At 36.0% G+C, this 57,671-nt stretch carries 57 protein-coding genes and 5 tRNA genes (1 of these 62 cut by a window edge); 31 read left to right on the plus strand and 31 right to left on the minus strand.

Going from position 1 to position 57,671, the window contains the following annotated elements; translation table 11 throughout:
- Nucleotides 1–67: 67 nt before the first annotated feature.
- The 4 genes from LC457_RS16440 to LC457_RS16455 form a co-directional block, all read right to left on the minus strand.
- Entirely contained in the window at nt 68–520 is a 453-nt protein-coding gene (locus LC457_RS16440; RefSeq protein WP_223600852.1) for an HRDC domain-containing protein, read from the minus strand.
- Between the two features lie 17 nt (nt 521–537).
- Nucleotides 538–870 (minus strand): single-stranded DNA-binding protein, encoded by a 333-nt coding sequence (locus LC457_RS16445; RefSeq protein WP_184554386.1) that lies wholly within the window; start codon nt 868–870, stop codon nt 538–540.
- Between the two features lie 551 nt (nt 871–1,421).
- The gene (locus LC457_RS16450; protein ID WP_223600853.1) at nt 1,422–2,447 is read right to left on the minus strand and encodes a methyltransferase; all 1,026 of its coding nucleotides are present in this window, start codon (nt 2,445–2,447) and stop codon (nt 1,422–1,424) included.
- Nucleotides 2,448–2,570: 123 nt separating this feature from the next.
- Nucleotides 2,571–3,362 (minus strand): hypothetical protein, encoded by a 792-nt coding sequence (locus tag LC457_RS16455; RefSeq protein ID WP_223600854.1) that lies wholly within the window; start codon nt 3,360–3,362, stop codon nt 2,571–2,573.
- Nucleotides 3,363–3,785: 423 nt separating this feature from the next.
- Here LC457_RS16455 and LC457_RS16460 point away from each other — a divergent pair, with 423 nt between their 5' ends.
- The 12 genes from LC457_RS16460 (at nt 3,786) to LC457_RS16515 (ending at nt 12,164) form a co-directional block, all read left to right on the plus strand.
- A complete protein-coding gene (locus tag LC457_RS16460; RefSeq protein ID WP_223600855.1) occupies nt 3,786–4,688 on the plus strand; it encodes an arginase family protein in 903 nt (300 codons plus the stop codon).
- Nucleotides 4,689–5,291 (plus strand): HPP family protein, encoded by a 603-nt coding sequence (locus LC457_RS16465; protein WP_223600856.1) that lies wholly within the window; start codon nt 4,689–4,691, stop codon nt 5,289–5,291. It begins immediately after the preceding gene.
- A gap of 4 nt (nt 5,292–5,295) precedes the next feature.
- Entirely contained in the window at nt 5,296–5,640 is a 345-nt protein-coding gene (locus LC457_RS16470; RefSeq protein WP_223600857.1) for a hypothetical protein, read from the plus strand.
- A 24-nt stretch (nt 5,641–5,664) separates the two neighbouring features.
- Nucleotides 5,665–6,573 (plus strand): TIGR01777 family oxidoreductase, encoded by a 909-nt coding sequence (locus tag LC457_RS16475; RefSeq protein WP_223600858.1) that lies wholly within the window; start codon nt 5,665–5,667, stop codon nt 6,571–6,573.
- A gap of 4 nt (nt 6,574–6,577) precedes the next feature.
- Entirely contained in the window at nt 6,578–7,168 is a 591-nt protein-coding gene (locus LC457_RS16480) for a Crp/Fnr family transcriptional regulator (RefSeq protein WP_223600859.1), read from the plus strand.
- A 53-nt stretch (nt 7,169–7,221) separates the two neighbouring features.
- Entirely contained in the window at nt 7,222–7,581 is a 360-nt protein-coding gene (locus tag LC457_RS16485; protein WP_223600860.1) for a DUF4406 domain-containing protein, read from the plus strand.
- Nucleotides 7,568–8,149, plus strand: a complete 582-nt coding sequence (nudK, locus tag LC457_RS16490) for a GDP-mannose pyrophosphatase NudK (RefSeq protein WP_223600861.1) — start codon at nt 7,568–7,570, stop codon at nt 8,147–8,149. Before LC457_RS16485 ends, nudK begins: the two co-directional genes overlap by 14 nt.
- Nucleotides 8,150–8,183: 34 nt before the next feature.
- Nucleotides 8,184–8,861, plus strand: coding sequence for a DUF2306 domain-containing protein (locus tag LC457_RS16495; protein ID WP_223600862.1), 678 nt, complete (start codon nt 8,184–8,186; stop codon nt 8,859–8,861).
- A 269-nt stretch (nt 8,862–9,130) separates the two neighbouring features.
- Nucleotides 9,131–9,511, plus strand: a complete 381-nt coding sequence (locus tag LC457_RS16500) for a VOC family protein (protein WP_223600863.1) — start codon at nt 9,131–9,133, stop codon at nt 9,509–9,511.
- A 211-nt stretch (nt 9,512–9,722) separates the two neighbouring features.
- Nucleotides 9,723–10,487, plus strand: coding sequence for a hypothetical protein (locus LC457_RS16505; RefSeq protein ID WP_223600864.1), 765 nt, complete (start codon nt 9,723–9,725; stop codon nt 10,485–10,487).
- Between the two features lie 187 nt (nt 10,488–10,674).
- A complete protein-coding gene (locus LC457_RS16510) occupies nt 10,675–11,568 on the plus strand; it encodes a retropepsin-like aspartic protease (protein ID WP_223600865.1) in 894 nt (297 codons plus the stop codon).
- Between the two features lie 149 nt (nt 11,569–11,717).
- A complete protein-coding gene (locus LC457_RS16515; RefSeq protein ID WP_223600866.1) occupies nt 11,718–12,164 on the plus strand; it encodes a KTSC domain-containing protein in 447 nt (148 codons plus the stop codon).
- A 331-nt stretch (nt 12,165–12,495) separates the two neighbouring features.
- Here the strand turns inward: LC457_RS16515 and LC457_RS16520 are convergent, their stop codons facing one another.
- The 5 genes from LC457_RS16520 to LC457_RS16540 all read right to left on the minus strand — a co-directional run bounded on the left by LC457_RS16520 (nt 12,496) and on the right by LC457_RS16540 (nt 19,885).
- Entirely contained in the window at nt 12,496–15,687 is a 3,192-nt protein-coding gene (locus tag LC457_RS16520) for an efflux RND transporter permease subunit (protein WP_223600867.1), read from the minus strand.
- Nucleotides 15,688–15,694: 7 nt separating this feature from the next.
- A complete protein-coding gene (locus tag LC457_RS16525) occupies nt 15,695–16,756 on the minus strand; it encodes an efflux RND transporter periplasmic adaptor subunit (RefSeq protein WP_223600868.1) in 1,062 nt (353 codons plus the stop codon).
- 9 nt (nt 16,757–16,765) lie between these two features.
- Nucleotides 16,766–18,118, minus strand: a complete 1,353-nt coding sequence (locus LC457_RS16530) for a TolC family protein (protein ID WP_223600869.1) — start codon at nt 18,116–18,118, stop codon at nt 16,766–16,768.
- Nucleotides 18,119–18,206: 88 nt separating this feature from the next.
- The gene (locus LC457_RS16535; protein ID WP_223600870.1) at nt 18,207–18,800 is read right to left on the minus strand and encodes a TetR/AcrR family transcriptional regulator; all 594 of its coding nucleotides are present in this window, start codon (nt 18,798–18,800) and stop codon (nt 18,207–18,209) included.
- A gap of 260 nt (nt 18,801–19,060) precedes the next feature.
- Complete coding sequence (locus LC457_RS16540) at nt 19,061–19,885, minus strand: S1 RNA-binding domain-containing protein (protein WP_223600871.1); 825 nt, start codon at nt 19,883–19,885, stop codon at nt 19,061–19,063.
- 137 nt (nt 19,886–20,022) lie between these two features.
- On the opposite strand from LC457_RS16540, the gene LC457_RS16545 reads away from it, so the two are divergent.
- Nucleotides 20,023–20,469 carry a hypothetical protein gene (locus LC457_RS16545; RefSeq protein WP_223600872.1) on the plus strand — a complete coding sequence of 149 codons (447 nt, stop codon included), beginning with the start codon at nt 20,023–20,025 and terminating at the stop codon, nt 20,467–20,469.
- A gap of 112 nt (nt 20,470–20,581) precedes the next feature.
- On the opposite strand, the gene LC457_RS16550 is transcribed toward LC457_RS16545, so the two are convergent.
- From LC457_RS16550 to recQ, 7 genes are all read right to left on the minus strand, one after another.
- Nucleotides 20,582–21,436 carry a DUF4476 domain-containing protein gene (locus LC457_RS16550; protein WP_223600873.1) on the minus strand — a complete coding sequence of 285 codons (855 nt, stop codon included), beginning with the start codon at nt 21,434–21,436 and terminating at the stop codon, nt 20,582–20,584.
- Nucleotides 21,437–21,557: 121 nt separating this feature from the next.
- Nucleotides 21,558–22,961 carry a dihydrolipoyl dehydrogenase gene (lpdA, locus tag LC457_RS16555; RefSeq protein ID WP_047374277.1) on the minus strand — a complete coding sequence of 468 codons (1,404 nt, stop codon included), beginning with the start codon at nt 22,959–22,961 and terminating at the stop codon, nt 21,558–21,560.
- A gap of 130 nt (nt 22,962–23,091) precedes the next feature.
- A complete protein-coding gene (locus tag LC457_RS16560; RefSeq protein WP_223600874.1) occupies nt 23,092–23,478 on the minus strand; it encodes a cupin domain-containing protein in 387 nt (128 codons plus the stop codon).
- A gap of 46 nt (nt 23,479–23,524) precedes the next feature.
- Entirely contained in the window at nt 23,525–23,737 is a 213-nt protein-coding gene (locus tag LC457_RS16565; RefSeq protein WP_223600875.1) for a hypothetical protein, read from the minus strand.
- 9 nt (nt 23,738–23,746) lie between these two features.
- On the minus strand, nt 23,747–23,869 hold the full coding sequence (locus LC457_RS23415; RefSeq protein WP_262904082.1) for a hypothetical protein: 123 nt from the start codon (nt 23,867–23,869) through the stop codon (nt 23,747–23,749).
- Nucleotides 23,870–23,936: 67 nt separating this feature from the next.
- On the minus strand, nt 23,937–25,016 hold the full coding sequence (locus tag LC457_RS16570; protein WP_223600876.1) for a glycosyltransferase: 1,080 nt from the start codon (nt 25,014–25,016) through the stop codon (nt 23,937–23,939).
- A gap of 209 nt (nt 25,017–25,225) precedes the next feature.
- Nucleotides 25,226–27,430: a DNA helicase RecQ gene (recQ, locus tag LC457_RS16575; protein ID WP_223600877.1), complete on the minus strand. Its 2,205-nt coding sequence runs from the start codon at nt 27,428–27,430 to the stop codon at nt 25,226–25,228.
- Nucleotides 27,431–27,588: 158 nt separating this feature from the next.
- Here recQ and LC457_RS16580 point away from each other — a divergent pair, with 158 nt between their 5' ends.
- From LC457_RS16580 to LC457_RS16600, 5 genes are all read left to right on the plus strand, one after another.
- Nucleotides 27,589–28,548: an SIS domain-containing protein gene (locus LC457_RS16580; RefSeq protein WP_223600878.1), complete on the plus strand. Its 960-nt coding sequence runs from the start codon at nt 27,589–27,591 to the stop codon at nt 28,546–28,548.
- 133 nt (nt 28,549–28,681) lie between these two features.
- Nucleotides 28,682–29,509, plus strand: coding sequence for a twin-arginine translocase subunit TatC (gene tatC, locus LC457_RS16585; protein WP_223600879.1), 828 nt, complete (start codon nt 28,682–28,684; stop codon nt 29,507–29,509).
- Nucleotides 29,510–29,736: 227 nt separating this feature from the next.
- Complete coding sequence (locus LC457_RS16590; protein ID WP_223600880.1) at nt 29,737–32,697, plus strand: reprolysin-like metallopeptidase; 2,961 nt, start codon at nt 29,737–29,739, stop codon at nt 32,695–32,697.
- 136 nt (nt 32,698–32,833) lie between these two features.
- The gene (locus LC457_RS16595) at nt 32,834–34,465 is read left to right on the plus strand and encodes a M1 family metallopeptidase (RefSeq protein WP_223600881.1); all 1,632 of its coding nucleotides are present in this window, start codon (nt 32,834–32,836) and stop codon (nt 34,463–34,465) included.
- A gap of 135 nt (nt 34,466–34,600) precedes the next feature.
- Nucleotides 34,601–36,457: a PDZ domain-containing protein gene (locus LC457_RS16600; protein ID WP_223600882.1), complete on the plus strand. Its 1,857-nt coding sequence runs from the start codon at nt 34,601–34,603 to the stop codon at nt 36,455–36,457.
- Nucleotides 36,458–36,518: 61 nt separating this feature from the next.
- Here LC457_RS16600 and LC457_RS16605 read toward each other — a convergent pair whose 3' ends face one another.
- From LC457_RS16605 to pepE, 4 genes are read right to left on the minus strand one after another with little or no spacing between them, the layout of a single operon-like run.
- Nucleotides 36,519–37,694: a HAMP domain-containing sensor histidine kinase gene (locus tag LC457_RS16605; RefSeq protein ID WP_223600883.1), complete on the minus strand. Its 1,176-nt coding sequence runs from the start codon at nt 37,692–37,694 to the stop codon at nt 36,519–36,521.
- 7 nt (nt 37,695–37,701) lie between these two features.
- Nucleotides 37,702–39,075 carry a D-alanyl-D-alanine carboxypeptidase/D-alanyl-D-alanine-endopeptidase gene (gene dacB / locus LC457_RS16610; RefSeq protein ID WP_223600884.1) on the minus strand — a complete coding sequence of 458 codons (1,374 nt, stop codon included), beginning with the start codon at nt 39,073–39,075 and terminating at the stop codon, nt 37,702–37,704.
- 41 nt (nt 39,076–39,116) lie between these two features.
- Entirely contained in the window at nt 39,117–39,980 is an 864-nt protein-coding gene (locus LC457_RS16615) for a hypothetical protein (protein WP_223600885.1), read from the minus strand.
- Nucleotides 39,980–40,672 (minus strand): dipeptidase PepE, encoded by a 693-nt coding sequence (gene pepE, locus LC457_RS16620; RefSeq protein ID WP_223600886.1) that lies wholly within the window; start codon nt 40,670–40,672, stop codon nt 39,980–39,982. Before pepE ends, LC457_RS16615 begins: the two co-directional genes overlap by 1 nt.
- 195 nt (nt 40,673–40,867) lie before the next feature.
- Between pepE and LC457_RS16625 the strand changes: the two genes are divergently transcribed.
- Nucleotides 40,868–41,404, plus strand: a complete 537-nt coding sequence (locus LC457_RS16625) for a hypothetical protein (protein ID WP_223600887.1) — start codon at nt 40,868–40,870, stop codon at nt 41,402–41,404.
- 190 nt (nt 41,405–41,594) lie between these two features.
- Here the strand turns inward: LC457_RS16625 and LC457_RS16630 are convergent, their stop codons facing one another.
- Nucleotides 41,595–42,083 carry a YdeI/OmpD-associated family protein gene (locus tag LC457_RS16630; protein WP_223600888.1) on the minus strand — a complete coding sequence of 163 codons (489 nt, stop codon included), beginning with the start codon at nt 42,081–42,083 and terminating at the stop codon, nt 41,595–41,597.
- 261 nt (nt 42,084–42,344) lie between these two features.
- Here LC457_RS16630 and fsa point away from each other — a divergent pair, with 261 nt between their 5' ends.
- A complete protein-coding gene (gene fsa, locus LC457_RS16635; RefSeq protein WP_047374243.1) occupies nt 42,345–42,998 on the plus strand; it encodes a fructose-6-phosphate aldolase in 654 nt (217 codons plus the stop codon).
- A gap of 126 nt (nt 42,999–43,124) precedes the next feature.
- Here fsa and LC457_RS16640 read toward each other — a convergent pair whose 3' ends face one another.
- The 4 genes from LC457_RS16640 to LC457_RS16655 form a co-directional block, all read right to left on the minus strand.
- Nucleotides 43,125–43,691, minus strand: coding sequence for a sugar O-acetyltransferase (locus LC457_RS16640; protein WP_223600889.1), 567 nt, complete (start codon nt 43,689–43,691; stop codon nt 43,125–43,127).
- 87 nt (nt 43,692–43,778) lie between these two features.
- Nucleotides 43,779–44,669, minus strand: coding sequence for a GLPGLI family protein (locus LC457_RS16645; protein WP_223600890.1), 891 nt, complete (start codon nt 44,667–44,669; stop codon nt 43,779–43,781).
- Nucleotides 44,670–44,734: 65 nt separating this feature from the next.
- Entirely contained in the window at nt 44,735–46,657 is a 1,923-nt protein-coding gene (locus LC457_RS16650) for a M56 family metallopeptidase (RefSeq protein WP_223600891.1), read from the minus strand.
- A 5-nt stretch (nt 46,658–46,662) separates the two neighbouring features.
- On the minus strand, nt 46,663–47,028 hold the full coding sequence (locus LC457_RS16655; protein WP_047385363.1) for a BlaI/MecI/CopY family transcriptional regulator: 366 nt from the start codon (nt 47,026–47,028) through the stop codon (nt 46,663–46,665).
- Between the two features lie 335 nt (nt 47,029–47,363).
- Between LC457_RS16655 and LC457_RS16660 the strand changes: the two genes are divergently transcribed.
- A complete protein-coding gene (locus LC457_RS16660; protein WP_223600892.1) occupies nt 47,364–47,945 on the plus strand; it encodes a hypothetical protein in 582 nt (193 codons plus the stop codon).
- Nucleotides 47,946–48,367: 422 nt separating this feature from the next.
- Here the strand turns inward: LC457_RS16660 and LC457_RS16665 are convergent, their stop codons facing one another.
- Nucleotides 48,368–48,814, minus strand: coding sequence for a GNAT family N-acetyltransferase (locus LC457_RS16665; RefSeq protein WP_223600893.1), 447 nt, complete (start codon nt 48,812–48,814; stop codon nt 48,368–48,370).
- Nucleotides 48,815–49,012: 198 nt separating this feature from the next.
- On the opposite strand from LC457_RS16665, the gene LC457_RS16670 reads away from it, so the two are divergent.
- Together LC457_RS16670 and LC457_RS16675 are read left to right on the plus strand one after the other, a co-directional pair.
- The gene (locus LC457_RS16670) at nt 49,013–49,669 is read left to right on the plus strand and encodes a 2OG-Fe(II) oxygenase (RefSeq protein ID WP_223600991.1); all 657 of its coding nucleotides are present in this window, start codon (nt 49,013–49,015) and stop codon (nt 49,667–49,669) included.
- Nucleotides 49,670–49,790: 121 nt separating this feature from the next.
- Nucleotides 49,791–50,039: an Ada metal-binding domain-containing protein gene (locus tag LC457_RS16675; protein ID WP_223600894.1), complete on the plus strand. Its 249-nt coding sequence runs from the start codon at nt 49,791–49,793 to the stop codon at nt 50,037–50,039.
- Between the two features lie 131 nt (nt 50,040–50,170).
- Here the strand turns inward: LC457_RS16675 and LC457_RS16680 are convergent.
- From LC457_RS16680 to LC457_RS16700, 5 genes are all read right to left on the minus strand, one after another.
- A tRNA-Met gene (locus LC457_RS16680) sits at nt 50,171–50,243 on the minus strand.
- Nucleotides 50,244–50,281: 38 nt separating this feature from the next.
- A tRNA-Met gene (locus LC457_RS16685) sits at nt 50,282–50,354 on the minus strand.
- A 38-nt stretch (nt 50,355–50,392) separates the two neighbouring features.
- Nucleotides 50,393–50,465: transfer RNA gene (locus LC457_RS16690), tRNA-Met, on the minus strand.
- A gap of 38 nt (nt 50,466–50,503) precedes the next feature.
- A tRNA-Met gene (locus LC457_RS16695) sits at nt 50,504–50,576 on the minus strand.
- A 38-nt stretch (nt 50,577–50,614) separates the two neighbouring features.
- Nucleotides 50,615–50,687: transfer RNA gene (locus tag LC457_RS16700), tRNA-Met, on the minus strand.
- A 101-nt stretch (nt 50,688–50,788) separates the two neighbouring features.
- Between LC457_RS16700 and LC457_RS16705 the strand changes: the two genes are divergently transcribed.
- From LC457_RS16705 to LC457_RS16740, 8 genes are all read left to right on the plus strand, one after another.
- Complete coding sequence (locus LC457_RS16705) at nt 50,789–51,400, plus strand: L-threonylcarbamoyladenylate synthase (protein ID WP_223600895.1); 612 nt, start codon at nt 50,789–50,791, stop codon at nt 51,398–51,400.
- Nucleotides 51,401–51,528: 128 nt separating this feature from the next.
- A complete protein-coding gene (locus LC457_RS16710) occupies nt 51,529–52,140 on the plus strand; it encodes a CPBP family intramembrane glutamic endopeptidase (RefSeq protein ID WP_223600896.1) in 612 nt (203 codons plus the stop codon).
- A 4-nt stretch (nt 52,141–52,144) separates the two neighbouring features.
- Nucleotides 52,145–52,903 (plus strand): peroxide stress protein YaaA, encoded by a 759-nt coding sequence (yaaA, locus tag LC457_RS16715; RefSeq protein WP_223600897.1) that lies wholly within the window; start codon nt 52,145–52,147, stop codon nt 52,901–52,903.
- Nucleotides 52,904–53,752 carry a peptide chain release factor N(5)-glutamine methyltransferase gene (gene prmC / locus LC457_RS16720; protein WP_223600898.1) on the plus strand — a complete coding sequence of 283 codons (849 nt, stop codon included), beginning with the start codon at nt 52,904–52,906 and terminating at the stop codon, nt 53,750–53,752. It begins immediately after the preceding gene.
- Nucleotides 53,753–53,779: 27 nt separating this feature from the next.
- Complete coding sequence (locus LC457_RS16725) at nt 53,780–54,802, plus strand: serine hydrolase (RefSeq protein WP_223600899.1); 1,023 nt, start codon at nt 53,780–53,782, stop codon at nt 54,800–54,802.
- Nucleotides 54,803–54,807: 5 nt separating this feature from the next.
- Nucleotides 54,808–55,167, plus strand: coding sequence for a DUF4180 domain-containing protein (locus LC457_RS16730; protein WP_223600900.1), 360 nt, complete (start codon nt 54,808–54,810; stop codon nt 55,165–55,167).
- A 544-nt stretch (nt 55,168–55,711) separates the two neighbouring features.
- Nucleotides 55,712–56,284 (plus strand): hypothetical protein, encoded by a 573-nt coding sequence (locus LC457_RS16735; protein ID WP_223600901.1) that lies wholly within the window; start codon nt 55,712–55,714, stop codon nt 56,282–56,284.
- Between the two features lie 6 nt (nt 56,285–56,290).
- Nucleotides 56,291–57,671: the 5' portion of a hypothetical protein gene (locus tag LC457_RS16740; RefSeq protein WP_223600902.1), read on the plus strand. It continues 152 nt past the right edge of the window; 1,381 of the gene's 1,533 nt are visible here — the first part of the coding sequence; the start codon lies at nt 56,291–56,293; its stop codon lies off the right edge, out of view.

Genomic DNA, 57,671 nt, shown 5'->3' on the forward strand with positions numbered 1-57,671 from the left:
AGCATTAAAGCTGAAGAAACAATCTTCCCCAGCTTTTTGCTATTGTGTAATCAATTATTCTGAAAAATCACACGCTTTCAAGAATCTCAAGAATCTCTTCACCATAATTTTCAATCTTATGCTTTCCAAACCCTTTGATCTCCAGCAATTCTTCTTTTCTGGCAGGCTTATACTTGGCTACAGATATCAGCTCTTTATTGCTGGCAATGAAATAAGTGGGAAGATTCTGTTCCCTTGCTTTTTCTGATCGCCAGAGTTTCAGAGCATCCAATATTTTTTCTTCATCTGTATTCAAGAAATCATTCTCTGCAGAATATTTAATTGCTTTTGGTTCTTTAACTGTATTTTTTGTCAGTTTCAGATCTTCAAAATACAATATTACAGACCAATACCGTTCTTCACTTACAAAAGCTGTTTCTACTTTCATAATCTCGTGGGTATCCAGAAAATCATCCAGCATTTTCTGATCTCTGTACAGAAATTCTTCCGGAAGTCTTATTTTAAAAACTTTTACTTTCATCATTTGTGTTTTTAGAATTATTTTCCTCCTAATAATAAGATCTCATCTACACGAATTTCTGTGACATACCGCTTCACCCCATCTTTATCATCATATGATCTGTAGGTAAGCTTTCCTTCTATGGCAATTTCTTTTCCCTTGGAAACATACTTCTCAAAAATTTCTGCTGTTTTCCCAAAGGCAATAAGATTGTGCCATTGTGTTTCTTCTACTTTTTCTCCTTTGGCATTCGTATAATGGTCACTTGTTGCTAAGGATACGCTTGCTTTTACATTTCCGTTATCGAAGTTTACCATTTCAACTTCTTTTCCTGTGTAACCAATTAATGTTACTTTGTTTCTTAGTGACATAACTTTTAGATTTTAAAGATTAATAATTCAGATAAGAGACGTTCACTGTTTTTCTCAAATCTCTGTTGCAAAGATTGTGATGTTCCGATATCACAGTCGGTTATAAACTATTTAAATCCGTTTGTAGTCGTTTGAAAACGGATATTACAATAAATAGAATTCTGTAAAAGCAATATTTACCAAGCTTAAAAAACAATAATCATCACTTTTAAAGTAAAAATTAAACGATAGAAAACTATATCCTAAAATATTTTTCTCCTTCAAAAAAAACATAGTAAATAGATGTATTGCCAAGGATTTTTTTTCTAGTTAATTTAGAGATTATTAAAACGATGCAGGAATATATTGGACTTCTGAAAGAGGAAATCGAAAGACTGAAAAAATAGAAAGCATCAAAAATGCTTACCAAAAAAATATATTGAAGTCAGAGTGGAGCTTTTTCTATTCTGACTTTCTTTTTTTAAAAAGAAACATCCTATTAAATGAATAAAAAGGTACTCAACAAAACTATTGAGTACCTTCACTTAATCATCTAAACTTAGAAATGAAATTTATGGCTTTTCACATTCTACAATACTTTTAACTTCAGTCCCGATTTGAACAAGTCTGCTGAACCTCAATCCTGATCTTTCCAAAAGATCTTTAAATTCGTTCAATGTTCTTTCTCTTCCGGTAAGACATGCCATCATTACGATATCAAACAACTTTGAGATGTGGGGTTCATTTCTGCTGTTGTCAGGAATAACGGCGTCTACAATCAATAATTTGGCTCCTTTTGGCATTGCATTGTAACAGACTTTTAGAATCTGTATGCATTCATCATCATTCCAGTCATGGATAATCCATTTCATTGTATACAGGTCTGCACCTGAAGGAACTTTTTCAAAAAAACTTCCTGTAGCAACGGTACAACGGGTTTTTAAATTTTCAGGAATAAGCTGCAATGTTTTTTCAGTAACATGGGCTTCATCAAAGATAATCCCGGAACTTTCTGGTGATGCATTCAACATTGCATACATCATTGCACCATTACCTCCACCTATATCTATTATGGTTTTATAGGGTGTAAAATCATAGTTTTCTACAATACCATTCAGAACCATTCCGGACAAACCAGTCATTCCTCTTCCGAAATTTGCCCCCAGTTCCGGATGTTCCTTGTAATATTGCCAGATATTCATCCCATGAACGTGTTCAAAAGGAACTTTACCTTTCTGGACGGCATAAATAAGGTCTGCAAAACCGGGAAAATGTTCTCCCACATTGGCTATAATGAAGTCTTTTACGGTCCCGGGAACACTTGTTTGCAAAGCTGCTCCTAAATCATTCAATGCAAAAGTTTTACTTTCCAGTTCCTCAAAAATACCTTCACTGCTCAGGGCTCTCATAATCCGGTACAGTTCTTTTTCGTTGGAGTGAGTTTCTGCTGCCAATGCAGAGATTGTTTTGGGGCCATATGCCAGCTGGTCTGCAATATTAAGTTCCGCTGCCGTTTTTACACAGCCTACAAGCCACATCCGGCTAAGTACTTCAAACATTTTCAAAGTAAATTCCGGCTTAACAGGTTGTTTTTTCATAGTAACATTTTTTAATTGGTATTGTCTTAAACAAGTCGTTTATTCATTATCATCAAAACAAGAACAAACCTGATAAATTTGCTCTTGTCTGTGTTAAATTTGAAAATAAGCTTTAATATGAGATTAATCTTTTGCCTGAGAAATCCTTGTTACACTATCAATAGTAGCATCCAATGAGGTATCAGATTTTATTTTAATAAGATATCCGCTGCCTATGGATAAAGGATCGGCAACACTCACCAGATAAAAAACAAGATTTCCGGATGTTACCCCATTGGGTGCAACGGCTGTCTGATCTATGGAGAATGTTGAAGGAGGAACCGGGTTGGAGAGGTTTACTGTCACAAATGCAACAGAACCGTTATTCTTATTGGTATAGCTTACAATGACTCTCCACATGTGAATCTGGCCTGCAATAGGATTTTCCAGAAACCGCCCTGTGGCAGGATCATATATATCCCCAGGTACTGGATTGATAATATTTTCCGGCCATGTGGTGGTAGGAGGTGCAGCAAAGTCTGTCACAATATTCATCGGAGTTTGGTAAACAATGTTTTGATAAGTCATTAAAGGAACCCCTCCTGAAGATTTGAATGCAAATGAGGGTTTCACTCCTGCCCCGCTATTGAGCTTAACAACTCCTTCATTAGCGGTTGTTAAGGTTTGCGAAGAAATTACTGTACTCCATTGGGTTCCATTATAATACCTTAAGGTCTTATTCGTGGAATCATAGATAATCATTCCTGCTGTGGGTGTGGTTACATTGGCCGGAGGGTTGGCATTTCTGGTTAATACAACAGCTGAATTTGCTGAGGTAACATCTAAAACACCTTGTGGGGAAGTCGTATTGATCCCTACCTGTGCAATTGAGAAAGAAGAGCATAAAATACTCATCAATAAATTGGATTTTTTCATGGTTTGCTTTTTTGAATGTTGATATCAAATTTATAAAAAAACACTGTAAAGTGAAATAAAAATTCAATTTATTTACTGAAAACAAGTTAGTTATACATAACAATAAAACTTTATGAATAAAAATTTCATTTAAAACATTGATAAATACTGATTTTTTCAAACAAAAGGGAATTAAATAAAATACAGTCTTAGAATTCAATTTCAAGAATAAATTAGGTGATTTTATAAAACATATTGCTATAGCCAACAGAGATTAATAAAATCAGTTTAGTCTTTTTCAGCTTTCCGAAGCATAATTTATTGTATTTCATAGTTAATTAACCATTTGATTCTAAGAAAAAGTTTGTTTTAGTAAAATAACTGTCTGTCTCACGGTTATCCATTTACAAACGGATAATTCCGTATCTTTGTGAAAATTCATCTATGAAAAGGAATATCAATATTTTTGAGTTTCCTCTCAATTTGGGACTTACAAAAAAGGAACATGAGACAGAACCCGGGGTTCGAAAACTTCCGGATTGGCTCAGGAAATTTGATTTTCATCGTAGAATTGCTCCTAAAAAAGTTTTCAGACTTGATGCTCCGGAATATTCCATGGATTTTGATGAGGAATCTAATGTCAGAAATGCAGATCTCATTATTGAATACGCCAAAAAGCAGGCTGAATATATTCTTAAGAATTACGAAGAAAATACATTCAATATTATTCTGGGTGGTGACTGCAGCATTCTGATTGGAAATGCTGTTGCTTTGAAAAAACTGGGAAACTTCGGACTCTTTTATCTTGACGGGCACACAGATTTTATCCCACCGGAACTTTCAGAAACAGGAGGTGCAGCAGGAATGGATCTCGCTATTATTACCGGAACCGGACATGAGAAACTGACGAATATTGATGGTTTAAAGCCCTATTTATCTGAGGAAAATGTTTTCTGTTGCGGAAATGCAGAAACAGATGATGATGAATATGTTAATCAAATCGTCAATTCCAATATTCATTATTATGATCTTTACCGTCTCAGGGAGAATGGCTTCAGAAAAACCGCTGAAAACTTTCTGAAAATGGTGGATGATAAAGATCTGGACGGCTTTTTCATTCATTTTGATGTGGATATTCTGAAAGATGAGATAATGCCGGCTGTAGACAGTAGAATGGAAGACGGAATCAGCTATAATGATCTCAGAGAAATGCTGGAACCATTATTTGAAAGTCCGTTGTGTTTTGGAATAGAGATTACTATTTTAGATCCTGATTATGATGACAACGGAACGTATACACGGTCATTTATAGAAAATTTAATTCAAATTATAAATAAAGAAGAGTAAATGAAGAACAGTATAAAAAGAACATTCAGAGTTTCCAAATATGTGATCTATAAAGAAACGCTTGTTGATTACAAAGAGCATATCTGGTCATTCTTGGGTGCTTTTTTCGGAATTGGGATCATCGCATTTATCCAGTCTCATTCGTTAATGGAGACGGAGAATATATTCCTGATTGGTTCTTTTGGGGCTTCAAGTGTTCTTATTTATGGAGCAATACAGAGCCCGCTGGCACAACCCAGAAATCTTGTAGGCGGACATGTGCTGTCTGCATTGGTAGGTGTTACAGTCTATCAGTTTGTTCCGGATATCATCTGGCTTTCGGCTCCTTTGGCCGTGGCTTTTTCTATTGTATTAATGCAGTATACCAAAACCCTACATCCACCAGGAGGTGCTACAGCTCTGATTGCTGTAAGTTCTACCGGGAAAATTCCGGAATTGGGATATTGGTATGTCATCTCCCCTGTTCTTTCGGGGTGTATCATTCTGCTGCTGGTAGCTTTGTTTTTTAATAATATTACTCCTAACAGAAGTTATCCTACCCACAGCAGATTCATAAGACTGTTACGAAAAAGACATGCACATCCCCACAAAATAAAAAAATAAAAAGATGAATTGTCTGGAATGTGGCGAGAAAATCATCGGAAGGTCTGATAAAAAGTTTTGCAACGATGCCTGCCGGAACGCCTATAACAATAAGCAAAATAAGGATTCTAGTAACCTGATGCGGAATGTGAACAACAAACTCCGCAAAAACTACCGCATACTGATGGAAATTAATACTGACGGTAAAACAAAAGTAGCCAGATCCAGGCTGGATGGCTTAGGTTTTGATTTTGATTACTTCACCAATCTGAAAGTTTATAAAAACGGTTCTGAATACAAATTTATTTATGATCACGGCTATAAACTTCTGGAAGATGATTTTGTACTGATTGTAAAGAATCAGGCATAACCCGCACACCTTAAATAAAGTATTATGAAAGAAGTTGTTCTGATCACCGGAGCCAGTGGCATGATCGCCAAAGAACTGGCCAAAAAGATAGGTAAGGAATACGAAATCAGGTTTCTGACCCGAAAAAAAGAACATGATCATGAATATGAATGGGATATCAGAAAAGGAAATATAGATAAAGCTGCTCTGGAGAATGTTTCTCATATTATTCATCTTGCCGGTGCCAATATTTCAGAAAAGCGCTGGACACCAGAAAGAAAAAGAGAATTGATCTCAAGCCGTGTTGATTCAGCCGAATTACTTCGAAATGCTTTAAGAGAAAATAAAATAAAACTTAAATCTTTTATTTCAGCTTCAGGAATTAATTTTTATGGTACTGAAACTTCAGAAAAGATTTATACTGAAAGTGATCCTCCCGGGAATGATTTTTTAAGTGAAGTTGTAGTTTTATGGGAAAGAGCTGCAGACGATTTCAAAGAACAGAATCTGGCAGAAAGAGTGGTGAAAATACGAACTGCTGTTGTACTGTCCGAAAAAGACGGAGCTTTAAAGAAAATGATTCCTCCTATTCAATATTATATTGGATCACCTTTAGGAAGCGGCAGGCAATATATGCCATGGATTCATGTTGAAGACATCTGTTCTGTTTATGAGCTTGCTTTAAAAAATCCAGCAATGGACGGAGCTTATAATGCTGTTTCTCCGCAACATATTACTAACAAAGATCTTACAAAAAAGATTGCCAAAGTACTTGGAAAACCTTTATTCATGCCTAATGTTCCGGGATTTGTCTTGAAGTTAATCTTTGGAGAGCTGGCTACGGCTATACTGGAAGGCTCCAGAGCTTCTTCACAGAAACTTCAGGATGCAGGGTTTCATTTTAAGTTTCCGGACCTGAATAAGGCTTTAGAAGATCTATTAAAGAAGCAATAACAGAATGGGGGAAGAACTTTTAATCCTAAAAAATATTTCCAGGCATATTTCACTTACCAATCAGGAGAAATCTTATTTTCTCTCTCTATTAAAAGAAAAAAAAGTTGCTAAGAAAGAATTGATTTTACAACAGCAACAAGCCTGTAAAGAGATCAATTTTGTTCAGACAGGAATTTTGAGGGCTTTTCATATGGATATTACAGGAAAAGAATCTACGATCATGTTTGCGGTTTCTGACTGGTGGATCACTGATATGTATTGTTTCATCAATCAGAAGCCTGCCATGCTGAATATTGAAGCATTGGAAGACAGCTCTATTTTGCAACTTCAAAAAGATCATCTGGATGACCTTTATCACAAGATCCCGAAATTTGAACGGTTTTTCCGTATCATGATGCAGAACGCTTACATCAGAGAACAACTCCGAACGATTGAAAATCTTTCTTTACCGGCAGAGGAACGCTATTATAACTTTTTACAAAAATATCCTGAAGCGGTAAAACGTATCAGGCAAAAACAAATTGCTTCTTATTTAGGTATCACTCCTGAATTTTTAAGCCTTATAAAATCCAAACAAAAAAACAGCTTCTCTTAAGCTATATTATTTTTTTTACTCTGAAAGTTCTGTTACTTTACTCAAAAAAAATTATGTTTATACTTATTGCAGGCCCTTACCGCAGCGGAACGAACGATGATCCGCAGCTTATTCAGCAGAATCTTCACAATCTTGAATCTGTTGCTCTTCCTATTTTCAGAAAAGGGCACATCCCTATTATCGGAGAATGGGTTGCATTGCCATTGATCAACCTTGCCGGCTCTACCCAAATAGGTGATGAAGCATGGCAGGAAATACAATATCCCGTAGCTCATGCCCTACTTGAAAAATGTGATGCAGTGCTGCGTATAGAAGGTGCATCAAAGGGAGCTGATGAAGATGTAAGAATAGCCAAAGAAAGAGGCCTTACCATTTATTATACCATAGAAGATATTCCTTATGCAAAATCCTGATATCAACATCCTTCAGACAGAAATCCTTTCAGACAACTGGTATACACTGAACAAAGTCACCTATTCTGTTTTGAAAAAGGATGGAACCACAGAAACTCAGAGCAGAGAAGCTTACGACCGTGGAAACGGAGCTGTTATTCTCCTTTACAACCAACTTTTAAACACGGTTATTCTAACCAGGCAATTCCGGCTGCCAACTTATATCAACGGAAATGAGACAGGAATGCTTATTGAAGCCTGTGCAGGACTTTTGGATAATGATAATCCGGAAGACTGTATAAAAAGGGAAACTGAAGAAGAAACCGGGTATAAAATTTCCAAAGTTGAAAAGATATTTGAAGCTTATATGTCTCCCGGATCTGTTACGGAAATCCTTCATTTCTTTATCGCTGAATATTCAAATGAAATGAAAATTACAGACGGCGGTGGATTGGAAGAGGAAGGCGAAAATATAGAAGTTCTGGAACTTTCTTTTGAAGAAACTCTGAAAATGATTGATACAGGGGAAATCAAAGATGCTAAGACCATTATGCTTTTGCAGCATTTACGAATCAAAGGAGTTATGTAAAATCAAGATATAATTGATCGATTAATGATAAATAATGAAGTTGTTGGGAACAAAAATCATTAAAGCAATAGCTGTATTTGCAGTATTAATTTTCAGTATTCTAATGCTGAAAACGATTTCCCAATATATTTCTTTTGATAAAAACATCGGGTTTTTGGTTTTTAAGCAGCAGGTAGTCGGCAATCCGTATTGGATGGCTTTTTTCTATATTCATATTTTTTCTATTACGCTTTGCCTTCTGGCTGGTCTTACACAGTTTTCAAATCGGTTTTTAGCTGAAAACAAAGATCTTCATAAGATCATTGGGAAAATATATGTTTACAATATTCTGATCATCAATGTTCCGGCATGTTTTGTACTGGGACTTTTTTCAAATGGCGGCCTTATCGGAATTACAGGATTTCTGATTCAGGATGCTCTTTGGGCATATTTCACCATTGCTGCTGTACTTTTTATTAAAAAAGGAAATATCAACAGACATAGAACTTATATGATTCTAAGCTATGCGGTGACTACAACAGCCATTACTTTCAGAATCGTTAAGCATTTGTTGTATAATGAAACGCAGCATGATTATGAACTTTTTTATGGACTGAATGTCTGGGCTGCCCTTTTGATCAACCTGACTATTGCTTATGTAATTCTCAAAAAAAATTGTTTGTTAACGGGAAAAATCCAGACTAGAAAGGAAAATATAGATACCAACAAATGATACCAGAAAAAAAGATCCGATAAATATTAAGGTGTTGAAAAGTACTTCATACTTGTTATTTTGGGTCCATTTATTGAAAAAACGCATTATGAGATAAGCGATTCCTCCAAAAACGGCAATAATAAAAAGAAGAAAAAAATAATAGATCATGGTTTTGTGTTAATTGGTGTAAATCTATTATTTTAAATCTAAAAAAACAATGAATAATAGTAACAACAGGTTTACAAATAACTTTAATTTTGATCAGAATTGACACTTAAAAGCAAATTATGGAAATAAAGAATCTTGACCACCTTGTCTTAACGGTTGCAGATATTGATAAAACTATTGAATTCTATACGAATGTTATGGGATTTGAAGTCGTCATTTTCGGAGATAACAGAAAAGCATTGACCTTCGGAAATCAAAAGATCAATCTGCATCAGAAAGGACATGAATTTGAGCCTAAAGCAGAACGTCCTACCAGCGGTTCCGCGGATCTTTGTTTTATTGCACAAACAGACATTCATCATGTAATGGAAGAGCTCAGACAGAAAAATGTAGAAATCATTGAAGGAATTGTAGACAGAACCGGAGCTGTAGGAAAAATCAAATCGGTTTACTTTCGCGATCCTGATCAGAATCTTATTGAAGTAAGTAACTATTACTAAGCAAAAAAGACAATCTGTTTTGGTTTTTTTCTGACTATTTTTAAGCGTTTTATTCTCGTCGTTTTGGAAAAAACAAAATGCAGGTACAAAATCTTTATAAAATATGAGAATTCTATTGAGAAAATCTATTTAATTCTTTATATTTTGAATTTAAAGCGTTAATTTTGCACTGAAATTCAGAAAATTCGGATTCTTTCAACAGGTTATGTACATGAAAAAAATGATGATCGGGCTTGCTTTGGCCTTATCCATTACTATTTGGGGGCAAAAAACTCCTGCAAAAGCAAACAATCTGACACCTTACAGCTATCAGACTTTTAATTGTGATAATAAGGGGTATTTTGATTCGGCTAAATATAAAAAAGAAGAAATAGACGGAGTCAATAAGCTTTTGTATCAGTTCAATGGGGTTGTATTTGATACCCGACCTGTTTTTAAACTTTCCCAGCTTGAAGAAATCCGCCAAAACAGAGAAGTTTATTTACAGGAACTGGAGAAGCAATATGAAGAAAAGAAAAAGGAATTGTACAGCCTTAAAGTCATTGATCTTCCAAGATGGAAAAAATTAATGGAGGAAACCATTGATTCTTTTGAAAATGAATACCAGCTGAATAAAGAAGAAATCCTGGCTTATTCTGATCCTTCCACACTTAAAAACAGTAAATATTACAACACCTGCAGAGAACAGATTGATGCAATATCCTCTCCAGACCGAGAAAAGATGTTTATCGCATGGAAAAACTACACTGAGCTTAAAAGTAAAAATAATGCTGATCCGAAAAGTGTAATGGCGAGATTTGATGTCAAAATGAATGATCCACAGAAAGAAGATTATGCGCTGATAGATCTTATCGGCCTTGGTTTTCACAATTGTGCCAACAGCAGTTTCAGACAGAAACGTGAGGATGAGGTAACTTCTTACAAGGATTTTGACAAGATCTTTACGAAGCTGAAGAGAACTTGTGATGAACCATAATATTGATTCAAAAATCAAAAGATTTAATGATTAAAATATAAAAACAGTACTCCGATTGGGTACTGTTTTTTATTTGCAGTTATTTTATAAAGAACGGTTAAGAAACGGTTAAAGCAGGGTTAATAGATGGTTATTTCTTTGTGGAAGCAACAATTACAATTATTTTCGTTCATATAAAACTAATTCCATGAAACTCATTACTATTATTCTGACCTTGTTATTTTCTGTAACATCAGCTCAAAATAAACCTGTTATCCTACCCTTTTCTCTGGAAAACAATTCTGTTTATCTCTACTGCAAAGTCAATACAACCGACAGTATAAAGTTCCTGTTTGATACAGGTGCCAATGGTTCTGTCATCAATATCAATGCAAAGAAAAAAGTACCGCTTAACATTGATGGAAAGTCTGAAAATAAGGGCTCAAACGGGGTAAATATGGTTGATTACAGCAGCCATAATACAGTGCAGTTTGGAAGCATTCAGAAAAACGATATACAGTTTGCTCTTATTCCTTATGGTTCTGCAGATTTTGACGGAGTTTTCGGAACAGACCTGATGAAAGGAAAAATCATTGAAATTGATTATCATAAAAATGAAATCCGTTTTTATGAAGAAAATGACCGATCTATTGATTTAATAGGATATGAGAAAGTAAAACTGCACATGATTGACAACTATCCGACAGTAGAAAGCAGTATGATAGTGTATGGTAAGGAATATTCAGGATTCTTTGGCCTCGACAGCGGAGCGGATGATGTACTTACAATAGCTTCTCCTTTCGCAAAAAAGAATACGTTGGTAAAAGCTATGAAAACCATCGGCAAGGCTACAGCAAGAGGTTCTGATGGCTCTGTATATGAAATGCCTGTTGTTCTCTCCCCAGCTGTAAAATTCGCCCAGAAATATCTTTATAACCTCCCGATTACCCTTTCCGGCTCTACAGAGGGAATAGATTCTACAGAAAAAATGGCCGGTTTTTTTGGAAATCAGTTTTTAAAAAGATTCAATACTGTGATTGATTTTAAGAACGGGTTTATTTATTTTAAGTTAAATAAAAACCTGTACTCGGAGTTTAATTAGCTGTAAAAGTTGATTATACATATTCTATAAGCTTATATCGAGTCCATTTCACCTATCTTAAAATAACCCAAATAAATTAATAATGAATAAGTTATGATTTTATGGATTTAATTTCTTAATTTTGCACCCCGAAAATAAGGTTTAGAGATATGAAAAAAATTGGTGAACACAGAACACTTCTTGGAGTAGATAAAAATGTTACTTTAAAAGAATTAAAGACTATTTACAGAAATGTGATGAAAGATACACATCCTGATAAATTCATTAATGATGAAGCCGGAAAAATAGAAGCAGAAGAAAAAAGCAAGTCTGTGATTGAGGCGTATCACTTTTTGGTAAGTATTAATTCTGAAACACAGGAAAAATACAAAGAAGAATATACTGAAACCATTACAAAATCTAACATCCAGGATTTCTATCTTGAGAAGTCAATTTTAATGGTTCAGCATCTGAACGGAAATATGTATGAGTATATGGGAGTTCCAAGAAATACGTATATCAAAATGGTCAACGCTGATTCACCAAGCCGTTTTGCAAGAAGACACATCTATGGAAACTTTATCTATAGAAAGTCCGGAGAGGCTATGGCAGATTAATTTTTTCTACATTACAATATAGAAGAGCTTTCAGTGCATACTGGAAGCTTTTTTGTTGTCAAAAACCGGATATTATGTTTGGACTAAAGCCAATATTAGGTCCTATACAGTTAAGCAGGCTTTAGCCCACTCCTATTGAACATCTTCTTACTGCGTGATTAACGGAGGCAAAATATTTTTATTATATAATTAATTATCAATAGAAATGGGCTTTAGCCCAATTAGATGAACAAACATCATCCGACGGCTTTAGCCAAAACAATCTTTAATCAGCATCAAAAAAGCGCCTCAGAAAATCTGAAGCGCTTTCGGTTAATTAAAGGCTTAATATTTATTTATCTACATGTTTCGAAGTGAATCCGTCTTCGCTTAGCTCTCTATGTACATAATCGGCTTTCATTTCAGTTTCGTAATCCACTTTTTCATGTTTGCCCATTCTTCTTAAGATAGAGTCAAATAATGAATATACTACTGGTACAATAATTAGAGTCAGGAATAATGACGATGTCAAACCACCAATAATTACCCAAGCTAATCCATTGTTCATTTCTGCTCCGGCTCCTTTCGCAATTGCAATCGGGATCATACCGAAGATCATCGCAATAGTGGTCATAAGGATTGGACGAAGACGTGCATGATTGGCCTGAATCAAAGCATCATGCGTACTTGCACCAGCTTCTTTTCTCATATTCGCAAAGTCGACAATCATAATTGCATTCTTCGCAACCAAACCAATCAACATGATCATCCCCAGCATCGTAAATATATTTAATGAATTTCCGGTGATGGCAAGAATTACCATTACTCCGATCAATGCCAGAGGAATAGAGAATAATACCACAAACGGATATACAAATGAGTCATATAATGAAACCATTACCAAATAAACCAATACAATAGCAGCCATCAATGCAATCCCTAAAGTACCGAAACCTTCGGTCTGATTTTCCATATCACCACTCCAGATGTAGCTTACTCCTGCCGGTTTGGTCTTTTCGTTATCCATAAATTTAGCAGCCCACTCATTGGCAACATCTCCTACAGGACGACCTACTACTTTAGATTTTACCTTCACAGAAGGGGCTTTATCTCTACGCTCCAACAAACTTGGTCCTGATCCCATTTTCACTTCCGCAAACTGACTCAATCTTATCTGTTCTCCTTTAGGATTGGTAAACATAAGATTTCTTACATCTTCAATAGACTTTCTGTTTGCATCACCAAAACGGATATTAATATCATATTCATATTCTCCGGCTCTGAATTTTCCGTCTGTATTTCCGTTAAATGCGGTCTGCATTGTTTGTCCTACACTCGAAAGGTTTAAGCCTAAAGAGGCCATCTTATCTCTGTCGATATTCACCTGTACTTCAGGACTACCAGCATCAGTTGATAATTCTGCATCTACAGAACCGGGAACTTTTTTAAGTAACTCAAGAATTCTGTTGGCTTCTTTATTTGCGGTTTCATTATCCTGAGCAGTCACTACCATTTCAATTGGTGCATTATCTGCTCCCATTAATCCGATTGGTGCCGTTTTAAATTCAACTCCTGTGAATTTTTCTTCTAAGGCTCTCTTAATTCTTGCAGACTTGATATCTGTGCTTTCATTACGCTCAGATTTATCTACCAAAATCACCTGAATCTCTGACTGGTACAAAGTAGCCTGTGCTCCACCAAAACCTGATGACTGCTGACCAACTGTGGTGATCATATCTACAACATCTTTGTCTTCTCTCAGATATTTTTCAACGGCAAGAGTAACCTGATTGGTTTTTTCTACAGAAGCATCTTTTGGTAATTCCATCTGAACAAGGAATTGCCCTCTATCCATTTTAGGGAAGAATTCACCTCCGATGAAACCAAATGCAACCAACATAAATGAAGAGATCAAAATAATAAATGTTATAATAACCGTCATTACTCTTCTTAATGTTGTTTTCAGACACCATTCCAGAATTCCTGTGATCCAGTGTGTGAATTTTTCCAATTGTTTTTCGAACCAGAGAATAAACTTCTCAAAAGGATTTTTACCTGAAAGGTGCACCAATTTACCATATCTTGAAGATAGCCAAGGAATAATCGTAAATGACGCCAATAATGAGAACATTGTCGCAATAACTACGGTAACGCAGAACTGCGCCAGGATATCAGCAACCAATCCTGAACTCATCGCAATCGGTAAGAATACCACCACGATTACCAATGTAATTGCCGTTACGGTAAATCCAATTTCTGAAGCACCATCGTATGCCGCACGAATTCTGCTTTTTCCCATCTCCATGTGACGATAAACGTTCTCTAAAACTACAATCGCATCATCCACAAGAATACCAACAACTAATGAAAGTCCAAGTAAACTCATTAAGTTTAAGGTATATCCCATCAGATACATTCCAATTACCGTTGCAATCAATGACATCGGAATAGAAACCATTACGATAAATGCATTTCTGATGTTATGAAGGAACAATAACATTACTACTGCTACCAGAATAATCGCTAAGAATAAATCGAAAATTACATGGTCTGCGGCTTCAAGTGTAAAGTCTGTTGTATCATCTACAATATTGATCTTAATCGCCTGAGTTTTATAATTGGTCTGAACATCAGCGATTGTTTTCTTAATTAATTCTGAAACTGAAACCGCATTGGCATCAGATTGTTTTTTAACCTGAAGTAAAATCGTTGAACTCTGGTTATATCTTGCCACTTTCTCCACATCTTTCTGTGTATCGAAAACGGTTGCAATATCAGATAAACGCACCTGAGCTCCATTTTTATTGGAAACAACAAGATTATTCATTTCAGCAACATTTTTATACTTTCCAGAAAGTCTGATCGTAGATCTTGAAGTCCTTGTTTTCAAAGCTCCTGTTGGAAAATCCAGATTGGAAGAAAGAATTGCCTGCTGTACATCTGCGATCGCAAGACCGTATCCCTGCATTTTCTTCTCATCTAAGCTTACCTGAATTTCTCTTTCCTGTCCACCTACAAGATCTACCTGAGCTACACCGTTTACACGGGAAAAAATAGGCTCGATTTTTTTATCTAAAAGATCATAAAGATCTTTATTATTCAGTTTATTACTGGAAATACTCAAAGTCATGATCGGGAGATCATCCAATGAAAATTTTTGCAAAGAAGGAGGATCTGCATCGTCGGGAAGATCTGCCAAAATAGCATTTACTTTTCTCTGTGCATCATTCAAAGCATAGTTTACATCGGCACCGGTATTCAGCTGAACCATAATAACCGATAAACTTTCGTAAGATGAAGATTCTACTTTTTTCACGTTTTCCAAAGAACCAACGGCATCTTCAATTTTTCGGGTTACCGAAGTTTCCACCTCAGAAGGTGAAGCTCCCGGATATACCGTAGAAATGGTTACCATATTGGTTTCAAACTTTGGAATCAACTCATACCCCATCATGGAGTAACTTAATAAACCACCCAGCGTAAGTATCGTAAATAATACGATAACCAGCGATGGCCTTTTAATGGATATTTCTGCTAACTTCATCTTCTGCTTACTTTACGATATTGATTTTCGAACCATTATCAAGGTTAATCTGTCCGCTGGTAACCACCTGCTCACCTCCATTCAATCCGCTTAAGATCTGAACTTTATCGCCATATACTTTTCCGGTCTGAACTTTAATTAATTTAGCTGTACCATTGTTTACAATGAATAACTGACCTGAGCTTACTCCATTTACAAAAGCTTCTGCAGGAACAGTCAACATATTTTGGGTTTCAGCACCGTGATTGGTTTTGAATGTAGCAGTTGCATACATCCCTGCTTTTAGATTACCTCTGTTCTGAACCTCAATTTCAACCGGGAAATTTAAAGTAGCATCACTCTTAGGAGCAATGAATGTAATTCTACCGCTGAAAGAGTCTTCTGGTAAAACGTTAACATTAATTGGAACTTCCTGACCCAATGCAATTCTTCCAACCTGGCTTTCGTCTACCAATACAGAAAGTTTAAGACTGTTGATATTAACAATTTCAAACATGGAAGTCCCTATAGAAACTACAGTCCCCGGTTCTACCATTTTTTTATTGATCGTACCGCTAATTCCTGCACGGATACTTGTATCGTTTACTTTTACGCTTTGTGCTTTAACTGCTGCCTGCATATTTTTCAACTGTAATCTTGAATTATCAAGCTGTTGCTTTGTAACGCCACCTGTCTTGTATGCATTTTCATAACGTTGGTTATCTATAATAGCATTCTGAAGGTTATTCTGTGCCTGAGTAACATCCACTTCGATAGCATCTCTTTTGATCGTTGCTAACACCTGACCTGCACTAACTCTTGAACCTTCTTTTACCAAAACATTTACGATACGTCCTGAGATTTCAGAAGACTGGTTCATTTCCTGTTTAGGAATGAAAGTTCCGTTGGCTGAGTAGTCTGTATCAATATTTTCTCTTGTAACGGTTACAATATTAACGTTGATTTTATCTACCTGCTTGGCAACTTCTTTTACTTCCTTATTCTGCTTTTCTTTGTTCCCGGCAATCTTATACGCGGCTAAACCTATAAGTACAGCTGCTACGATGATATATATTAAAGTTTTTTTCATTTTAGTTTATTATAAGTTTTGTAGTGTGTTTAGTTCACCCTTAGCTTTTATCAGCTTGATCTCTGCCTGTTTGTAATCCAGCAATGCATTAGAATAGTTCTGTTTTGCTGAAGTTAAAGCATTTTCAGAATCCAGCACTTCCGTAAGGGTTGCCAAACCGTTCTGGTAGTTAGATTGAGTATTTTTCTGTACTCTTTCTGCCAATCCTACATTATCTTTCATGCTTTCGATATTAATCAATGCATTTTCCATATTGGTAACTGCATTTTTATAATCTAAACTTAAGCTCAACTGAGTGTTTTCAATATCTACATCAAGATCCTGAATATCTATTTCTGCCTGATTGATCTTCGCTTTTGTAGCTCCTCCTGTGAAAATAGGAATATTTACATTCAAACCAATTGCTGAATAATCGCTCCAAAGAACTCCTTTACTAAGACCATTTGTCAACGGGAATTTTGCTCCGTTTGCTCCCCATCCGTAGTTCGCAGTAAGATTTACTGATGGATAAAGGTATGCTTCGGTTGCTTTTTTATTGAAAACCAAAAGTTCCCTGTTTTTATTTAAAACTTTGATCTCTGTACGATCATTAAGATTTACGTTGCTTGCAATCAGCTCAGGTTTTGGCAGGATCTCTTTTTCTTCAAGCTCTATGTCTGTAGCAATAGGGATTCCCATATAAAACTTCAGCGCATTTTTCGAAAGCTCAACAGAGTTGATTAAAGTCTGTTTATTGGAACCAATATTCGTAAGCTGTACGTTTGTTCTGTCTAAATCGATTGCTTTTGCCAAACCATTATCAACCAAACTTTTAATAACATTTCTTACTTTTTCAGTGTTGGCATAGCTGGCAGTTACCGTTTTAAGATTTTCCTCCTGTACGAAAACCTGATAATAAGCTGTAGCTACATTCTCAATAATCTGTTCATTGGTTAACTGAGCATTCAGTACATAAAACTCTCTTGTTGATTTTGCAGCTTTAAGCCCTGTAAATACTCTTTGATCAAAAATTGCCTGCTGAAGTTGTACAGAAGCTGTTGAACCCCAAGGCTGCCCAAACTGAGCTCTGATTTTCTCTCCTCCAAATTCCAGTAAAGATTCCTGGATAATTGGGTTATAGGTTAAACCCGCCGTTGCAGTGACCTGTGGTAAAGCACCGGCTCTGGCTTCATCAATCTTATATTCGGCTTTTTTGACCTGTAAAGCAGCTTTTTTAGCTTCTGCCTTATTTTGAAGTGCCTGTTTTATTGCTTCCTGCAGGGAAACCTGCTGCTGGGCAGACATCAATGTAGAGCCGAAAATCATAAATGCTGAAGCTATCCCAATTTTTAGCTTTGTAGCAGTTATACGTTTTCTATTCATAATTTTATACTTCGTTTATTTTTTATTTAATCTTCAGTCATTATTTATTTCTAAATGACGAATCATTTTCAGAAATACTTTAGTTTTTTTAGTTTTTGAACAACATATTGATAATAATCTCTTTTCGTTCGGAAATGATCTTATCATATTCTTCATCATTAATTAATAAATTTTCCATAAATAACGGTCTTATGGCACTTGGGAATACCAACAGCGCAACCATATTCAGAATAAACTGAACCGGAGCCATTTTTTCTATATTTCCCAATTCCATTTCTTTTTCGATGTCACTATACATTTCATTCAGGATATCTTCCTCAATTTCTCTGTGGTGGCAGGTTCCTTTATTGATCTGCGATACGATATACGTTTCCAGATACGGATACTGAAGGCTTGTAGAAAGGCTGCTTTCTATGAATTGGCTGATCTTCTCTTTAAAAGGTAGGGCAGAATTCTGAATAATTTTCGATTTTTCCTGTTCTACTCTTTGAGCCTCATCAAAGATGATCTGGATAAGCTTATCCCTTGAACGGAAATAGTAATTAATAAGAGTTCTGTTCACTCCTGCTTCATCGGCAATCTCCTGCGTAGTAGCATCAAATTTTCCTTTCACAAAGAACAAATTCTTCGCTGTCTCCTTGATCAATTCCTGTGTTTGGTCTTTTTTTGCTTGATTTGACATTTTTGTTAAACAAATTTGTGCAAATTTATATTAAAATTTATTTTTGACAAAATTGTTAAACAAAAAAATTAAACATAATTGTTATGACATTCATCATGTTCATGAATTGAAATTTGAAATAAGAAAATGTTCAAAACAGGAAATCATATTCTCTAAAAAGGTTATTAGAGAATTCTTCTGACATAAAATTTACGTGGGCTACTTCAATCAAGAATAGGAATAACAAAAAAAACGAGCAGAAATTTCTGCTCGTTTTTTTGTTATAATAATTTGATCTTATCATCTAAAATATCGATAATCTTATCTTTATAAAGTCCTCCGATCGCTTTTTTGAAATTTTTCTTACTCATCTGAAGCACATCCTTGATCTCTTCAGGAGAAGATTTATCGGATACATACAAAAGTCCGTAGTTTTCTTCCAGGCTGTTAAGAATCTTCTGTTTGAACTCATCGATATTTTCAAAACCATCCGGCTGTAAGGAAACGTCTATTTTCCCGTCTTCACGAATCATTTTAATATATCCTTTTTCTTCAGACAGCGGATACAGTTTTTTGAAAACATCGGAAGCATAGATCAAACCTATGTATTGTTTATTAATAACCACGTTCCAGCCCAGTTCACTTTCGTTCATCATAAGCAGATCTACTTTGTCTCCTTTCTGAAACGGAAGATCATCATACTGTGGGTTTCTCTTAAACTTTGTTGTCCCCGTAATCAGCTCCATATCTTCATCTACATAGATATAAACCAGATATCTTTTACCTTCGATAATTTTGGTTTTCTGCTGTTTGTAGGGGATAAATAAATCCTTAATGATTCCCCAATCCATAAAAGCTCCACTAGGAAGACTCTGTACGCAGCTCATCACCGCAAATTCACCTACTTCAGCCAATGGAATCTCAGTAGTTGCCTTTAATTTATCGTCATCCTGATATACAAAAACTTCAACTTCATCGCCGGTTTCTTTTTCATCCTGAATAAAGATTTTAGGCAGAAAAGCTTTTTCTCCGGATTCGTCTACAAGGATCCATCCTGAATTAATTTGTTCTGAAATTGTTAAAGTTTGAGTTTTTCCGAGTTGCATTGATGATAAAATTAGCTGACAAAGGTACGGAAATTTGAAGATGCCAACCTAGTCAATCCCATTATAATCTTTTAATGACCTATTTTTGACCTTTTATAAAGCTTGTAAAACCTGTACATTTGAATAAAAAACGAAACATGAAAAAATATTTCATCCTATCTCTGCTTCTTTCCGTTATCTTTTTAAAAGCTCAGCTACTGGAGAAAACAGCATTGAATGTTTCTTACCGATATACCGGAAGAAATGTTCTGCAGGCAGGATTGGAATATAGATTCGGAAATAGCTATGATGGTTCTATTATCCTAGGCCCTTCTTTACTTTACACCCATGTTAACAATACAGATAAATTTATTCCGGAGATGAATGTCAACCTTCTCCGTGCTGGATTTTTAATTGGAATATCCGGCAATCCTTATTCATTGGAACCGAGAATAGGCATCTCATTATTCAATGCAGTATTTCTCAATACCGGTTATTCTTTCCCAATTCACAGAGAAAAATATTTTAAAGGAGTAACTTTTGGGATACAGTTGAATATTGCTCCGAAACATTCTAAGTTTTATGATAAACTGAAAATAATGTAAAAAATATGTTTTGGCTAAAGCCAGTGGGTTGATTGCAAAAAATAAACGGGCTAAAGCCCGTTTCTATTAAATATCAGATTTCTCAGAGTTTAAAATAACCGAGAAATATATTTTATAAATTAGAAATATAATCCATCAGTTCACGTTTACTGCTTTCAAAATCAAAAGTATCATATACCATAAAATATCTGTTTTTATCAACGCAGTTACGGTACATAGACTTGGCCAGTGCCAGCTTTTTATTATCAAAACTGATTGCTTTCACCAGATCTCTTATTTGTACGGAAGTAAACATTGTAGTTCGCATCTGCTGATTGATCATGGTTATTTTACCGTCATCAAAACTCTCATTCCTCATCATCATATCATAAAACTGGCGGAAAGAATTATCATCCATTACATTCCCCTGATTATATCTGTCTCCCGGTTGATTTCCGTAAGGATTGTTCCATACATCATTCCAGTCATTGAAGCCATATTGGCCCTGAACGGGATAAGAATCCAAAAGATATAAACCTTCATTAGTGAAAAAATCCAATACTATTCTGCTGTTATTACGAAGCATAAGAGTGGTCCTGTAAATCAGAAAACCATTTTCGTAGATTGAAATTGGCATTCTCCCTGATGACAGATCAAAAAATCTGTATTTTCCGGAACCATTTGCCATCATCTGGTCTCCAACTTCAATAGTAAAAAAGCCTTGTTCAGGAATTCTCAGAAAAACTTCCGCATAGCCGTAGTTTCTCTTCCATTGATAATTTGGACGGGTATTTCTGTTTCCCTGAGGAATATTATTGTTTCCGGATCTTGACTGATCGAAAGCTTTATTTCTTTCATTGAAACTTTTCGGAGCTTTCATTTCTGTGGTGGAAGCTTCATTTTTTAATAACTCACCTGCTTTTCCTGCTTCCTGAGCAAATGAGCTGATTCCTGCTAAAAGCATCCAACTGATAAAAATCTTTTTCATGCATTACATTTTCAAAAATCAATCTCCATTTTCATGCCAAAAAACACATAAAAAAGGCTGTCTCAAAAAGAAACAGCCTTTAATTTTAAATATTTAAATGATTAAATCTTTTAATCAATTATTACATATGGATTGGTCTTTTCCCTGTAGCATCCAATGCAGCTTCTTTAATTGCTTCTGCATACGTTGGGTGAGCGTGAGAACTTCTTGCGATATCTTCAGCACTTGCACGGAATTCCATAGCAATTACCCCTTCAGCAATAAGGTCAGCAGCTCTCGCTCCGATGATGTGCATTCCTAAAACCTCATCTGTTTTTTCGTCTGCAATAATCTTCACAAGACCATCTACATCACCACTTGCACGGCTTCTACCTAATGCTCTCATTGGGAAAGATCCCACTTTATAAGCTACCCCTTCTTCTTTCAGTTGCTCTTCAGTTTTACCAACTCCTGCAACTTCCGGCCAGGTATAAACAACACCAGGAATCAGGTTATAATTGATATGAGGTTTTTGTCCTGCCAATGTTTCAGCAACAAAGACTCCTTCTTCTTCAGCTTTGTGAGCAAGCATTGCCCCTTTGATAACGTCACCGATTGCGTAAATATTAGCTACGTTAGTTTGCAGGTGATCGTTTACTTTTACTCTTCCTCTTTCGTCAAGTTCTACCCCAGCTTTTTCAAGGCCAAGACCGTCTGTATATGGTTTTCTACCTACAGAAACTAAACAGTAGTCTCCTTCTACTACTACTTCTTCTCCTTTTTTATCTTTAGCAGTGATCTTTACAGTATCTCCGTTTCTTTCAACCGCAGAAACCGCAGTAGAAAGCATAAACTTCATACCTTGTTTTTTAAGAACTTTAGTCAATTCTTTGCTTAAAGCCCCATCCATTCCAGGGATGATTTTGTCCATAAATTCAACAACTGTTACCTGAGCTCCTAATCTTAGGTATACAGAACCCAGTTCCAAACCGATAACACCTCCTCCGATTACAACTAAATGTTTAGGAATTTCTTTAAGGTTTAAAGCTTCTGTAGAAGTAATCACTCTTTCTTTGTCTAAAGAGATGAAAGGCAATGCAGATGGTTTAGAACCTGTTGCAATGATTGTATATTTAGATTCGATAGTTTCAGAAGAACCATCGTTTTTTGTCACTTTAATCTGAGTAGCAGATTCGAAGCTTCCCACGCCTTCAAAAACAGTAATTTTGTTTTTGTTCATCAGGTAGCTGATTCCATCTGTATTCTGCTTGATCACTTCGTTTTTACGTTCGATCATTCTTGCAATATCCGCTTGCGGCTCATTGATGATAATTCCGTGACCTGCAAAATTGTGTTTTGCATTTTCGAAATGTTCAGAGCTGTCAAGAAGCGCTTTTGACGGAATACATCCAACGTTAAGACAAGTTCCGCCTAAAGTTGAATATTTTTCAATAATTGCTGTTTTGAAACCTAATTGTGCTGCACGGATAGCAGCAACATAACCACCGGGACCAGAACCTATTACGGTAACATCGAATTGACTCATGTTATTCTATGAATTTGTTTATTATTATCTATCTTAATTCTCACAAATTTACATATAAATTACCAAGCACCAAAGTGAGTTTTATCAATTTTAAAAATGATAATTATATGCTTTAGTTTTATGAAAAATGTTATTTTATGAATTTTATATTTTCTTCATTTCCTTCTTTGAGATAAATTGCTGTAAAGATCAGCGGTTTTTCTGCTGATGCATTATCAAAATGAAGAATTGTAGTATTTTTAGGCTCATAGAAAGCATCTCCTTCACGAAGAAGAACACTTTCCTGTCCTTCAATCTGAAAAACAGCCTCACCAGACTTTATGATTCCTACTACAGGACATGGATGCACATGTTTGGGAGCTGCCAGTCCTGCGACCATTGTTATTTCCTGAACTTCCGCCGATTTAACACTCTGATCAATAGCTGTTTTCAACAACTCTTTTCTGGAGATAGTCTTCTGCTGAGCAATCATTGCAACAGAATTCAGCATCAAAATAATAATTATAAATGGTTTCATTGATTTGGCTTTAATTTTAAGGCTTATTTTTATTAAGCATGAAACATTATAGAGTCAATTTTCCTTGTCCAAATGTACCCGTACTTTCAAAAAATGAACCTCCATATACATACCACTCAAGGCTTTCCAGATATTCTACTGCATTTTCAGGAGTTATCTGTGAACGATCTTTTTTTGAAACAATTCCTTTGTACCATCTTCCTGATTTGGAAAAACTTTCATATTCTACAAAATAATGAATCCATATTCTCTGACACAATTTGCATTGCTAAATAGAAACTTCTCCATATCTTCCGTTAGTATGATCTATACCTAATTCTGAACTTCTGAATTCAGTATAATTGAAGTCAGGTTTTTCACAAGCGCATCCTATTTTCGGGATTTTATTCATTACAATCTATTTTATCACCCCAAATCTAAGAAAATAAAACCCCATAAGACAAATAAGTGCAGTCCTGCTACTTCATTAGATCCAGCAATAGCTTTTCGTATTTATCCAAGATAATATTCTTTGAAAACCTTGATTTAATAGAGTTTCTTATAGCATCTCTATTGTAATTATTCTGCAGTACTTTTACAATCTGCTGGGCAAAACCATCATAATTTTCAATATTGGCAACTTCACCGTTTACATTATGCTGAATAATCTCATTGATTCCTCCGGGACAGTTGTTGGCAAGCGAATAAGTTCCACAGGCACCTGCTTCCAGGAGAACATTCGGGAATCCTTCATATCTTGAAGAGAGTACGAATAAGTCTGCATATTTCAAGTATTGGTAGGGATTATCCTGTCTGCCATGAAAAATCACTTTTTTTAATCCTAAAAGTTCTTTGGTCTGATGTAAGATATCTTTATCTTTTCCATCACCCAGAATATGAAGCATAATGTTTTCATTCTTCAGTCTGGAAAAAACCTTCAGCAGGTTATCAAACCCTTTTCTGGATGATAAATTGCCAATAGCCACTACATTTTTATAATTGTATTTGAAGCATTCCGGTTTTAAAGACAGAGCCATTTTATCTTCAATAAAATCAAAGTCTACAGGATTATTGATCTTGACAATTTTTTTCTTTTTAATATTAAAATTATCAACAAGATCTTTCATCATATCATCACTCTGCGCAATGATTTTCTGATAGTTATTGTAAAAATTATAGAAAAATTTAATCTCTTTACGGGTTACATGCTGAGTTACCACATTGGTTTCCCGGGCAATGAATTTTGTTCTTGGAAAAAGCTTTATGAATAATGATAAATAGGCATTTACTTCACCAAAACCAGAGAACACAATATCAGGTTTTCTTCTGTAGATTTCTCCTAAAATAGGTTTTAAAGAATGTCTTATTCTTTCAGTATTGATATCGATAATTTCGACATCTTTTTTCAGAAAATTCAAATATCCGCCTTGTTTGCGCAACAGCAAAATCTTGGGTTCAAACCAATCTCTGGAAAGATGGTTCGCTATAGTAGTAACAATCCTTTCTGCTCCCCCGGTTTCCAAGTCCGGCAGAATAAATATGACAGATATCTTTTTCATCAGTGTAAAGTTACTAAAAAGTTTGGTTATCTTTCAAGAATTGAAAGGATGAAAATTGTTGTTTTGGTGCTTATTAACAGAAATTAACTAAGCTTTAAAAGTTGATTGTATATTGCAGTTTACTACTGGCTTTACTTGATATAAAAATAAAGCAAACTCTTCTACCGAAAAGCCTGCTTTATTTAATTTATAATCAAAAATTTTTTTTTTTAATTCGCTACGTCACTGATGAATTTAATTCTAAGCATTCTCACTTCTTCATCGGACAATTCATCCCCGAATTCATCCAGCAACACCTTCATGCTGTCACTTTCAGATTCGTTCATGAACTCCATAAATCCGTCTACAATGTCTTCATCAAAATTATCTTCAATATAGTAGTCAATATTCAGCTTTGTACCCTGATAAACAATTCTTTCCATTTCTTTCAGAAGTTCATCCATAGAAAGGTTTTTAGCTCTTGCAATATCTTCAAGGTCAATCTTTTTATCGGTACTCTGGATAATGAAAACCTTGTGGCTTGATTTATTGGCCACCTGCTTCAATACCATATCCTGAGTACGTTCTATATTGTTGTCTTCTACATATGTTTTAATGTAATCAGCGAATTCCTTACCATACTTTTTAGCTTTTCCTTCGCCTACTCCATAGATTTTGGTAATTTCATCTACTGTAATCGGATACTGAACGGTCATATCCTCCAGACTTGGATCCATAAACACAGTATATGGCGGAATTCCATGTTTTTTGGCAACTTTTTTTCTAAGTTCTTTCAACAGATTAAAAAGATTCTGATCCATACCTCCGCCGGCCTGCTGCTGTACCTGATCGCTCTCAGCTTTTGCCTGGGTAAGGTCAAATTCTCTGTCTTCGGCGATTAAAAATACGTCTTTAGAAGTACCATTCAGGAATGTTTTTCCTTTTTCTGTAATCTTTAAAACCCCGTAAGTTTCAATATCTTTTTGTAAAAAATTCTGAACGGTTGCCTGTCTCAGGATTGTTTTCCAGTAATTATCTTTTTCTTCTTTTCCAAAGCCAAAATGAGAACTTTGCTCAAGCTTGTAGGATTTTGTCACTGCATTTTCTTTCCCTACGATAACGGAAATCAGATCTTTAGATTTGAATTTTTCTCCTGTATCACTGATGAGTTTCAATGACTTTTTTAAGTCTGCAGTGGCATCTTTTACTTTTGGCGGATTGGATGAGTTATCACACATATTGGCACCGTCTCCTTTTACAGGATCAAAACTTTCTCCAAAATAATATAAGATATATTGTCTTCTGCTCATTGAAGTTTCAGCGTAGCCTACCACTTCATTTAAAAGCTGCAATCCGATTTCTCTTTCTGAAACTGGTTTTTGAGCCAGGAATTTTTCCAGTTTTTCAATATCTTTTGGGTCGTAGAATGCCAGACAATGTCCTTCGCCTCCGTCTCTTCCTGCTCTTCCGGTTTCCTGATAGTAACTTTCCAATGATTTTGGGAAGTCGTAGTGGATCACAAAACGTACATCTGGTTTATCAATTCCCATCCCAAAGGCAATAGTTGCAACAATCACATCCACTTCTTCCATCAGGAATTTATCCTGATTTGCGACTCTCACTTTCTGGTCAAGCCCCGCATGGTAAGGAAGTGCATTGATTCCGTTTACCTGCAGGAGCTGGGCAAATTCTTCAACTTTTCTCCGGCTCAGGCAATATACAATTCCTGATTTTCCTTTATGTTGATTGATAAACTTAACGATTTCCTTATCTATATTGATTTTAGGACATACTTCATAATATAGATTAGGACGGTTGAAACTTTCTTTGAACACCAAAGCATTAGTCATTCCTAAAGTTTTCTGGATATCATCCTGAACCTTAGGAGTTGCAGTAGCCGTTAAAGCAATCACCGGTACATTGGCGATTCTGTCTATAATCTGTTTCAGGTTCCTGTATTCCGGTCTGAAATCATGTCCCCACTCTGAAATACAGTGGGCCTCGTCGATAGCAAAGAAAGAAATTTTCACATCTTTCAAAAAATCCAGGTAATCATCTTTTATTAATGATTCAGGAGCTACATACAGAAGTTTGGTTTTTCCGCTTTTGATATCGTCAAAAACCTGCTTGGTCTGCGTTTTGTTTAATGAGGAATTCAATACATGTGCTACCCCATCATCAGATGAAAGGCCGTTCACTGCATCTACCTGATTCTTCATCAACGCTATCAAGGGCGAAACGACGATTGCCGTACCTTCCGAAATAAGTGCCGGAAGCTGATAACATAATGATTTTCCACCACCTGTAGGCATTAAAACAAATATATCCTTCCCATTCAATAGGTTGTCTATAATTTGTTCCTGCTGGCCCTTAAATGTAGAAAACCCAAAATACTTTTTCAATTCGCCTGATAAATTGGCTTTTTTTGCGCTCATCTAATTTTCTATTGCTAAATTTGCATCACACCCAAAGTTATAAAAATTCTGCTTAAAATAAAAGCGAACGAATTTATAAAAAATAAAATTTATATTAAATATTCTTTTTAAAATATAACGTTTTTAAAGAACTTTTTTGTATACCTTATCATCATAAAATGGATAGAACCAACATTATATCAATTGCAAAAACCACTTTAGAAATAGAGATTTCTGAACTCGAAAAATTAAAAAACAGAATTGATGACCAATTTGCACAGGCAGTAGAGATCATCAACTCGGCAAAAGGAAAGCTTATTGTAGTAGGAATTGGGAAATCAGCCCATGTAGGAAATAAAATTGTAGCTACTTTAAACTCAACGGGAACCCCTTCACAATTCCTGCATGCTTCAGAGGCTATCCATGGAGATCTGGGAGTGATTCAGAAACAGGATGTTGTTTTATGTATCTCAAATTCCGGAAATTCACCTGAAATTGCGAACCTGGTTCCTTATTTAAAAGATTATTCTTCCGCTTTGATCGGAATGACGGGAAATAAAAAGAGTAAACTGGCTGAGTTTTCTGAAGTTATTTTAGATACTCATGTTGACGTTGAAGCCTGTCCGAATAAACTGGCCCCTACCAGCTCTACCACAATCCAGATGGCTTTGGGAGATGCTTTGGCTGTTGCTTTAATGGAGTTGAATGATTTCAAGGCTAATGATTTTGCCAAATTCCATCCCGGAGGAAGCTTAGGAAAAAACCTGACTTCTAAGGTAGAGCAGTTTCTTTCTTCTCAAAAACCCCAGGTTGCAGAAGATTCATCAATAAGAGATGTCATTATCTCAATCAGTGCATCAAGCCACGGAATCACAGTTGTAACTAACTCGGATCAGATCATTGGTGTCATCACAGACGGAGATTTGAGAAGGATGCTGATGAAAGAGGAAGATATCAGTAAGGTATTGGCTAAAGATATTATGTCTGCCCATCCAAGAACTATTGAGAAAGATGCGTTGGCCAAAGAAGCCATGAAAACGCTGAAAGAAAACAATATCGGACAGCTTATTGTAACGGAAAACGGAAAGTATTTCGGGATTATAGATCTGCATAAACTGCTGGACGAAGGGATTAATTAGAAAATAAAATCCAAAATTTAAAGATTAATAAGTGAAAGATGATTGCAGATCAAGAGTAAAATTTAACTAATAATCTGCAGACGCTTACTTCTGTCATTTTTTTTATAAATTTGCGCTTTAAAAATTGTATTCTGTGAGTGATGGTAAAGACATGTCCTTTCTTGGGCATATAGGAGAATTAAGAGGGCATCTGATCCGTTCGATTATTGCTATCATAATTGCGGCTTTTGTGGTTGGTTTCAATATCAACTGGATTATGGACCATGTTTTTTTTGGGCCTACCAGAAATGATTTCCCAACCTTCAGAATTGTAAATCATTTTTCAAGAATGATTCTTGGAGAAGACAGTATTCACCTTCCCAAAGACTTCCCTGTTCGTGTACAGCGATTGTATCAGCAGTTCAATGTAATGATGGCAGTTTCTATTTTTGGAGGAATGGTAGCAGCATTTCCTTATATTGTATGGGAATTGTGGCGTTTTATTGGTCCCGCTCTACACCCGAGAGAAAGAAAGAATTCTATTTATATTATTAATGCGGTATGGATTCTTTTCATGACCGGAGTGATGTGTGGTTATTTTTTAATTCTTCCGTTTGCGGTTAATTTTGGGGTGATCTTCAAGATTTCAGATATTATTGTTCCGCTTTATGACTTAAGTGATTATACCACTTTATTTTTACAGGTAGTTTTAGGAATGGGCGTTATTTTCCTTTTTCCGATTCTGATCTATTTCCTTACCAGCATCGGAATTCTTACGCCAATGTTTATGAAAACTTACCGTCGCCACGCTATTGTTTTGATTATGGTAGTTGCTGCAATCATTACCCCGGCAGATGTTTTAAGTATGCTGATGGCCGCATTCCCACTGCTTATTCTATATGAATTCAGTATCATGATGTGTACATTCACTTATAAAAAAGTACAAAAAAGCAACGGAAATCTTCCGGCAGTACAGAAATAACCGGTATTTTTACTAATAAAAGCTTAAGCGCTACTGTTCACCCGAATGGTAGCGCTTATTTTATATAAAAATATTAACCTTAATTATATTTATTCTTAATTTAATTTAAAACAATGATAGAATTAAACTAATAATATAAAGTTGGGAACAATTAACTCCGTATTAGTAATATTTTTTTTAATAAAATACACTATCTTTAAAAAATTCAACTACAATCAATAAAAAATATGAAAAAGAAAATTATTTTTGTGTGTGCACTGGCTTTAAGTTTAGGCGGTTTACAGGCACAACGCTGGGAGCCGGTCTCGGAGAAAATCACACCGGTAAGAAAAGAAGTTAAAGTAGAATATGCCTACAAGTTTGATCTTTCTGCATTGAGAGAACAGCTGAAAAATGCTCCTGAAGCAGGAAAGGGAGGAAATCCTGTTACTGTTTCTATCCCAACAGCAGACGGAAGAATTGAAAGATTTTCAGTGTACAGCTCTCCTGTAGTAGAAAAGTCTATGGCAGACAGATATGAATTGGGAGCCTATTCCGGTATCGGATTGGATAATCCGCATAAGCAAATCCGCTTCAGTACTGCACCCAACGATTTTCAATCTATGACATTCGACTCTGATACCGGGAAATACGAATTTATAGAGCCTATCAATAAAGAAAAGGATGTATTTGGTGTCTTTTTCAAATCCAACAAATCTCATGAAGATCCTTTTGAATGTAGAACTGCTGAGCCTGAGAAGGCAAAGAAAGACATGAATAAACTTCTGAAGTCAAAAAATGTCTTAAACGGACTCGGTAATGTTAATAAAAGTAATGAACAAAAATACAGAACCTATAGAATTGCAATCTCTGTAAACGGTGAATACACTCAACTTGCCGGAGGTGTTCCTGGAGCCGCAGCCCGTATTAATGCTACAATGAACCGTGTAAATGGTGTTTTTGAAAAAGATTTTGGAATCCATATGATTGTACAGGATCTTCCACAGCTTATATTTACAAATCCTGCAACAGACCCTTACTCTACTGTAATTACTAATTCAAACGGAACCTATAGTGCTCCCGGTGCATGGAATCTGCAGCTTCAGCAAACACTTTCCAATACTGCTGGTGTAGGTAACAATGCCTATGACATAGGACATTTCTTTGGCCACAGAGGTGGCGGCGGAAGTGCCGGAGATGTAGGAAACGTATGCAGAAATCCTGCAAGCAATAATGATGCGACTTCTAAAGGTGCAGGAATTACTTCACCTTCTACTCCGGATCAGCCTTTCGGAGATAATTATGATATAGATTTTGTAGCTCATGAAATCGGTCACCAGTTCGGTGCTGCACACACAATGTCTATTGCCTTGCACGGTGCCCATATGGAACCAGGATCTGGATCCACTATTATGGGATACGCCGGTATTACCAATTATAATGTTCAGATGCATTCTGATGCTTATTTTCATACCAAAAATATTGAAGAAGTAGGAGCTTATGTGAATGCTCAGGATTGTGGTACTATTACAGCAGTAGCCAACACACCTCCTTCTATACAGCCATTGGTTAATAAAATGATTCCTAAAGGAACGGCTTTTGTACTGACAGCTTCTGCTGCAGATGCGCAAAATGATCCAATGACTTACACATGGGAACAGTATGATCTGGCTACTTCTACTTTTGGACCAGTAAGTGCAACCAGAAATAATGGTGCAAACTTCAGGTCTCTAATGCCTACAAACTCCCCTACCCGTTATTTCCCTAAATTGGCAAATGTTCTTAATGGCACTCTTACCAGTGCTGTAGATTGGGAAACAGTATCCAACATACCAAGAACTATGAATTTCAAGGTAACGGTGAGAGATAATAACCCGGACGCTGCACAACAACAGACCCAAAGCAGTCTGATGAAAGTGGATATAGGAAATGAAGGACCTTTCAAAGTAACTTCAACTACGGTTTACAATAATACTCCTGGAGCTGTTACCTGGGATGTGGTAAACACTAATAATGCGCCGTATAATGTACAGAACGTTAAATTAGACTATACTACAGATAATGGAACTACATGGACGGTAATTAATGCTTCCACCCCTAATGACGGAGCTGAGCCGTTTTCGTTCTCTTCTTTAGCAACGGGTGCCAGTGTAAAGATAAGAGTAAGCGCCATTGATAATGTATTCTACGCAGTTGGAAATGCCACAGTTTCCGCATCTGCAAGTGCCTGTACAACGTCTGCCCCGGCAGGTATTACGGTAACAGGTATTACAAGAACCTCAGCATCTGTAAACTGGACAGCTTTAGTAGGAGCAACATATTCTGTAATGTACAGAAAAGTAGGAACGGCAACATGGACTACTGTTCCTGTTTCAACAAACTCTTATAACATTTCAGGTCTTACAGAATCTACTCAATATGAAGTACAGATAGCCAATGTGTGCGGATCTTCTGTGGGTTCTTATTCTGCATCAACGAATTTCACAACGGCTTCATTTGCTAAATGTTCTATAACCGGAACAAATGCAGCTGACGAATATATTTCCAATGTGACGGTAACTCCTTCGGGAATGAACCCTGTCTCAAATAGCAGTGCTAATACACCATACACAGACTACACTACGGATCCTACAAAACTGATCACCCTTATGGCAGGATCTTCAGGCAACAATGTAAGCATTACAAAAGCATGGACAGGTTCACAGTATAATGATGGGGTAACAGCATGGATAGATTTCAATAAAGACGGAGTATTCTCTTCATCTGAAGTAATCTACACCAGCGCACCTAGCATAGCAACTCCTGTTTCAGGTTCATTCTCAGTACCTGCAGATGCTTATACCGGAGGAAACGTGATCATGAGAGTTGTATTGGGATATGAAAGCCAGCCAAGCAGCGGATGCAGCAATCAGCAATATGGTGAGGTAGAGGATTATCCGGTACTTATCCAGCAGCAGCTTTCAACCAGTGAGACCGTAAAAGATAAGAGCTCAATTCAGATCTACCCTAACCCGGCCAGTGATGTATTAAATGTAACTCAGATTTCATCTAAAGCTCAGTTTATCATTACCAATATGGCAGGTCAGAAAGTAATGAACGGTCAGATTAATGATAATAAAATCCAGGTTTCAAAATTAAGCACTGGAGCTTATATTATTTCAATTGAAGATAAAGGAACCAGTACGAACCTTAAATTCATCAAAAAATAAAAATCTAATAAATTTTTACAGCCCGGCATTGACCGGGCTTTTTTATGCCTTGCCAAAATCTATATTTTATTGCATTTCCGGTATGTGCTATTGATTTAATTTTATACTTTTGAAAATATTATTAATAAAAGTTTAAATGAAAAAGTTGTCATATACCCTGTTATTTGCATCAGGACTTGTTTTCGGACAGTTCTTTGAAAAGGGTAAGGTTTTCACCAAACAGGATACTTTAAAGGGCTCCAATACTGAATTCAGGAATTTTTGGGATGTCAAAAAATATGATCTTTCCGTAGAACCTGATTTTGAGCAGAAAAGCATTAAAGGAAATAATATCATCAGCTTTGAGATAATCAAAGATGTTACGAATCCTGTTTTCCAGATCGACCTTCAACAGCCGATGAAAGCTGATAAAGTGGAAGGAAGCTTTCCTATTGCCAATTATAAGCAGGACGGAGACTTCATTTTCATTACTACGAATAAAAAATTCAAAAAAGGCGAAAAATATACCATCAATGTTACGTATTCCGGAAAACCTACCATTGCTAAAAACGCCCCATGGGATGGCGGATGGGTTTTCACTAAGGATGAAAAAGGAAATCCATGGATGACTGCTGCTGATGAGGGAATAGGAGCTTCCATATGGCTTCCTACCAAAGATATCTGGAGCGATGAACCTGATAACGGAGTTATTATGAAAATTGTCACTCCTAATGATCTGGTAGGTGTAGGGAACGGCAGACTGACTGATAAAAAAACAACCGGCAGTAAAACCACTTATACCTGGGAGGTTAAAAACCCTATCAACGCCTACTCCATTATCCCGAGTATAGGAAAATATGTAAATTTTAAAGATGTATTTGAGGGTGAAAAAGGAAAGCTGGACCTTGATTATTGGGTTATTGACTATAATCTGGATAAGGCAAAAAAACAGTTTCAACAGGTAAAACCTATGCTCTCCGCGTTTGAATACTGGTTTGGTCCATATCCGTTTTATGAAGATTCATACAAACTTGTAGAGTCTCCTCACCTTGGTATGGAACATCAGAGTAATGTAGCCTATGGAAACAAATATCAGAACGGCTATCTGGGAAGAGATCTTTCAGGGACAGGTGTTGGGTTAAAATGGGATTTCATCATTATTCATGAAAGCGGCCATGAATGGTTTGCCAATAATATTACAGCAAAAGACCAGGCTGATATGTGGATTCATGAAAGTTTCACCAACTATTCCGAGACTCTTTTTACGGAAAAATATATGGACAAAAAATCTGCTGAAATCTATGTTCAGGGGATCAGAAAAGGGATAGACAATGACGTTCCTATTATCGGCCAATATGGAGTAAGAAATGAAGGCAGCGGAGATATGTATCCGAAGGGCGCCAACATGATTCATACGATAAGACAGGTGATTAACAATGATGAAAAGTTCAGACAGATTTTAAGAGGTTTGAATAAAGATTTTTATCATCAGACGGTTACCACCCAGCAGATTGAAAATTATATTTCATCAAAATCCGGCATTGATTTCTCAACTGTTTTTGATCAATACTTGAGAACAATAAAAATACCAACTCTTGAATACACTCAAAATGGTGATACTTTAAAGTTCCGTTATACAGATGTGGTAAAAAACCTGAAATTACCTATCATCATCAACGGTGATCAGACTATAAATCCAACGGAAGAATGGCAGACCGTAAAGCTTAAAAAGAATAGCCCGGTTGAATTCAACCCCAACTATTATATCAATTATTACAATAATAAATAAAGGAAAAAGGCAAATTTGTACACCAGCAGATTTGCCTTTTTCACTTTTTACATGAAAAACTTTAAGAAAAGTTTAATACTTCTTCCGTAACAAAATGACAAAAAGAGCAACTATTTAATTATTAATGTAAACCTAATGAGAAAAACAGTACTTAGTCTCGGTATTTTTGCTTCTTTTTTAGCAAATGCTCAGTCTATAAAAACAACCATTGATCTTGTCAATGTAAAAGATGATAAAGTAGCCGTTACCATGGAATTTCCGAAAATGAAATCCGGGGATGTTAAATTTCATTTCCCAAAAACGGTTCCGGGTACTTATTCTGTAGACGACTATGGAAGATTCATCGAAGGGATCAAATTTTACGATAATAAAGGAAAAGAACTTACTTTCACTAAAGTAAATGATAATACCTATTCATTGAAAAATGCGCAGGGTCTTTCCAAAATCTCTTATCTTGTGAATGACAGTTTTGATGATGAATTAGATACATCAAAGCATAAAGCGGTATTTTCTCCATCGGGAACAGATATTGAGGCGGGTAAAGTATATATGATCAATACTCATGGATTTATCGGGTATATTGATAATATGCAGGATGTTCCTTATCAGCTGATCGTTCAGAAACCAACGGATTTCTACGGAACAACAGCATTGGTAGACCAGGACAAATCTGATGCTACAGATACCTATACTCTTGCGAACTATGCTAAGGTAACAGATTCTCCGCTTATGTATACAAAACCGGATTATATTACCTTTAATGCAGGAGGAATGGATCTGGTACTGGGAGTATATTCTCCAACAGGAAAGTACAAAGCTGCCGATTTCAAAGAAAACCTGGAAAAAATGGTGATTGCTCAGAAGAAATTCCTGGGTGATATGAATACGAATAAAAAGTATGCAATCATGCTTTATCTTTCAGGAGGTGACGGACCTAGAGTGAAAGGTTTCGGAGCACTGGAACACCACGAATCTACAAGTGTAGTACTTCCGGAAGCAATGCCGAAAGATGCTATTGACAATACCATTACAGATGTAGTTTCCCATGAGTTTTTCCATACTGTAAATCCTCTGAAAACCCATTCTGAAGAGATTCACTATTTCGATTATGCAGACCCGAAAATGTCTCAGCACCTGTGGATGTATGAAGGTGGAACAGAGTATTTTGCCAACCTGTTTCAGATTCAGGAAGGTTTGATTAATAAAGATCAGTTCCTTCAAAGAATTGGTGAGAAGATTGCCAACTCCAAGAGTTATGATGATACAATGCCATTTACGGTAATGAGTAAAAATGTACTAGTTGAGCCTTACAAAGATCAATACAGAAATGTGTATGAAAAAGGAGCTCTTCTGGCAATGTGTCTTGATATTGAGCTTAGAAAACTTTCTAACGGAGAGATGGGATATCGTGACATGATCAGAAAACTGTCTCAAAGATTTGGAGAAAACAAACCTTTCAAAGATGATAAACTGATTGACGAACTGGTAACGGTAACCGGATATCCTCAGGTAAAAGATTTCTACAATAAATATATTGCAGGAAACCAGCCGACTCCTTATGCAGAATATCTGAAAATGGTAGGCGTAGACATCCAAAAGCAGGAAAGCCATCCTCTTTTCTGGTTTATCAAAGACCCGAACCAGACTGGTTTTGATGAAAAGACCAATGCTTTTGCTTTTGATGAAAACTCTGCACTTTCTCCTTTTGCAAAAAGTATAGGATTTAAAATCACTGACCAGGTACTTGCATTGGATGGAAAAACGGTAGACATCAAAAAAGTACAGGACTTTATTGGCTATACCAGAACCATCAAAGACGGACAGGAGGTAACGGTAACGATTTTAAGGGATAATGCCGGTAAGAAAGAAAAAATGACACTGAAAGGAAAGGCTATTCTGGATAAAATGACTATGGAAACTCCTACATTCAAGGCGAATCCGACTCCGGAAGAACTGAAACTACAGACACAGTGGCTCACTGGTAAAAAATAATAAGAAAAGCGGGGAAATTTCCTCGCTTTTTTTCTTCAAGTTCTTTATTCTTAATTTACAGTTAAAGAGTTTCCTCCTTTCTGATTGTTATCCTAAAAGTACTTCCCTTTCCTATTTCGGTCTGGGAAATTTTGATATCCCCGTTATGGTATTCATGAATTACTCTTCTTGCTAATGACAATCCTAATCCCCAGCCTCTTTTTTTAGTAGAATATCCGGGATTGAAAGCATTTCTTGCCTGCTGTTTTGTCATTCCGCTTCCATTGTCTTTTACTTCAACCAGAATATTTTTATTTCTTTCAAAAATTGACATTGTAATAGCTCCTTCCCCTTTCATAGCATCCACCGCATTTTTCACGAGATTTTCAATTACCCAGCTCATCAGAATCTTATTGTGAGGAACCAATACGGTGTAGGTAGGAAGATTCAATGTAAAATTGATTTTTTTGGAGATTCTGGTTTTCAGATAATCATAATTCTCCTGAATCGTTTCATTGAAATTCCTGTCATTCAGTTCAGGAACAGAACCAATTTTTGAGAATCGTTCTGAGATCGTTCTCAGTCTTTCAATATCTTTTTCTATCTCATGTACTCCTTCCGATTCAGGATTATCGAGCTTCATAATCTCCATCCACCCAATCATGGAAGATAGAGGGGTTCCGATCTGATGAGCAGTTTCTTTAGCCAGACCTGCCCAGAGATACCCTTCATCTGTCTTTTTGATCGTCCTGAAAAACCAGAATGAAAAACCGAAATACAACAGAATAAACAGTCCCAAAATATAAGGCGAATAGCGAAGATTATTAAGCATACGCGAGTTGTCGTAGTATACAAACTGGTTATTTCCATCCGGTACTTTGATCTCAATAGGATCATAATTCTTCTCCATATTGCGGATCAGGTCCTGAAGTTTCTCAGGATTCTTTATGGTGGCTTCAGGAATATTTCTGTAATATCCGAGATCGAGAATAGGATTTTTATATTTATCGGTTACAATGAACGGAATAGTATTGTTGATATTAAGGATATCCGGCAGCAGATCCAGAACATCCGTATCCGGAGTCTTTACTTCCTGCTGTATTCTTATCGCTTTAGAAAGAAGACTGATCCTTTTGATCTCCTCTTTTCTGAGAAAATTAATGAGTGATGTTGAAGCCACTACAATAGCAATCACCAAAGTAGTCATGACAACAAAAATGATCCAGTTATTCAGTCTGGTAAGTATGGATTTTCTCAAAGTTATTTTATTTTAAAACATTCAGAATTTTCTGCAGCTCTGCATTTCCACTTCCCTGGTAGTTATTAATGATAATCGAAAACACATATTTTTTACCATCTTTTGCCGTGTGATATCCGGCAAAAGATTTAGTATCTCTCATCGTACCACTTTTCATCTTCATTCCATTCTCCTGAACCGGAAAACCTTCGTAGTACGCTTCAAACCATGATTGTTTTTTAGCATATAAAAGTGCCTGTACTTCTGCTTTTGCTGCTACATAATTCTGTGGTGAAAGTCCGCTTCCGTCTGCAAAATTGATCATATTAGGATTGATTCCTTTTGATTTCCAGAATTCTTTCAGATAAGAAACTCCGCTTTTAAAACTTGAATTTCCTTTTTTCTCTTTTCCTAAAGTTTTAATCAATGTCTCTCCATACAGATTGATACTTTTTCTTAAAAACCAATAGACAATTTTATCCAGAGTCGGAGATTGATAAGTCAAAAGAATATTGTTTTTAGGAGCTTCCAATGCCTGTTTTCCTTCTATTTCAAGCTGAGAATTTGTGACTGCTTTTCCTGAAATCTCAATTCCGGATTCTTTCAGCCATTGTTTTACTTCTGCTGCAAGCTGTAAAGGCGGATTAGGAGTAGAACCGGAAACTGTAACCGTTTTTCCTGCCGGAAGCATCCCGTTAATTAACGCGACATCAGAATGAGGCGCGGTAAAGATAAGACTCTGGTCAGAATTGCCGCCTGCTTTCAGATCATTCAGCCATTTCACTCCCTCCAAAGGATAAGAAAAGCTTTTAAAATCTGTCCCGTTAATATTGATGTCAAACTGGTTTTCTTTCCAGTTGATTCCCCACACACCGGCTCCGTAATAATTTCCAAGATCATCCCAGGGCCAGCCTCCCGGAATCGTCTGATGGTCAAAATAAGAATCATCAATCACCAGATCTCCTGATATTTTTGTAATTCCTGAGTTTTTAATGGCCTCAATCAGCTTCTTTTTAAAATTTTCAGGTTTATAAGCATCATATCTCCAGCTTCCTAATGTAGGATCACCATTGGAACTGATGAAAAGGTTTCCATTCAGTGTTCCTCCGGATATATTCCCGGAATAGCTTGAAGTGGTTGTAAAAGTATAATTTTTACCTAAAGTTTCCAGTGCGGCACCAGCAGTAAAAATTTTCTGTGTAGAAGCAGTAGAAAGTCCTTTACTTCCCTGATATTCATATATAAAGTTGCCATTTTCATCCGAAACATAAAATGATAAGCTGGAAGAAACTGCTCCTGAAGAATCCATGAGATCCTTGGTTACCTTATCCAGTTTCTGTGCAATATTCTGCGCGGCAACCATCTGTACAGAGAGTGTGAGAACAGCAAGTGTTTTTTTCATTACATTGTTATTTGGATCTGAATAATTCTAATCAAATATAGTTAAAATAAAAGCTTTTCATACTCCCTGAGATCATCAGAGCTGAAAAGAATCTGATGGTCAGGCGATTTTTCAAACGACTGATCATAAGTAAAATATTTCTCGTAATCATCTTCATCTATAAAAATATCCATCTGGCATTCTTTTATATAGTTTGATTTTTCTCCGTAATCTTCTACAAAATATCCGGATTCATTCCATTGTTCATGATGGCAGCGCAGACAGTTTTTTTGATGCACCGCTTTATATCCGCATATCTCACAATGCTGCAAACTTTGGAATAACGTTGAAATTTCACTTCGTCTGTCTTCCGGGAAAAGCGAGAGAGGAATTGTTTTTAAAAGCAGGTAATAATTAGGTTCCTGCCATGAAAAATAAAACGTTTCTTCTGGATTGCCAAACGATTTTGTGTGAATCCACATTCTTTGAAGATCATATTCCAGATCGGCTTTTACGATATTTTTAATATTCAGAAGGGTTTTATGATCTCTTCTGATGTTCTGTTTTTCATCAATTTCAATAACAGGCTGCTGTTCCAAAAAATGATTCAGGCACAATGTTGTCTGCCATGAACCTATGGTTCTCATTTTACCTTCACTGCCACAGATTTCACAAGTCTTTACCGACAATTCTGAATATTTGTCTTTGATAATTTTAAGCTTGTTATTAAGTATTTCGTCCTCAGAATACGTGTAGCATCTCAACCCACCGAATTTTTCTTTTCCAAAAACACGGTGTTCCATATTCCAGCCTGCGATGGCAAATTCAAAGAGCAATTTCCGGATAAGCTCTTCCCATCCGGTACTGTTCACTGAAAAATTGGTCAGATTACGTTCTACAAAAAGACTGATCTCTTCTTTGTTCATTAAAGTCTGCTTCCTGCTTCTATTTCGTAAGGTTCTTTACCTTTCTCAAAAATTCTTGTCAGCTCGTTTCCTTCCACCGTAATAGAATCGGCTGTTCTTCTGATCCAGTTTCCTTCTCTAAGGCCTACTACTTTGATATCATTTTGGGTAAGGAATTCCTGAATACGGGTTTCTCTGGTTTCTCCGTTATGTTTCAAATCCGGGTTAGGATCAAGATAATGTGGATTGATATTGAAAGGAACCAATCCCATACAGTCAAAACTTGGCGGATATACAATCGGCATATCATTCGTGGTTTTCATATTCTGGCCTCCGATATTGCTTCCTGCGCTGCATCCCAAATATGCTTTTCCTCCTGAAACATTTTCTTTTAAGACAGACATCAATCCTTCTTCATGTAATGTTTTAACCAATAAAAAGGTATTTCCGCCTCCGGTAAAGTAACCTTTTGCCTGATTCAAGGCTTCTTTTTTATCTTCAAATTCATGAAGGCCTTTTACTTTTATGTTGATTGTTTCAAAGAAAGAACGTGCTTTTGCGGTATAGTCGTCATGGGAAATTCCGCCTGGCCTTGCGAAAGGAATAAACACAATTTCTTCTATTCCATTATAGAGTTGGATTAATTCTTCTCTTAAGTATTCCAGATATTCTCCGCCAAAAAGGGTGGATGTTGAAGCTAATATGATATTCATATGACGAAATTATATGTATTAATAAAAAAATGAATGACAAAGATAACCTCAAACATTAACGAATCAAAAATTAAACTAAAAAAAACACGTTTCCCGTTAATATTTTCTAAAAAAACTTAAAGCTTCTAAAATTTAAGATTTTGTGGAATTATTATTGAATTTTAGTTTTTGAATTTAAAATATAAGATTATGAAAATGAGTACAATTAATAGTAGAAACCTATTTTTAGGTTTGATACTGGCAGGAAGTGTAAGTCTTGTAAACGCGCAAACGACTCAACCGGAAACTTCGGCAGCAACGAGTCAAACAACCAATCCAACGATTGATGGTCTTAAAAAACAGATTGAGGCCAATCCAAAGGATACGGAATCCTTAGCAAAATTAGCAGCAGCTTACCAGGAAGCTTCAGACTGGCCGAATGCCATTGATACCTGGAAGAAAATCTCTGCTTTATTACCGGACTGGGCTCCATCTTATTACAGCCAGGCTTATGCTTATCAGTCTGCAAAAGATGATGCCAATGCAAAACTGGCTTATGAAAAGTATATTGCAACCGTAAAACCGGAAGAAGTAGAGCAAAATAAGAAAAATCTGGCGTATGCCTATTTCTATATTGCCTTTGCAGAACAGCAAACAGATCCTAATAAGGCAAAAGAGCACATTGCCAAATCTTTACAGTATGACCCTAGCAATCAGGACGCTGTGAAGCTTAGCAAAGCTTTAAATTCTTAATAGAATGAAAATGCCGGAAAGTTTTTCCGGCATTTTTTGTTTGTATCTAGCTTTAATTTAACGCAAAGGTTTATTTTACTTACCGTTTATTTTTAGGGAGCAAAGAGATTCGACATTGTCGCTGAAGAAGCTTTATGGAATATGTGTACTTTATATTTTCCACTCTTAACTATTCCTCCTTAACTATTCCTTATTCAATCATCTTTCCAAAAAAATCTGTTTCACCGTGTAAATGGCGGATGATTTTCTCGATATTCCGCTGAATGCTGGCTTCGGTTTTTAAATTGTTAATATAACGAACCAGTTCAAGCCGTCTTGAAGGAATCAGATTTTCAAAATTTTCTGTTGCCAGAGGACTTTCTTTAATTGCTTTTTCCAAATGAGGATGAATAGAAATACTTCTGTCAGAATCATCATATTCCAATACAATTTCAATGACTTCTCCAATTCTCTTTGGGGAGTTTTTCAGCATGGTCAGGTTCACATACAGTCTCCATTCTCCCAGATATTTCATCAGGTTTTGTTTAAACTCCTGCCCGTTTACTGTTCCTTTTACCGGAATCGGACTTTTATTCTTTCCCGATTCCTCAAAAATCTTGTCCAGAATCTCTTTCGGAACAAATACAAAAGGATTAATCCCTATGATTTCCAATGTGGCTGTAAAACTGCTGCTTTTCATAAATAATATGCTAGGTGTTAGATGCTAGATGCTAGATGCTAGATGCTAGATGCTAGATGCTAGATGCTAGATGCAAAATTAACTATTTGGTTTAAATCAACATATTTTTTTCTCATCCTTATTACCGCTCCCACTCTCTCACCCTCAAACCCTCAAACTCTATCACACGTATACCCGAAATCCCGAACCCCGTAACTCAAAATTCATATCCCAGAACCCAATTAATTCCCTATCTTTGTATCAATAAATCTATTTAACAAAATGAAATTTTTTATTGACACAGCTAATTTAGAGCAAATCAAGGAAGCTAGAGATCTTGGAATTTTAGATGGTGTAACAACCAACCCTTCATTAATGGCTAAGGAAGGAATTCAAGGTGCTGAAGCAATCAAAAACCACTACAAAACGATCTGCGAACTTGTAGACGGAGATATTTCTGCGGAAGTTCTTTCTACAACGTATGAAGAAATGATTAAGGAAGGAGACGAATTGGCTGCTATTCACCCAAATATCGTTGTAAAGATTCCAATGATCAAAGACGGAATCAAAGCTTTAAAATATTTTTCTGATAAAGGAATCAAGACTAACTGTACATTAATTTTCTCTGCAGGACAGGCTCTTTTGGCAGCAAAAGCAGGGGCTACTTATGTATCTCCATTCTTAGGAAGATTAGATGATATTTCTACAGACGGTCTTAACCTTATCCAGGAAATCAGATTGATTTTCGATAACTATATGTTTGAAACTGAAATCTTAGCGGCTTCTATCCGTCATTCAATGCACATCATTGACTGTGCTAAAATCGGAGCTGATGTAATTACATCTCCACTGCCTCCGATCTTGAGTTTATTGAAACACCCATTAACAGACAGCGGATTGGCTCAATTTATTGCAGATTCTCAGAAATTAGCATAATCACTGATTCTTATTCAGATATAAAAAACCCGGAATGATGTTCCGGGTTTTTATTTTATAATGATTATTTTATTTCAGCAGATCCAATTCAAGAATATTATTTTTCTTTTTCAGATCAATAGTTTTTTAATTCTGTTCTGTAATTTTTTTAACGACTTTACATGGATTTCCCACTGCAACTACATCATCCGGAATATCTTTTGTGACAACACTTCCCGCACCAATCACTGAGTTATTTCCGATAGAAACTCCGGGAAGCACAACAACATTTCCGCCCAGCCAAACATTATCTCCCACTTTAATAGGATGTGCATATTCAAGACCTTCGTTTCTTTGTTTGGCATCAAGCGGATGGCCTGCTGTATAGAAGCTGCAATTGGGACCTATAAATACATTATCACCAAATTCTACTCTGGCACAATCTAAGATAACAAGGTTATGATTGGCATAGAAGTTCTCTCCTGCTTTTATATTGTATCCGTAATCACACCAGAAATTAGGCTCTATACAGATATTTTCTTTGATGCTTCCGATTATTCTCCCGAGCAGTTCATATCTCCTTTCTGCATCGGAGTTTTTCAATGCGTTATATTCCTGGCACAGATCTTTGCAGGCAATACGTTCCTGAATCAATTCTTTATCGTAGTTAGCATTGTATAAAAGTCCTGCTGCACATTTTTCCTTTTCTGTCATATTTTGGAATTTTAAGTCCCGAGATAAAGATAAAAAAAACAGTAAGATTATGATAACCTTACTGTTTTTTATTCCAATATAAACCGCTTACTTATAAAGATCCGGTTCTATTTTATTATTATTTTTTAATTGGTCTTCTTTTGCTCTTTTTTCGATATTTCTGTACATTTCATTGACATCAATACTTTTTCCGTCCTGATTTTTCATCTGTACCACAGCTCCTGCAGGAAGAGTGCTCATGGTTTGTTTCATATCTTTTGTAGGATCTGTAAGATAATCTTTCCAGGCTTTTTTAAACTGCTTTTTATTGATCTCTATTTCCTTTCCTCCTATTCCAATTGTAGTAAGACCCGGTATTTGAATATCTTCTTCTGATGCGGCCTCCGTTTTCTTGTTACCAATTAAAGTCATGATATGAGATCCTGTTTTATCTTCAACTTTAACGATAAGCCCCGGCAGTCCATAGAACTTATAGGGACCGTCCTGGAATGGGATATCTGTAGAAAACCATGCGGTCCAGCTTCTTCCTCCAAAATTTGTGGTTGCCTTTTGCGTATTATATTCTCCGATTTTCTGTTTTTCAGGAAGGATTTTCCATTCAGGTTTTTGGTCTTCCGGCATTTTATACGTTGTGTTTCCGATGTTTTCAGAGAACGAAACATTATAATCCGGGTATTTTTTTGTGACCGTTGAAAAATTTGTTCCCGGCTTTATATTTCTCTTGATATTGATGCTTCCTCCGAACCCTCCTTTCATCTGCTTGGCGATATCAGCTTTCATTGTTGAATCAGCAACAAACTTTTCGCGGCTGTAGTATTTGGAACCATTTTTATCAATATCCAAAAGCATAACATCGCTTTTCACTTCTGCTCTATTGGTAGAATCAGAGATGTATTTGTAGTCATAAAAGAATCTGTTCACCTGTGCGTTCACAACCACACTTAAAAGTACCAGTAAAATGAAATAACTTTTTTTCATAGTTTATGTATTATTCAGATAGTAAAAAAGCTCTGCCAATGAATACTGACAAAGCTTTTGGAACTTTATTTCTTTGTCTCAATTCTTACTTCTCCTTTCTTCACTTCTCCATTCTTCTGGGTGTTGACCATTACTTTTGAAATATTGGCAGAACTCAAAGCGTTAACGTCATCTTTAGATGCTTCTCTTCCATCAATGTAATACTTGTATTTGTGATCATCATTACCGTTAATGCTAAACTTTTTCACCCCATTCATGGCAATGTTTCCGTTACCGTCTTTTTTGATGAAATCAGCATGCATTACCATCACATTAGGAGCAGAAGTTGTCATGGTAAAGTTACCAGCTCTGAAACTTTGTGCCACTTTTTCAGCTTCTACACGTATTTTTTCGTTTTCTTTTCTTATTCTATCTCCTTCTATTCTGGCTTTTTCTCCTTTAATAAGGAATACAGCACTTTCAGCTCTTGCTCTGTCTCCTTCTAGGCGGGCTTTTTCACCCTCTATTCTGGCTTTCTCTCCTTCCACCCTGGCTTTTGCGGCTTCTTTCATAGCTTTTTTTGCTTCTGCCATTGCTTTACGTACTTCTTCTTTTTCTTTAGGGCTAAGATCTTTATAGTAGACTGTATTATTGTTTTTAAAATAAACTACTTTCGGAGCTTTTGGAGCCTGAGGTTCAGCTGGTGCATTAGGCGGTGTGGGAGGAACGATGTGTTTTACGGCTCTTTCAGCTCCTCTTCCCGCTTTTTTAGCCGCTCTTTCTATTTTACGAAGTGCTTTCTTATCAAGAGGATCCATATTTTCAAGTTCCTTCATTTGATTTTTCCATTCAGCTGAATTGAAATATTCATCAACTTCAACTTTGGAAGCCATCTCTCCTATTTCTGATGCCAGATTACTTATTTCTTCAATTTTATCACTGAAGGCATCACTTTCCGGATCTAATCCATCCAGCTCCTTCTCTTTTTCTTTTATCTTTTTTTCAAGCTCGGTCAATTTTGTATGATCTTCCGGTGATACAGATTTTAATCCTGTAATATTTCCCTGAACAGATTTTTCAGGTCTTACTGTATCTTTTTTGATTTCTGAAACTGCTTTTTTAATGGAAAGATTGGTTTCTTCAATTTCTCTGTTCTTTGCATTTACCAGATAAGCAAAAGCTACGGTAAATAACACCGGCAATGCAAGAATTCTTCGCGCATATCCGAACTTGGTTTTTGGTTTTTGTAACATTTTAAGTCTTTTTTTTAGGTTTGAACTTAGAAACGGACTGGCAGCAGGCAACTGTGCTCCGGAAAAGTGGCTTGCTAAAAGCATCTGCGCAAATGCTTTGGTGTCCGATTGCTGTACGGCTTTTTTATCAGCCAGGTACTCGTGGATGAGATTAATTTCTTTTTTGATAATATGAAAAAACGGATTGAACCAGAAAACAGAAGTAATAATCTCGATAAAAATCTTATCAAAGGAATGTTTCTGCTCAATATGTACCATCTCATGCTTTAAAATCTGTTTTCCTATATCAGAATGCAGCGTGATGGCATTCTTCCAGAAAAGGTTCTTAAAGTATGAAAACGGGGCTTCGCTAAGATCTGTACGGTAAAAGTTGATCCCGTCAAAACTTTCTTTCTGAAACTCTTTTTTAAACTGCTGGATTTTGAAAATCCCATAGATCAGCTTCCCTAAAAAATAGAGAGAAACCAGTCCCAGAGCTGAAAAAATAATGTTAAAATAAAGGTTACCATTGTCTATGTTTTTATGTGTGTTAAAATTCTGAATCTTGTCAAGAAGCATATACATATCATTATTTACCTCTATCGTAAAATCGTCTACTCTGATGAGTGGCAGCAGTAGTGATATCACGATTGCAGCCAACAGATAAAATCTGTTATAATGATGGAATGTCTTGTCTTTTAAAGACAACTGATAGTACAAGAATGTTACACCCGAACATAAAATTGTTTTCCCAAAGTATAAAAGTATTGCTTCCATAGGTACTAGTCTTTATTTTTGAGTTCATCCAATAGCATCTCAAGATCTTCTACAGTCATTTCATTTTTTTCTACCAGAAACGAAACGGCACTTTTGTAGGAGCCTTTAAAATAGTTTTTCACAAGACTTTTCATGGTCTTTCCGGAATACTGTTCTTTTGAAACCAACGGAAAATACTCATGTTGTCTTCCGTGTACACGATAGTCTACGAATTCTTTGTCTTTCAATACTTTTAAAATGGTAGAGACCGTATTGGTATGCGGCTTCGGATCCGGAAAAAGATCAAGAACATCCTTTAGGAATCCTTTTTCTATTTTCCATAAATACTGCATTACCTGCTCTTCTGCTTTTGTTAAAGTCTGAATTTTCATATCCTGTTCATTTATCAATTATCGTGATATAAAGTCATCCAATTCTATATCACTAAGAAATTAGTTATACAAATGTAGAAATAAAAATGAATCAAACAACTATTTTTTTAGTGATAGAAATAAGCAATACTATAAACAATTGAAAATCAGCAATATAAATTTAGTTAAAATATATTAATTTTTTAAAGGAGTGAAATATCCACCTGCTTAATCCACAGAAAAAGAATCATTTCAGGGATAAATTCTTAAAACTTGTTAAATTTTATTAAATAAAATTAAAATGAATTTGTTTTAACCGGGAAATTATATTTATTTTAGTGCTTTAAAAATTTCTCATGAAAAGATATAATTTATTGATTGTACTATTACTGCTTATTTTTAACGTTACTACAGCACAAAAGAAGGGTTCTCCTGCTGCTGATCTCAGCATATTAAAGGATACAAAATCTAAAATCGAAGCTACCGTTCCATTGGTTATTCAACATCTTCAGACTATTGCTACAAAAGAAGGGGATAATAATATTATAACAAACGGAAAAATTGCTGTGGGCAAAGAATATGCTATTTTAGAATCTGAATGGTTTTTATACAGAAACAATATGAAAAACTGTATCCTGAACAATTCTTCCAAAAAGGCAAAGAAATGTATGGAATATCATAACAATATGTTTAGAGGTACAATGATCAATTATAATAATTATATTACCAACCTTACAAGAAAGAACGGATATCTTGGAGTTGAAGGTGATACAAAATTTGATTTCAAACCTGCTGATATCTCTACAAAATTAAGTGAAGCTTATTTCAATGCCAGCGATGCTGCAGGAAGAATGAAAGCGGATCAAAAAAGAGAATTTTTGGGACAGACCATGTCTGATGACAACAAGCTTACTCCTTACGCTCAATTAGCTCAATAATATCTAAGTATATTTAAAAATAAAAAAAAGAGAACTGCAATGCAGTTCTCTTTTTTTATAAAAGCAAAAAATCTCCGCCGGAAAAAGCAGTTTTGTGGTACTAATCATAAAACTTGGGGAAAAAGTAGAAAATTCGGCAGAGATTTTTTTGCATGCACTCTACAGATCAACTGTCCTACCCATGATCTGTAAGAGCTTTACAAAAATAGAACTATGCCCTCTACTTATGACAGAATGCCTTGTAGAATTAAATGTTCGGAATTGTAGAACTAATACTACTAAAAAGAAAGATGGAAGTGGGAAAAAATTTACACCTGAAAATAACATTATTTTAAGATATCATTTAAAGCTTTATTCTCCTGCGGCAGATTTTCCTTTCCCACTTCCGATTTTTCACCTAAAACTATTTTCCGCTCTGATATCTATTTCCACCAATGGTAGTAATTGTGCAGCCCGTCATATTCAAATCCGCAACGCGGATATAATGTATTCCCGATATCATTTGTTTTTTCTGTTTCAAGCATCAATCCACATGCGCCTGTTTCTTCACACCATTGTTTACTACGGTCAATTAATGCCACAGAAAAGCCTTTTCCTCTGTAATCCGGATGAACAAACAAATCACTCAGCAGCCATTGCTTCTGCAATTTGGTATAATGAAATAGTTTATAGAGTTGTACAAATCCTACAGCTTTTTCTTCAGTCATCACAAGAAAAATATCCGACTCACTGTTTAAAAACCGTTCTTTGAGAAAAGCTTTTCCTTTTTCAATATCTGATTCCTGTCTGTAAAAAACACGGTAAAGATTGAATAATTCTGCCGTTTCATCAAGATCCTCAAGACTTGCTCTTTTAATAATGTAATTCATCGTTATTTATTTTTATTAACAGGACAAAAATAGCCTTAAACAGGACCATTCTTATCGTCCAGATTAATATTAAACTGATGGTCCAGGAGATTCATTCTAAAGATAATATCGCACGTTTCGGATTTTCTTATTCCGGACAACTTCGGATTTTTGCAGTATAAAATCAAAAATACAGACTGGTCGCACCTTACGGAAACAATGCACGAAAATGGATATGCAGTAATTCCCAATTTGTTATCAGATCAGGAATGTGAAATAGTAAAGTCAGATTATGACAATCCCGACCTTTACCGTAAAACAGTGGTTATGGCAAGACATCGTTTTGGTCTTGGTGAGTATAAATATTTTGATTATCCGCTTCCCGAAATTATTCAGACCATACGAACAAATATATATCCGTATCTGGCTCCTATTGCCAATTCATGGTTTAAAGCGTTACATATTGATACTCAATTTCCTTTAGATCATCATGAATTTTTGCAGCAATGTCATACTAATGGCCAGCAGAAAGCTACTGTTTTAATTTTGAAATATAAAGAAGGAGGTTTTAATACTTTACACCAGGATTTATATGGTGATGTTTACTTTCCTATTCAAATCGTCTTAATGCTCAGCGAACCTGATAAAGATTTTACCGGTGGAGAATTTGTGCTTACCCAACAGATCCCGAGAGCTCAGTCAAAAGCGATTGTTTTAAAACCTAAAAAAGGAGACGTACTCATTTTCACGACTCAATTTAAGCCCGAAAAAGGCACAAAAGGCTATTATAGAGTCAACATGAAACATGGAATAAGTGAAGTTAAGGAAGGTAACCGATATGCTTTGGGAATTATTTTCCATGACGCTGTAAGCTAATAGCTGAGAATTGATAGTGATTGCAGAATTTATTACAAACTATGATCTTAAAAATAAAGTTGAATTTCTCCAACCGATTTCTTCTGACACTTACCTGTAAACTATAAACTCTCAACTCAAAATGATACTACACTCTCAATTATCACCCCAAAATTTAAGAAGTAAAATCCATAGCCGGACTATTCGTTTCGGAGGAAATAAAAAACTGAAGATTTACGGACTGCTCGGTTGTGGATCAGGAAAAAGAATGAAAAGAGAAAACAGAATTTTCTTTAAGGATGAAGAAGAGGCATTACAAAACAATTATCGCCCTTGCGGACATTGTATGAGAGAGGCATATAAGCAATGGAATAGAAAATATCCAACCTAAATCCTTAGCATTTTCGAAGATAAACTTGCGTCTCTTCATGTTATCCAGCCTGAGATTTCTTCACTTTGTTCACAATGACAGGATAATATAAAAAAATCGGTATAACTTTCGTTATACCGATTTTAGTTTAGTAGCGGGAACCGGACTCGAACCGATGACCTTCGGGTTATGAGCCCGACGAGCTACCTACTGCTCCATCCCGCGGTGTATTTTTAGAGTGCTTACCGAAAGCACTTACTTAGTAGCGGGAACCGGACTCGAACCGATGACCTTCGGGTTATGAGCCCGACGAGCTACCTACTGCTCCATCCCGCGGTGTATTTTTAGAGTGCTTACCGAAAACACTTGCTTAGTAGCGGGAACCGGACTCGAACCGATGACCTTCGGGTTATGAGCCCGACGAGCTACCTACTGCTCCATCCCGCGGTGTATTTTTAGAGTGTTTACCGAAAACACTTGCTTAGTAGCGGGAACCGGACTCGAACCGATGACCTTCGGGTTATGAGCCCGACGAGCTACCTACTGCTCCATCCCGCGGTGTATTTTTAGAGTGTTTACCGAAAACACTTGCTTAGTAGCGGGAACCGGACTCGAACCGATGACCTTCGGGTTATGAGCCCGACGAGCTACCTACTGCTCCATCCCGCGATATTGGATTGCAAAGGTACGAATATTTTTTACAAATCCTAATTTTTCTTTTAAATAAAGGACTTTTATGAAAACTATTTTATTATTTGTATCTTTGTTTTATGGCAAAAATATTAAAAATTTACCCAGACAACCCACAGGAAAATCTTGTGAATGAGGTTATTAAAACTTTAAATAATGGCGGGCTGATTATCTATCCTTCTGATACGATATACGCTTTAGGCTGTAATATTTTTGATATAAAAGCCATGGAAAAACTGGCTCAGCTCAAAAAAATGAAGCTTGAGAAGTCGAAATTCTCTATTATTTGTAATGATCTCAGCCATCTTTCTGATTTTACAAGACCTATTGACACCTCGGTTTTCAGATTTCTGAAAAGTCATCTTCCCGGACCGTTCACTTTTATCCTTGAAGCGAACAAAAGTTTGCCCTTGGCATATAAAGGCCATAAAACAATTGGTATCCGTGTTCCGGATCACCCTATCCCACAGCTGATCGTTGAAAAACTAGGACACCCTATTGCTTCCACCTCCATTAAAGATGATGATGAAATCCTTGAATATTCTACCGATCCTGAACTGATTGCCGAGAAATATGATCATTTGGTAGATATCGTTATTGATTCAGGATATGGAGATAATGTGGCTTCCACTATTGTAGACCTTACTTCCGGAGAACCGGAGATTATCCGTCAGGGAAAAGGAATTATTTAATTCAAAATGTAAGGTTCAAGGTTTAGGGTTATTGGATTATGGGGTTTAATGGGAAATATTCTATAGGAATTTTACTCACTTTTGTGCTTTTGGTTGCAGCAATGCTTTATTCTTTTCCAGTTATTACTATGATTACAGGAATAAGAGGAATTACTGCAGACAGCTTTTTTCTTAGCAGGATTGTGATCTGGATCGTTTTGATCATTGTATTTCTGTACAATAGGGTCATTGAAAAAGATTCATTCTTATTAAAAAAAGAATCTTCCTATTCTATCTTATTTTATATTAAAGCAGTTCTGAGCCTGTACTTGATCTGCATTATTGGCGGAGCAGCTCTGAATGCAATAATCCAGTTTTTTATTCCTGAAAAAATAAGTGATAAGCTTATTAACCTTGTCCCCGTTTTTAAGAACAATTATTTCTTAATCATTTTCATGTGCCTTACCGCTGCTATTGTAGAAGAATTCCTGATGCGGGGTTATATACAGCCCAGGATTGAAAAAATCTATAATAATCCGAATGCCGGAGTAATTATTTCATCCATTTTATTTGGAATTCTGCACAGCACATATGGCACCTTAGGTCAGGTTCTCGGACCTTTCTTTATTGGAATTGTTTTTGCCCTGTTTTATAAACGCTATTCAAATATTAAAATTCTGATCATCTGTCATTTTATGATTGATTTTATCTCTCTGATGACTCTGAATTTTATTAATATTAAACATTTATCTGCATTTTAACATTATGAAAATTATAACATCTCCTGCAAAATTAATGAACGTAGAAAACTCAACAGATCTTTTGAAATCTTCTACCCCAAGATTCATTGAAGAAGCAGCATTTATACAGTCTTATTTAAAAGAAAAATCTCCAAAATATCTTTCCGAACTGATGGAAATATCACCCAAACTGGCTGATGAAAACTGGGAAAGAAATCAAAAATGGAAATCCAAACCTACTGCAAAAGAATCTGCTCCGGCGATGTTTGCTTTTACAGGGGAAGTTTACAGAGGGCTGGATGCCAAGACTCTGGATAAAAATGCGGTAGACTATCTGCAGAAAAACTACAGAATGCTTTCCGGGCTTTATGGTCTGCTAAAACCTTCTGATAAAGTCATGCTTTACAGACTGGAAATGGGACGTCCTTTTGAGTTTGAACAATACAAAAATCTATATGGATTCTGGAGAGAAAAGATTACAGAGCAATTGAATTCTGAAATGAAAAAAGGAGAAATACTTCTTCACCTTGCCAGCAATGAATATGGAAAAGTAATTGACAGAAAAAAGCTGAACCATACAGTAATCGATTTTGATTTTTATGAATTAAAAGAGGGAAAACTGAAAACCATCGTTGTATACACCAAGCACGCAAGAGGTCTTGTGGTAAGATTTTGTGCTGAAACGAATGCCAAAACTCTGGAAGATGTAAAAGCTTTCAACTATGAAGGCTACAGAATTGATGAAGAGAAGTCTACAGATACTAAACTGGTTTTTACAAGATAAATGACAATTTCAGCATTTAAAAAATATTTCAAAACAGAACTTTCCGGTCTTTATACTGAATCGGAAAGTGCTTTTTTATCCTCCCTGTTTATTCACCAGATCGTAGGTTTTGATCATTTTCAGCAAAGAAGATTTTCTGAGCAGGAACTTCTGTTAGATGATGAAGAAAAGCTTTCTCATTTAGTTTCAGAACTTAAAACAGGACGACCCTATCAGCAGATTCTGGGAGAAACTGAGTTTTATGGAATGAAGTTTTTTGTAGATGAAAATGTACTGATTCCCCGTCCTGAAACGGAAGAACTGCTGGAGATTGCTATCAGGGAGATTCAACACTTGAAGTTTAACGTTAAAGGGCTAAAGATTTTGGACATTGGAACCGGAAGTGGAGTGATCCCTTTGGTTTTAAAGAAACATTTTCCTGAAGCTATAGTTTCATCAATAGATTTTTCTGAAAAAGCATTAAAGACAGCCCAAAGAAATGCAGATTATCATCAACTGGAAATACAATTTATCCATGCTGATTATCTGAATTTTGAGCTGGATGAAAACTTTGATATCATTATTTCCAATCCTCCGTATATAGGCATTGAGGAAGAGATTGAAATTGCAGATTCTGTGAAAGAATTTGAGCCTAAAATGGCCCTTTTCTCCCCTACTTCCGATGCTTTGATTTTCTATAAAAAGATAGCGGAAGATGCTAAAAAGTGCCTGAATGAGGACGGACTTTTATTCTTAGAAATCAATCAGAAATTAGGTCCTGAAACCCTGGAACTGTATCAGTATTTTTCTAACGCTCAATTATTGAAGGATTTATCTGAAAATGACAGGTTTATTTATGGAAGGAAATAAGTAATTTTGCTTCCAGACACCTAACCTATGAAAACTTTACTATGGAATACCTTCATTGGTATTTTTCTGATTCTGCAGCTCACCTCCTGCAAACAGCATCCTCAGGATGTTGTGAATGAGTATTATAAGAAAGGAGAATTCAATGGCTCTGTTCTGATCGTGAAAAACGGCCAGGTTGTATGTGATACTGCTTTAGGGTTCAAAAATATTGAAAAAGGGCTCCGATCAGATAAAAACACCTCTTTTTATATTGCCTCACTCAGCAAACCTTTTACTGCTGCAGCCATTATGATTCTACAGCAAAAAGGGTTATTGAAGCTGGATGACAAAGCATCTCAGTTCATTGAACTTCCTGAATATGCTAAGAATATTACGATCAGGCAGCTTTTGCACCATACATCGGGGATCAGTGACTATGAGAGTTTGTTTTCGAAAAAAGGATTGACCAATCAAGAAGTGATTGACTGGCTGTTTAGCCTTAAAAATCTTGATTTCATTCCTGACAGCAAGTTTAAATACAGCAACAGCGGATATATTATTCTTTCTCAGATTATCGAAAAGGTTTCCGGGAAATCTTATCATACTTTGATCAATGAACAGATCATCATGCCTTTGAAGATGAACAATACGTATGTGTATGAACCTTCCACGATTATTCAAAATAAAGCAGTGGGATATAATCAACAGAAGAAACCTGATGATTATTCCATCTTAACAACTGGTGACGGCGGAATTTATTCTACTCCTGAAGATCTGTATAAATTTGATCAGGCTTTACGAAACTACACTTTGATCAATAAAGAAAATACAGCACTTGTGTATACTCCTGCAAAACTCTCCGGCGGCCAGATTTCAAACTACGGGTTTGCCTGGTTTATAGAAAAAGAAAAGGGTGGAAAAACCGCAATGCATACAGGTGGTTTGAGTGGTTTCAAAGCTTTATTCTGGAGAGATCTGGAGCATAACAGCTGTATTATAGCACTTACCAATCAGGGAGATGCATTCCCTTTGGGTAACTTTTTAAATGATATCAAAAAAACAATTCAGTAAAGAAAATGACTATTCAATCTCACGAAATTAATACGATAAAAATTGCAGAAGTTATTTCTGATAACATAATCATCCAATCTGCACAGGACGGGTTGGATCTCATGGGAAATATCTATTATCAGGGTTTTGACAAAGTCATTCTTTATGAAAAAAACATCACTCCTGAATTCTTCGATTTAAAAACAAAAATTGCAGGTGAAATTCTTCAAAAATTCTCAAACTATCGTATAGGATTGACTATTGTAGGTAATTTCGACAAATATGAGAGTAAGAGCCTGAAAGATTTTATTTTTGAAAGTAACAAAACAAAACACGTAAATTTTCTTGGTTCACTGAAAGATGCGTTGGATAATTTATCAAAATAAATGCTTTTTCAGACAATTAGCTCAAAACATATAGCTCACCATGTTTTTAAGTATCAGTATTTTTGATAAACTGCAATTTCAAAAAAACACAATGATTTGAATGTTAAAAATAAACTACTTGTTTTGATATATTATTAAAAATTTAAATCAACAATCAATAATTTAACTAACAAATAAAGTTAAATTAAATTTAATCGTCTGAAAACCAAATATTAAGTAGTTTATTCGTATATTTGCAAAAACACAAGGATTATGAATTTTACTATTCTAAAGGCTTATATTGTATAATAGGGCTACTTAAAACTCAATTCTCTTTTTTTGACTCTTACAGATAGACATAGATGTTTCTATGACCCAATTTTGTTATATCTGTTACTTTGGAAACTAAGGTCTCCTCATACTATTGTATTGGTATGATTCATTGATTTGAATGAATTGAAGACGATTGATTTCCAGTATAAATTAAGCTGAAAGGAAAGTATTTTTCATAAAAAAACAACACAAAAAACATATAATACACAGATAAAAAATTATTAAAGACATCATGATTAAAAAATTATTTCTACCAATCGTTTTAGTAAGTTCTTTTTCTTATGCCCAGATAGGGATTAACACACCCACACCTGATGAAAGTGCAATTCTGGATGTGTATAGCCAAAATAAAGGGATGCTTATTCCAAGACTTACTACTGCAAAAAGAGATGCCATTGCTAATCCGGCCAACTCACTTCTTATTTATGACACGGATAAAAAATGTTTAAGCCAGAATATTGGAACGCCTACCAAACCAGATTGGTTATGTATCAGTAATAATGCTGTAAAAATGTTTTACATGCCTAGTGTTTCTTTTGATACTTCCACTACTGCAACCGGCAGAACTAAAGATTTATATACTTTGTATAAAACTCAGTTCGGATCTCCAAAGGCGAAGAGTACCAGTGCTCCTGCATCTATTCCTTTTTTCCCGTCAAGCAAAGATCTTTACTATTATGTAACAGATGCTGATCCTAATGTATTCAGTAATATTTCTATTTCTGATGACGGGGTAATGACCTATGACGTAAAAGCAGCTGCAACAGACTGTTCTTTTATTAATATTGTTTTTGTCGTTAAATAATGAGTTATGATAAAAAATACTCTAATTAGCAGACACAAAAGACTTTTGTTTATTTTCTCATCGTTTATTTTCTCCCAAGGTATTCAGGCTCAGAATCAGCAGGGAACCGGATATCCGTATTTTGTCAACTTCACACAGGGGTTACAGCCTCAGGAAGCTTATAAAGTAGTGACCAGCGGAGTCCAGAATGATGCCACCTTTACCACAGACGGATTGCGGCTTACCCGAAGTGTGAATAATATTTCCGGAGGTATTATACTCGCTGATAAAATATTCAATAGTGACCAGGGAATTAAGTTTGAATTTGAATTTGCCATTTATGGAGGAAATACTAACGGAGGAGATGGAATTTCCATATTCCTGGTCGATGGATCTATTCCTAAAAGTCAACTTAATCTTGGATATTTTGGTGGAGGATTGGGATATAGCTTTGTACGTGGAGGTGAGTCAACAGAAGGACTGAGAGGTGCCTATCTGGGAATAGGACTGGATGAATTCGGAAACTTCAAAACAAGTTTTAACCAAGGTGAAAGAGTCAGAAACGGAATTTTTGGCGTAACCTTAGCTGATGGACGAAGCAATGTTTCTTTAAGAGGTAAACGTGGAAATCAATATCTGTCGTCATCTGAACCTGCGGGATACAATGGCTACCCGTTACTTTACAGTACAGCAACCAACGCATCCCCTTCCAGCAGCAACCGATCTGCTTATCTGGACACCCAGACAGGAAAATTTATTGGCATAAAAAATACGAATCTTCAACAGTTCAGTATTGAAAGCGGTGGAACCACTATTCCTCAGAATGAAAATGACATCAGATTCCGTAAAGCCTATGTCACATTGATTCCCAATCCTGCTGGAGGGTACAATATAACATTGGAAATACAACACGGAAATGTGAAAGAAACAGTGATTGATAATTATTACTATCCAACATCCTTAAAGTACACAGAGACTACAATATCTAACAGTACGGTAAGAAATCTGGACACTTCTCCTCCAGCTACTTTCAGAATTGGTTTTGCGGCATCTACCGGAGCTGCTAAAAATATACATTTATTGAAAAATTTAGGAGTAACCAGACCTTATGCTGCGGAGGTAACGGATGATCTGTTTGCAGGATGTCCAGGCATAAAATCAACATATTCTCCTTTACTTAATGATGCGGCTTATAGCGGTCAGAATCCGCGAACGCTTTCTTATGATAATCTGGATTTTAATTCATTCCGTTTTTTGGACATTAATGGCAGTGTAATCCCGAATATTGTAAACGGCACCTATACAAGCAATGAGGGTACATGGGTATATTCTTATTCCACAGGAAGGCTTTCTTTCAAGCCTGCATCCGGATTTACCGGAACTGCACAAATAAAATATGATATCAAAG

The sequence above is a fragment of the Chryseobacterium sp. GVT01B genome (assembly GCF_019970045.1).
Lineage (GTDB): Bacteria > Bacteroidota > Bacteroidia > Flavobacteriales > Weeksellaceae > Chryseobacterium.

What these genes read in the sequence shown, in the direction of transcription:
- LC457_RS16640 (WP_223600889.1), bottom strand. Translation starts at nt 43,691, where the DNA reads ATGACAGAAAAGGAAAAATGTGCAGCAGGACTTTTATACAATGCTAAC.
- LC457_RS16455 (WP_223600854.1), bottom strand. Translation starts at nt 3,362, where the DNA reads ATGAAAAAATCCAATTTATTGATGAGTATTTTATGCTCTTCTTTCTCA.
- LC457_RS16470 (WP_223600857.1), top strand. Translation starts at nt 5,296, where the DNA reads ATGAATTGTCTGGAATGTGGCGAGAAAATCATCGGAAGGTCTGATAAA.
- pepE (WP_223600886.1), bottom strand. Translation starts at nt 40,672, where the DNA reads ATGAATATCATATTAGCTTCAACATCCACCCTTTTTGGCGGAGAATAT.
- LC457_RS16580 (WP_223600878.1), top strand. Translation starts at nt 27,589, where the DNA reads ATGGATAGAACCAACATTATATCAATTGCAAAAACCACTTTAGAAATA.
- LC457_RS16465 (WP_223600856.1), top strand. Translation starts at nt 4,689, where the DNA reads ATGAAGAACAGTATAAAAAGAACATTCAGAGTTTCCAAATATGTGATC.
- LC457_RS16730 (WP_223600900.1), top strand. Translation starts at nt 54,808, where the DNA reads ATGACTATTCAATCTCACGAAATTAATACGATAAAAATTGCAGAAGTT.
- LC457_RS16535 (WP_223600870.1), bottom strand. Translation starts at nt 18,800, where the DNA reads ATGTCAAATCAAGCAAAAAAAGACCAAACACAGGAATTGATCAAGGAG.
- recQ (WP_223600877.1), bottom strand. Translation starts at nt 27,430, where the DNA reads ATGAGCGCAAAAAAAGCCAATTTATCAGGCGAATTGAAAAAGTATTTT.
- LC457_RS16735 (WP_223600901.1), top strand. Translation starts at nt 55,712, where the DNA reads ATGATTAAAAAATTATTTCTACCAATCGTTTTAGTAAGTTCTTTTTCT.
- LC457_RS16660 (WP_223600892.1), top strand. Translation starts at nt 47,364, where the DNA reads ATGAAAAGATATAATTTATTGATTGTACTATTACTGCTTATTTTTAAC.
- LC457_RS16485 (WP_223600860.1), top strand. Translation starts at nt 7,222, where the DNA reads ATGTTTATACTTATTGCAGGCCCTTACCGCAGCGGAACGAACGATGAT.
- prmC (WP_223600898.1), top strand. Translation starts at nt 52,904, where the DNA reads ATGACAATTTCAGCATTTAAAAAATATTTCAAAACAGAACTTTCCGGT.
- yaaA (WP_223600897.1), top strand. Translation starts at nt 52,145, where the DNA reads ATGAAAATTATAACATCTCCTGCAAAATTAATGAACGTAGAAAACTCA.
- LC457_RS16560 (WP_223600874.1), bottom strand. Translation starts at nt 23,478, where the DNA reads ATGAAACCATTTATAATTATTATTTTGATGCTGAATTCTGTTGCAATG.
- LC457_RS16675 (WP_223600894.1), top strand. Translation starts at nt 49,791, where the DNA reads ATGATACTACACTCTCAATTATCACCCCAAAATTTAAGAAGTAAAATC.
- LC457_RS16710 (WP_223600896.1), top strand. Translation starts at nt 51,529, where the DNA reads ATGATTACAGGAATAAGAGGAATTACTGCAGACAGCTTTTTTCTTAGC.
- LC457_RS16540 (WP_223600871.1), bottom strand. Translation starts at nt 19,885, where the DNA reads ATGCAACTCGGAAAAACTCAAACTTTAACAATTTCAGAACAAATTAAT.
- LC457_RS23415 (WP_262904082.1), bottom strand. Translation starts at nt 23,869, where the DNA reads ATGAATAAAATCCCGAAAATAGGATGCGCTTGTGAAAAACCTGACTTC.
- LC457_RS16505 (WP_223600864.1), top strand. Translation starts at nt 9,723, where the DNA reads ATGAAAAAAATGATGATCGGGCTTGCTTTGGCCTTATCCATTACTATT.
- LC457_RS16670 (WP_223600991.1), top strand. Translation starts at nt 49,013, where the DNA reads ATGCACGAAAATGGATATGCAGTAATTCCCAATTTGTTATCAGATCAG.
- LC457_RS16705 (WP_223600895.1), top strand. Translation starts at nt 50,789, where the DNA reads ATGGCAAAAATATTAAAAATTTACCCAGACAACCCACAGGAAAATCTT.
- nudK (WP_223600861.1), top strand. Translation starts at nt 7,568, where the DNA reads ATGCAAAATCCTGATATCAACATCCTTCAGACAGAAATCCTTTCAGAC.
- dacB (WP_223600884.1), bottom strand. Translation starts at nt 39,075, where the DNA reads ATGAAAAAAACACTTGCTGTTCTCACACTCTCTGTACAGATGGTTGCC.
- LC457_RS16460 (WP_223600855.1), top strand. Translation starts at nt 3,786, where the DNA reads ATGAAAAGGAATATCAATATTTTTGAGTTTCCTCTCAATTTGGGACTT.
- LC457_RS16625 (WP_223600887.1), top strand. Translation starts at nt 40,868, where the DNA reads ATGAGTACAATTAATAGTAGAAACCTATTTTTAGGTTTGATACTGGCA.
- LC457_RS16510 (WP_223600865.1), top strand. Translation starts at nt 10,675, where the DNA reads ATGAAACTCATTACTATTATTCTGACCTTGTTATTTTCTGTAACATCA.
- LC457_RS16630 (WP_223600888.1), bottom strand. Translation starts at nt 42,083, where the DNA reads ATGAAAAGCAGCAGTTTTACAGCCACATTGGAAATCATAGGGATTAAT.
- LC457_RS16545 (WP_223600872.1), top strand. Translation starts at nt 20,023, where the DNA reads ATGAAAAAATATTTCATCCTATCTCTGCTTCTTTCCGTTATCTTTTTA.
- LC457_RS16440 (WP_223600852.1), bottom strand. Translation starts at nt 520, where the DNA reads ATGAAAGTAAAAGTTTTTAAAATAAGACTTCCGGAAGAATTTCTGTAC.
- LC457_RS16615 (WP_223600885.1), bottom strand. Translation starts at nt 39,980, where the DNA reads ATGAACAAAGAAGAGATCAGTCTTTTTGTAGAACGTAATCTGACCAAT.
- LC457_RS16645 (WP_223600890.1), bottom strand. Translation starts at nt 44,669, where the DNA reads ATGAAAAAAAGTTATTTCATTTTACTGGTACTTTTAAGTGTGGTTGTG.
- LC457_RS16480 (WP_223600859.1), top strand. Translation starts at nt 6,578, where the DNA reads ATGGGGGAAGAACTTTTAATCCTAAAAAATATTTCCAGGCATATTTCA.
- LC457_RS16525 (WP_223600868.1), bottom strand. Translation starts at nt 16,756, where the DNA reads ATGAAAAAAACTTTAATATATATCATCGTAGCAGCTGTACTTATAGGT.
- LC457_RS16590 (WP_223600880.1), top strand. Translation starts at nt 29,737, where the DNA reads ATGAAAAAGAAAATTATTTTTGTGTGTGCACTGGCTTTAAGTTTAGGC.
- LC457_RS16595 (WP_223600881.1), top strand. Translation starts at nt 32,834, where the DNA reads ATGAAAAAGTTGTCATATACCCTGTTATTTGCATCAGGACTTGTTTTC.
- LC457_RS16600 (WP_223600882.1), top strand. Translation starts at nt 34,601, where the DNA reads ATGAGAAAAACAGTACTTAGTCTCGGTATTTTTGCTTCTTTTTTAGCA.
- LC457_RS16570 (WP_223600876.1), bottom strand. Translation starts at nt 25,016, where the DNA reads ATGAAAAAGATATCTGTCATATTTATTCTGCCGGACTTGGAAACCGGG.
- fsa (WP_047374243.1), top strand. Translation starts at nt 42,345, where the DNA reads ATGAAATTTTTTATTGACACAGCTAATTTAGAGCAAATCAAGGAAGCT.
- LC457_RS16450 (WP_223600853.1), bottom strand. Translation starts at nt 2,447, where the DNA reads ATGAAAAAACAACCTGTTAAGCCGGAATTTACTTTGAAAATGTTTGAA.
- LC457_RS16475 (WP_223600858.1), top strand. Translation starts at nt 5,665, where the DNA reads ATGAAAGAAGTTGTTCTGATCACCGGAGCCAGTGGCATGATCGCCAAA.
- LC457_RS16550 (WP_223600873.1), bottom strand. Translation starts at nt 21,436, where the DNA reads ATGAAAAAGATTTTTATCAGTTGGATGCTTTTAGCAGGAATCAGCTCA.
- LC457_RS16530 (WP_223600869.1), bottom strand. Translation starts at nt 18,118, where the DNA reads ATGAATAGAAAACGTATAACTGCTACAAAGCTAAAAATTGGGATAGCT.
- LC457_RS16650 (WP_223600891.1), bottom strand. Translation starts at nt 46,657, where the DNA reads ATGGAAGCAATACTTTTATACTTTGGGAAAACAATTTTATGTTCGGGT.
- LC457_RS16520 (WP_223600867.1), bottom strand. Translation starts at nt 15,687, where the DNA reads ATGAAGTTAGCAGAAATATCCATTAAAAGGCCATCGCTGGTTATCGTA.
- LC457_RS16445 (WP_184554386.1), bottom strand. Translation starts at nt 870, where the DNA reads ATGTCACTAAGAAACAAAGTAACATTAATTGGTTACACAGGAAAAGAA.
- LC457_RS16665 (WP_223600893.1), bottom strand. Translation starts at nt 48,814, where the DNA reads ATGAATTACATTATTAAAAGAGCAAGTCTTGAGGATCTTGATGAAACG.
- LC457_RS16655 (WP_047385363.1), bottom strand. Translation starts at nt 47,028, where the DNA reads ATGAAAATTCAGACTTTAACAAAAGCAGAAGAGCAGGTAATGCAGTAT.
- LC457_RS16495 (WP_223600862.1), top strand. Translation starts at nt 8,184, where the DNA reads ATGAAGTTGTTGGGAACAAAAATCATTAAAGCAATAGCTGTATTTGCA.
- lpdA (WP_047374277.1), bottom strand. Translation starts at nt 22,961, where the DNA reads ATGAGTCAATTCGATGTTACCGTAATAGGTTCTGGTCCCGGTGGTTAT.
- LC457_RS16500 (WP_223600863.1), top strand. Translation starts at nt 9,131, where the DNA reads ATGGAAATAAAGAATCTTGACCACCTTGTCTTAACGGTTGCAGATATT.
- LC457_RS16725 (WP_223600899.1), top strand. Translation starts at nt 53,780, where the DNA reads ATGAAAACTTTACTATGGAATACCTTCATTGGTATTTTTCTGATTCTG.
- LC457_RS16515 (WP_223600866.1), top strand. Translation starts at nt 11,718, where the DNA reads ATGAAAAAAATTGGTGAACACAGAACACTTCTTGGAGTAGATAAAAAT.